Source organism: Nocardia gamkensis NBRC 108242 (assembly GCF_001612985.1).
GTDB classification, from domain to species: domain Bacteria; phylum Actinomycetota; class Actinomycetes; order Mycobacteriales; family Mycobacteriaceae; genus Nocardia; species Nocardia gamkensis.
In genome coordinates this window covers 1-57671 of the sequence record NZ_BDBM01000005.1, presented here as the reverse complement: position 1 = coordinate 57671, position 57671 = coordinate 1, and the positions used below count along the sequence as shown (strand labels likewise).

Sequence of the window (57671 nt, the reverse complement as noted above, 5' to 3'; positions counted from 1 at the left end):
CGGTTTGCCGTCGCGTGAGTCGGCTTTGGGTGGTCTGCCCTCGCGTGAGCCGGGTCCCACCGGTTTGCCGCAGCGTGAGTCGGCCTTAGGCGGTCTGCCCTCGCGTGAGCCGGGTCCCACCGGTCTGCCGCAGCGTGAGTCCGCCGGTGGCCTTCCGCAGCGTGAGTCGGCTTTGGGGGGTTTGCCGCAGCGTGAGCCGGGTTCGACGGGTCTGCCGTCGCGTGAGCCGGGATCGACGGGTCTGCCCTCGCGTGAGCCGGGTTCCACCGGTTTGCCGTCGCGTGAGTCGGCTTTGGGTGGTCTGCCGCAGCGTGAGCCGGGATCGACCGGCCTGCCGCCGCGGCATCCGGCGCCCGATCTACCGCAGCGCGACGCCGCGCCCGGTGGGCTGCCACAGCGCGAACCCACCGGTGGTCTTCCGCAGCGGGAGACCGGCGCCCATCGCCTTCCGCAACGTGATTCCGTCAACGGCTTGCCGCAGCGTGAGCCGGGCTCCGGCGCGCTGCCCGCTGTCAACGGTCTGCCGCAACGGGATTCGGCTTCGAACGGTCTGCCGCAGCGTGACGCGACGGGTGGTCTGCCGCAGCGTGAGGCGGGTGCGGTGAACGGTCTGCCGCAGCGTCCGCCCGCACCGTCGAGCCCGCCGCAGCGCGAGAGCGGGCTGACCGGTCTGCCGCAACGGCAGCCGGGCGCGCAAGCGCCGCAGCGCCAGCCGGTGCCGCCGGGCATCGCGCTGCCGCAACGCGGCCAGCACGCCGCGAGCGAAGATCAGCCCGCCACCGCACCAGGGCGTGATCCCGGCAAGCACAGCTTCCGGTCCAACCCGGCCAAGACGGCCTCGTTCTTCCAGACCAGGTTGCAGCCCGCGGACGAGTCGGGGGCGTCGATGGGCGGAACGCCGATCTTCGCCGAGATGATGTCGGCGTGGCTGTCGGATCCCAGCGCGGATCGGTCCCAGGTGGCCGCCTCCTTCGAATCGCCGGGTGACGAAGGTTGGCAAGCGGCTCGGCGCGCCAGTGAGGCGCAGCCCGAGACGAAAACGGCGGCGGGCTTGCCGCAACGCAATCCGGGCGGAAGGCTTGTCCCCGGCGGCGTAAGCGGTACGGCGGATCGGGCGCCGCGCCGTGACCCAGAAACGATCAGGTCCAGCTTGAGTCGTCACCAGCAGGGCGTCCGGGATGGCCGCGCAATGAGAGCAATGAACCTAACCGGAGATAAAGGAGACCGATGAACCCCGATCTAGGTGGTACGAATCGTCAGCTGGATTGGCTGGTTTCGAACTTTGCCAACGAGGTTCCTGGCGTAGCCCATGCCGTCCTGGTCTCGGCGGACGGCCTACTCATGGCCGCGAGTGCCCAGCTGCCCGTCGACCGCGCCGAACAGCTCTCGGCCGTCACGGCCGGTCTGGCCAGCCTGTCGGTCGGCGTCTCGAATCTGTTCGAGGGCGGCACCGTGCTCCAGTCCGTCGTGGAGATGGAGCACGGCTACCTGCTACTCATGGCTGTCGGCGACGGTTCCTATCTCGCGGTGCTGACCAACACTTCGTGTGACATCGGTCAGGTCGGTTACGAGATGGCTCTGTTGGTCGAGCGTGTTGGCCAGACTGTTCAGGCCACGCCACGCGTCACGATGGGTTCCTGATGGTGGGATGGACATAGAAGATCACCGCGTGGGGAGCGCCGAGCCGAGCCTCGTACGCCCATACTCGCTGACCGCAGGCCGTACCAGGCCCGCGGTCGAGTTGGCGTTGGAGGCTCTCGTCGCATCGCATCCGGTCGCCCTCGAGCGGCAGTTCGAACTGACCAACATCGAGACGTCAATCGTGGAGTTGTGCAGAGAATCGCCGTCCGTTGCCGAGGTAGCAGCCCGATTGGGCATCCCTATCGGGGTGGCCCGTGTGCTCGTGGCCGATTTGATCGAGGCCGGGCACGTACGCGTATCGGCGACTTTGAAAGACGATTCCAGCGACGATGAGCGTCGCGAGCTGATCGAAAGGGTTCTCAGTGGACTCCGGCGTATTTGATTCGACGGCGCAGGTCGACACCCGTACCAGCAAGCCGACATCGGCGAAGATCGTGGTCGCCGGTGGCTTCGGCGTCGGGAAGACCACGTTGGTCGGTGCTGTGTCGGAGATCGTTCCGCTGCGCACCGAGGCGTTGGTGACCAATGCCAGCGCCGGGATCGACAACCTGACCGGCATTCCGATGAAGTCGACCACCACGGTGGCGATGGACTTCGGCCGGATCAGTCTCGCCGACGATCTGGTGTTGTACCTGTTCGGCACGCCCGGCCAGTATCGGTTCTGGTTCATGTGGGACGACCTGATCCGTGGCGCCATCGGCGCCGTCGTGCTGGTCGACACCCGCAGGTTGGAGGACAGCTTCGCGGCCGTCGACTACTTCGAAGCGCGCGGCCTGCCCTTCCTGGTGGCGCTCAACGAATTCGACGACGCGCCGCGGTACCCGATCGAGGACATCCGGCAGGCGCTCGCCGTGCCCGCCGATGTGCCGATCCTGTCCATCGACGCGCGTCGTCGTGAGCCGGCCAAGCAGGCGCTGGTCGCGCTCACCGAGTACGCGCTGCGCAAGGTGATGCAGGGCTACTGAGTGCTCGCGCGGCTCGCCGGAGCACCGGGTAGGGCCGGATAGGCTCGCCCGGTGCGTACTTCGGCGCGAGAGTTACTCGAGCAGCTGCTCGACACGGACTCGTTCGTCAGCTGGGACCGGCCGCCGGTGACGGTGGCCGCTTCCCCGCAGTACCGCGATGCCTTGCGAAAGGCGGCGGTCGCGGCGGGTACCGACGAATCGGTGCTCACCGGCGAAGGGCTGCTGCGCGGTCGCCGCGTGGCCGTGATCGCCTGCGAGTTCGGGTTCCTGGCCGGCTCGATCGGCGTGGCCGCTGCGGAGCGGATCGTCTCGGTGGTCGAGCGCGCCACCGAACTGGGACTGCCGCTGGTCGCTTCGCCGACCTCCGGTGGGACCAGGATGCAGGAGGGCACCGTCGCCTTCGTGCAGATGGTGAAGATCGCCGGTGCCGTGGCGGCCCACAAGTCGGCGGGTCATCCCTACGTGGTCTACCTCCGCAACCCGACGATGGGCGGCGTTTTCGCTTCCTGGGGCTCGTTGGGCCACATCACGTTCGCCGAGCCCGGCGCGCTCATTGGGTTTCTCGGCCCTCGGGTCTATCAAGCGTTGTACGGCAGGCCTTTTCCGGAAGGCGTGCAGACCGCGGAGAACTTGTATCGCCGCGGCGTCATCGACGGCGTCCTGACGATCCCGGTCTTCCGCCGCATCGCCCATCGCGCACTGAGCGTGTTCAGCGGCATCGGGCTGCCCGATTCCGCTGCGGCGCAGTTGGATTCCGAGCGGATCGCGCCGCGGCCGCAGCGCTCGGTCGCGCTGGACCATGCTCAGGATTCTGAAAGTGTTGAAGCAGAACGATTTCGGCTGGACGAAGGGCGAAGCCGTGCTGCGGACGATCGGGTGTGGCAGTCGGTTCTGATCTCCCGCCGCCCGGAGCGTCCCGGCATCCGGGAGCTCTTACGTCATGTGACGCAAAGAGTTCCGCTCAGTGGCACCGGTCAGGGCGAGTCCGATCGCACCGCCGTGCTCGCCCTCGGTCGTTTCCGGGGCAGGCCGTGCGTGGTGTTCGGGCACGACCGGCGCGGCCAGCAGGGCGAGAACACCATGGGCCCGGCCGCGCTGCGTGAGGCGCGGCGCAGTATGGCGCTTGCTCGGGAGTTGCGGCTGCCGCTGGTACTGGTCATCGACACGGTGGGCGCGGCGCTGTCGAAGGAGGCGGAGGAGCGCGGACTGGCACCCGAGATCGCCCGCTGCATCGCCGATCTGGTGACGCTGGACACCCCGACCGTCTCGGTGCTGCTCGGCCAGGGCACCGGCGGCGGCGCGCTGGCGCTGTTGCCCGCCGACCGGGTACTCGCCGCAACGCACGCGTGGCTCGCCCCGCTGCCGCCGGAAGGAGCGAGCGCCATCGTCTTCCGCGACACCGACCATGCTGCGGAGTTGGCCGCGACACAACGGATCGGTGCCGCCGACCTGCTGGACGACGGCGTGGTGGACCGGATCGTGCCGGAGTTTCCCGACGCGGCGGACGAACCGGTGGACTTCGCCCGGCGGATGGTCGCCGCGATCGCGCTCGAACTGGCGACCTTGCGCGCACGGCCGGAACCGGAGTTGCTCGCGGCGCGCCAAGCGCGGTACCGGCGGTTGGGTCTGCCCGGTATGACGGGCTGACCGCAGGTTTACCAGCAAATTGCAGGCCAACACACCAGAGCGCGTGATTGACGGTTCGCCGCCACACTTCTACCGTCGGAATGTGACCTTCAAAAGCGAGACCAGCACCGTTCCCTCGATCGTGCTGAACGACGGGAACGTGATCCCGCAGCTCGGCTTCGGCGTATTCCAGGTACCCGCCGAGGACGTCTTCTCGGTCGTCACCACCGCGCTCGAGGTTGGCTACCGCAGCATCGATACCGCCGCGATCTACGGAAACGAGGAGGGCACCGGCCGGGCGATCCGGGAATACGGCCTGCCCCGCGACGAGATCTACGTCACCACCAAGCTGTGGAACTCCGACCAGGGCTACGACTCGACGCTGCGCGCGTTCGACGCCAGCATGCAGCGGCTCGGCCTCGACTACCTCGACCTCTACCTCATCCACTGGCCGGTGGCCGTGGCCGACCGCTTCGTGGACACCTTCCGCGCCTTCCAGGCGCTGAAGTCACAGGGCCGGGTGCGGTCGATCGGCGTCTCGAACTTCACGGTCGCGCACATCCAGCGGCTCATCGCCGAGACCGGTGAGATCCCGGTGGTGAACCAGATCGAGCTGCACCCCAGCTTGGCGCAGCGCGAACTGCGTGAGTTCCACGCCGCCAATGCGATCGCGACCGAGGCGTGGAGTCCGCTCGGACAGGGCACACTGCTCGACGACGCCACCATCGCCCAGGTGGCCGCCGAGGTCGGTCGCACGCCCGCGCAGGTGATCATCCGCTGGCATCTGCAACTGGGCAACGTCGTCATCCCGAAGTCGGTGACGCCGTCGCGGATCGCGGAGAACTTCGACGTGTTCGGCTTCGAGCTGACCGCGGAGCAGATGGACGCGATCAACGGCCTGGACAGCGGTTCGCGCATCGGCGGGGACCCGGATACGCTCACGCTCGGACTGATCGACTGACGACTCGGGCCGCGCACCGTCAGCGCAGTCCGAGATGCCGGGTGAGTTCCAGCGCCGCCGTACGCCCCGCGCGGTTGGCGCCCACGGTGCTGGCCGACGGCCCGTAGCCGATCAGATGGATGCGCGGATCGGCGGCTACCTGGGTGGCCAGCCGTCCCGACATGGTGATGCCGCCGCCGGGCCCGCGCAGTCGCAGCGGCGCGAGGTGGTCGAGGGCGCTGCGGAAGCCGGTGGCCCACAGGATCACGTCCGCCTGCTGAAAGGTTCCGTCGGCCCACCGCACGCCGCCGGGCTCGATGCGCTCGAACATCGGCAGACGGGTGAGCGCGCCGCGATCTCGTGCCGCTCGTAACCGGTCGTCGAGCCGCAGCCCGGTGACCGAGACCACCGATCCCGGCGGCAGCCCGCGCCGGACCCGGTCCTCGACCATCGCGACCGCGGCTCGCCCCGCCTCTTCGGTGAACGGCCCCTCGCGGAAGCGCGGCGGTGTTCTCGTGACCCAGGTCGTCGTGGTGACCTGGGAGATCTCGTCGAGCAGCTGAACGGCCGATATGCCGCCGCCGACCACCACGACGTGCTTGCCCGCGAATTCCGCGGCACTGTGATAGTCGTGGGTGTGCAGCTGGCGACCGGTGAACGTCTGCGCTCCGGGATAGTGCGGAACGAACGGATTCTCCCAGGTGCCGGTGCAGTTGATCAGGCCGCGAACCCGGATGAGCCCGGACGCGTCGGTCTCCGCGCCGAGCACCGCGCCGCGATCGGCCGGGTCGCCTTCCTCGGTGCGATCACAGACCACAGTGACCGATACCCGGCGGTGAACCCGCAGGTCGAACCGCTTCTCGTACAGCTCGTAGTAGTGCGGCACAGCGGATGCCGCGGGCGCGGACGACGAACCCGGCGGCAAGGTCTCGGCGAACGACATGCCGGGCAGGTCGTGCACCCGGTTGACCGTGTCCAAGGTGAGGGAGGGCCAGCGGAACTGCCACGCGCCGCCGGGCCCGGGGGAGCGATCGACGAGCAGGAAGTGCCGTTCGGGCCGCAGCCCGAGGCGCTGGAGGTGATAACCGGCCGACAGTCCCGCCTGACCAGCGCCGATCACCAGGATGTCGAAGTCGGTCGGCACAGCCGGTGATCGTATCGCCCGGCGCGGAATGGGTAGTCCCCTGTGGCAGAGTGAAGAGATCAGACGGACCGTTCAGTCGGGGAGGTCGCATGCTCGGGGTCAGCCGGGACGGTGACGTGGTCACCATCGAACTTCAGCGGGAAGAGCGCCGCAACGCGCTCAACTACGAACTCGTGACGCTGCTGCGCGAGGCCGTGCTCGCCGCTGTCGCCGACCAGGCGCGAGTCATCGTGTTGACCGGGCGCGGCCCGGTCTTCAGTGCCGGCGCCGATCTGTCCGGGGTGTACTCCGGCGATTTCCTGTCCGAGTGGCTGGAAACGCTGCACACCATCGAATCCGTGCCGATCCCGGTGATTTCGGCGATCAACGGCGCCGCGATCGGGGCGGGCGTGCAACTGGCGCTCGCTTCGGACCTGCGGGTGGTCTCGCCGGAGGCGTACATCGCCATTCCCGCGGCGAAACTGGGCATCAGCGTGGATCGGTGGACCGTGCGCAGGTTGGTCGCCTTGATCGGCGGCGGTCCGGCGCGCACGGTGCTGCTGGGCGCCGAACAGATATCGGCCGCGGACGCCTACTCCTTCGGGTTCGCCAACCGGATCGGTACGGCGTCCGACGCGCAGGCCTGGGGCAAGCAGATCGCGGCATTGGCTCCGTTGTCCCTGCGGCACATGAAGCTGGTGCTCAATGATGACGGAACGCGCGATCCGGAGACCGCGCAGCAGCGCGCCGCGCTGGAGGCCGCGTGGACGAGCGAGGATGCCAAGGAGGGTCGTTTGGCCAGGCAGGAAAAGCGCGCCGCGAAATTCGTGGGGCGATGATGGACATCAGACGCATCGCGGGCGCCGCGGCGGGCACGCTCGGCATCACCTGGGTGGTCCGGGCGGTATGGGACATCCCTTCGGCGATGGGCGCTTCGATCTCGGCGATCCAGCCGTACGCGGTGGGTGCGGCGACCTATCGCGACCGCCAGTTCCACAACACCGAACCCAGTAGCCAGGTGGTCGCGGGTTCGGCTCCCTCGCTGCTGGTCTCGGCGTTGACCCAGCGCAACGCGGGCAGGCCGCGGGGCCCCATCCCGCTGCGGACGCCGCAGCAGCCGACCGCGGCGTCCGCGCTCGCCGTCACCTGGTACGGCCACGCCACGACGTTGGTCGAGGTCGACGGGTACCGCATTCTCACCGATCCGGTGTGGAGCGAGCGAGTTTCGCCGTCGGCGCTGGTCGGGCCCGCGCGGATGCATCCGATGCCGCAGCCGCTGGCCGACCTGCCCCCGATCGACGCGGTGCTCATCTCGCACGATCATTACGACCACCTGGACAAGTGGACCGTGCGGGAGCTGGTGGCACGCCAGAGCGCGCCGTTCCTGGTGCCGATCGGTATCGGCGCCCACCTGCGGCACTGGGGTGTGCCGGAGGATCGCATCGTCGAATTGGACTGGGGCGGTTCGGTGTCGCTCACCGAACTCGGCCGAGACCGCGACGGCGTGGATCTCGTGCTCACCTGCACGGAGGCGCGGCATTTCTCCGGGCGCGGCCTGCTGCGCAACACCACGTTGTGGGCCTCGTGGTCGATCGTCGGGCCGACGCGGCGCGCCTACTTCGGGGGCGACACCGGCTACACCAAGGCGTTCGCCGAGGCGGGCGCGGCGCTCGGTCCGTTCGACCTGACGCTGCTGCCGATCGGCGCCTACGACGAGCGCTGGCCGGATGTGCACATGAATCCCGAGGAGGCGGTCCGGGCACACGCCGACCTGTGCGGCGGGAATGCCGGTCACGGATTGCTGGTGCCCATTCACTGGGCCACCTTCAATCTCGCCTTCCACGGCTGGTCCGAGCCGGTCCGGCGCATGGTGGCAGCGGCGCGGGCGGCGGGCACCGAGGTCGCGGTGCCCGTGCCCGGGCAGCGTGTAGACCCGTCGAGTGCCCCACCTGCGGATTCTTGGTGGGAGAATGTGGAGTGAACGACTTCTGCTAGTTGGCGACAGGAAGGATCACGGCGATGAGTTTCGCGGATACGGTCAAGGGCCTGGTCGACAAGGGTAAGGACGCGGCGGCAAAGAACGCCGACAAGATCAATTCAGCGGTGGACAAGGCCGGTGACTTCATCGACCAGAAGACACACGGCAAGTACACCGACAAGATCGCCAAGGGCAAGGAGGCCGCCAAGAAGGTGGTCCCGCCGGACCAGTCCGGACCGCACGCCTGAGCGAGCGGCGGAGACCACGACCGGGTCTCCGCCGCTACACTTCGGATATGGTGGCCCGCCGCGAGTTCGGTGGTATCGAGGTTGACCTGAGCAACCTCGACAAGGTGTTGTACCCGGCCACCGGAACCACCAAAGGCGAAGTCATCGCCTACTATTCGGCGATCGCGCCTGCCATGCTGCCGCATGTCGCCGGGCGGGCGGCCACCCGCAAGCGCTGGCCCAACGGCGTCGACGAACCGTCCTTCTTCGAGAAGAATCTCCCGTCGCACGCCCCCTCCTGGATGCAGCGGCGCACCCTGCGGCATTCCGATCGCAAGGTCGTCTATCCCCTGATCGATTCCGAGGCCGGGCTGGCCTGGCTCGCGCAGCAGGCCGCCCTGGAAGTGCATGTGCCGCAGTGGCGTTTCGACGGTGACGACATGGGCCCGGCCACCAGGCTGGTCTTCGATCTGGACCCGGGCGAGGGAGCGGGGCTCGCCGAATGCGCCGAGGTGGCGCTCGCGGTGCGCGAGATGGTCGAGAGCATCGGTCTGCGCACGTTCCCGGTGACCAGCGGCAGCAAGGGAATTCACCTCTACGTGCCGCTGGATCGCGAACTGAGCTCGGACGGCGCGTCCACCGTGGCGAAACAGGTGGCCACCAATCTGCAACGGCTGCGCCCCAACCTGGTCACGGCGACGATGGCGAAGGCGGCTCGCGGCGGCAAGGTCTTCCTCGACTGGAGTCAGAACAACGCCGCCAAGACCACCATCGCGCCCTACTCGATGCGGGGGCGGCCGCAGCCGAACGTCGCCGCTCCACGCACCTGGAAGGAGATCGAGAACCGGAAGAAGCTGCGGCATCTGCGGTTCGACGAAGTACTCGCCAGATACCGATCGGACGGCGATCTGCTCGCCGAACTGGATGCGCCACCTGCGGGAAACGGATCGTCCGCGGCGGGGGCGGGCCCGGACGCGTTGACGAAGTACCGATCGATGCGGGATCCGTCCCGCACGCCCGAGCCCGTTCCCGCGCAGACACCCGCGCCGGGGGCGGACAACCGCTACGTCGTGCAGGAGCACCACGCGCGGCGCCTGCACTGGGATGTGCGGCTGGAGCGCGACGGGGTCCTGGTGTCGTGGGCGGTGCCGAAAGGCCCGCCGACCTCTCCCGAGCAGAACCGCCTCGCTGTGCACACCGAGGACCATCCGATGGAGTATCTCGACTTCCACGGAGCCATCCCGAAAGGCGAGTACGGCGCGGGCGAGATGACGATCTGGGACTCCGGCACCTACGAGACCGAGAAGTGGCGCGACGACGAGGTCATCGTGCGGTTCCACGGTAAGCGGCTCACCGGCCGGTACGCGCTGATCCAGACCAACGGCAACCAATGGCTGATGCATCTGATGTCCTCGTCGCTTCCGCGCGGCCTGTCGCCGATGCTCGCGACGCACGGCGACGTCGCCGATCTCGGAGCGGACGAGTGGTGCTTCGAGACGAAGTGGGACGGCTTCCGGCTGATCGCCGAGATCGACTCCGGCGCGATCACGTTGCACAGCCGGGCGGGCAACGTCGTGACCGACCGCTATCCGCGCATCGCGGCGCTGCGGCGGGAATTGTCCGGGCATCAGGTGGTGCTGGACGGCGAGGCCGTCGTCTTCGACGATCACGGCGTCGCGAACCTCGGCCTGCTGCAAGCCGACGCGGCGCGGGCGGTGTTCGTCGCGTTCGACGTGCTGTACCTGGACGGCACGTCGCTGCTGCGCAAGAGATATTCCGATCGCCGCAGGGTGCTGGAGGCGCTCGCCGCGAATGCGCCGTCGATGGTGGTGCCGCCACGACTGGACGGCTCCGGCGCCGAGGCCTTGCACTACAGCCAGGAGCACGGGCTGGAGGGCGTGGTCGCGAAACGAAAGGATTCGGTGTATCTGCCTGGCAAGCGCGGGCATGCCTGGGTGAAGCAGCGCAACTGGCGCACTCAGCGGGTGCTGATCGGCGGGTGGCGGCGCAGTACGGCGCGAGAGTTCAAATCGCTGCTGGTCGGTATTCCGCACGACGGCAGGCTGGTCTACGTCGGACGGGTCGGCACCGGGTTCGACGACTCGGCCATGCGGGAGCTGGCCGCGCGGCTGCGCAAGCTGGAGCGCAAGACCTCGCCGTTCGACAACGACCTCACCGCCGAGGAACGCAAGGAGGCGGTGTGGGTGACGCCGAAACTCGGTGGCACCGTACGGTTCATGAACTGGACCGAGACGGGCCGGTTGTGGCATCCGGCTTGGCTGGGCGCTGGGTAGGGTTGTCTCGCGGTTGTTCTCAGCGCGAAACGAGGAGTGCACGGTGGACTTCAAGAACCTGGCGGGTAAGGCGATGGACCTGGCCCAGAAGAACGCGGACAAACTGGACGCGGTCATCGACAAGGCGGGCGACCTCGTCGACGAGAAGACGGGCGACAAGTTCACGGGCCAGGTCGACGCCGCCCAGAACGCGGCCAAGAAAGCCCTGCGGGAGAAGTGAACGTCGAACGGGACCCGGTCGTGGCCGGGTCCCGTTCCGGGTCAGTTGCCGCCCGCGAGCAGCGGGGTGATGGTGGCGATGTCGGTCACCAGCGCGTGGCCCTGGAATTCGAAATCCGCGTAGGCCCGAGCCATGGCCTCCTTGTCCCGGCCGCCGACCGCGTCGCTGATCACCACCGGGACGAATCCGAGATCGGTGGAATGCGCGACCGTGGGCGCGATGCCGATCTCCAGGGCGACGCCCGCGATCGCGTAGGCGCCGATTCGCAGATCGCGCAGCGTAGAGGCCAGCGGAGTTCCTTCGAAGGCCGACATCGACGTCTTGTCGAACACCACCTCGTCCGCGCGCGGCCGCAGCTCGGGAACCAGCTCGAAGGCCGGGGTGTCGCGCTGCAGGATGAAGCGCACCTCGTCCACCGAATCCACCTGCTGCCAGCTCATGGCCATGCGCAGCGCGAATGCTCCGCTCAGCCGCTCCGGCAGGAAGAAATGGCGCAGGAAGATCACCGGGTAGCCACCCGAGCGCGCCGCGTCGACCACCCGAACCACCCGCTCGATGATCTCCGGGCCGTCCGGCAACTGGCTGAGCACGCCGACCTGCATGTCGTAGACGATCACCGCCATCCGGTCGGGCGCGCACACGTCGGCGAGTCCCTCGGGGATGTCCAGTCCGTTGCCATGCCGCATGCTCGGCTACTCCTCTTCGTTGCGCTCGCGCTGTGGGCGGGGTGACGCCGGACAGCTATTCGATTGCGCCAGGGACGGTTTGGCCAACACTGTAGCCAGCCCTGCGGACAACGGCGGCGGTGGGTGTGACCTGCGATCGCCCGTTGCCGGGTTTGTCCGCCCAGCAGTACCGTTGAGGTCTGGAGGCCAGGTGAACCGGCGCCGACCGCACCGGGACACTCACCGCCTCGCCGGGACTGGGGAGGCCCTGATGAAGGATGTGCACGCAGCGCCTGTCACCGCGCAGGCGAGCAACCGCCCGGTGCGCACCGCGATCCTGGGAATCGCGTTGTCCGCGCTGATCGCTCTTGCCGCCGTCCCGGCGGCACACGCCGAGCTACCCTCGCCGGACCACGACCCGTTCTACGCGGCCCCCGCGGACCTCGAGCGCTACCCCAACGGCGCCGTGCTGGATTCGCGCCCGATCGCGTTGTTCGGCCTCCCCCTGCCGGTTTCGGCATGGCAGGTGAAGTATCGCAGCACCGACGCGAGCGACGATCCGGTGGCCGACGTGGCGACCGTGATGGTCCCGATGTTGCCGTGGTTCGGCCCGGGCGCCCGGCCCCTGCTGTCGTATCAGGTGCCCGAGGACAGTCTCGGCACGCGGTGCGCGCCGTCGTTCGCGCTGCGCGGCGGCTGGGACAGCGGCGCGGTGAACACCCTCATCGACACGCCGTTCATGGCGGAGGCACTGCGGCGCGGGTGGGCGGTGGTGGCCGGCGACTACGAGGGTCCGCGGTCCCGGTTCCTGGACGGGGTGAACTCCGGACGCGGCGTGCTGGACGGCATCCGGGCGGCCCGTGATCTTCCGCAGGCCGGGCTCGGGCCCGCGACGCCCGTCGGCGCCTGGGGCTATTCGGGCGGCGCGTTCGCCACGCTGTGGGCGGCGCAGATGCAGCCGTGGTACGCGCCGGATGTCCGGTTCGCCGGCATCACCTCGGGTGGCGTTCCGGCGGACTGGCCCGCCATAGCGCGCGAGGCGGACGGCACCGTGCAGGCCGGGCTGGCGTTGCTGATCCTGTTCGCCATCGCGCGCAACGATCCCGGCAACGGCGTGCTGGCGTTGCTCAACGATCGGGGGCGCGCGGCGCTGGCCGAGAATGCCACCATGTGCGGGTCCGACCTGGTGCCGAAGTACGTCGGCGCGCGGGTCGACGACTTCGCGGTCGTCCCGGATCTGCTGTCGCATCCGGCTTTCCGCGCCGCGACCGACGCCCAGGAACTCGGCGGCAGTGCGCCGGAGACGCCGATGTACCTGTACCACAGCCGCACCGACGACGTGATCCCCGTGGCGGGCTTCACCGACCTGGTCGGCCGGTACTGCGCGCAGGGAGCGGCGATCACCTCGGTGCACTCGATGCTGCCCACCCACAACCCGGCGGCGATCGGTGAGGCGCCGGGCGCGATGAACTTTCTGGGCGATCGGTTCGCGGGTCTGCCGGTGGCCGCCGGATGCCGGGAGCGGTGAGTCAACGACCGCCTGATCGTCGGCGAATGCGGTGGGTACCGGTCCGCTGATGGGCACGGGTGGGTGAGTGCGGTGTTGGTCTCCCGGGAGTGAGCGGCGGTGCGGTACGGCGTCCGCTGACGGGGGCGGGTGCGTGAGTGCGGTGTTGGTCTCCGGGTGTGACCGATTGTGCGGGATCGCGTCCGCCGATCCGCGCGGGTGCGTCAGTGCGGTGTTCGCCTCGGGGAACCGCCGATGGTGCGGCACCGTATCCGTCCACGGACGCGGGCGCGTGAGCGCGGCGATCGCCTCCGGGGAGCCACCGACTGTCCGCACAGACGAAAGCGCACCGAATCGCGGTCGATTCGGTGCGCGTAGCGCCAGGGGACACCGGTCAGTTCTGCGAACGCCCGGTGGTGTCCATCCACTTGGTGCTGCCGGGCGGGGCGGCCAGCGTGCTGATCAGATCGATACCGGCGATGATCAGGGCCGGTCCGCCGACGACGATGGTGCCGATGATGCCGCCGATACCCGCGCCGGCGAGCACAGTGGCGATACCGACGGGTCCGCCGATGATGCCCGTCAGACCGACGAGCGCTCCGATCACCGTGCCGATGAATCCGCCGACCGCGGTGGCGATGCCGAACTGCGAGAGGAAGGCGTCCATCGCGCGCTGGTTCTCGAACGGCGACGCGACCGGCGTGGCCGCGGGGCGCGCCTGCGCCGCGTCCTTGACGACGGTCAGCTCCAGCACCCGGCCCGCGTCCCGCACCACGTGGGACATGGGGTATTCGAGCCCGTCCTGCCGGAAGGCGAGCGGCAGCGTGACCGCGACCGCACCCGCCGCGTCCTTGATGTCGACGGCGTCGCCGCGCACCTCGAACGTGCCCGCGGTGAGCGTCGTGACCACCTTGTTCCCGATCAGCTCGGCTTGGTAGCCGATGTCCGGAACCGCTGTCGCGCCCGGTTCCGCGTGCGCGACAGCGGACCCCACCGTGAGCGCGGCGACCAGTGGCACGACAGCGGCAGTGACTTTCCGCAGAATCATTTCTCGGTTTCCAATCTTCATCAGGCTTCGAGCAATAGAGAACGCTGCGCACGCCGAATTTCCTTCCCCCATCGGCGTGTACATCCGTGATGTGATCCAAAAGACAGTTACTTCCGAGTGATAACTGTACTGTGGCCGAAGGGGTTTGGGACACGAATTCAGAGGGTAATCTTTCGTCTTTGTCCAGCAGCAGTGTTATAGCTTTCCGCTATTTATTGATCGAGTAATACGGCGTTCGAATGGGTCCGGTCGGGCTTCATTCGGGCGGTGGGCGCGATCTTCGAATCGAAGCATTGCATCCGGAGCATGCGTACGCGGTTGTGTGTCAGGTGTAATCTCCAGCACGGCAGTGTCTTTCGCCAGGCTCGGGACGCGTGCGAGGGGAGGGGCGCGGCGTGGCCGTGATCCGGGCGGCCGAGTCGTGGCGTGCGCAGGCGGCCGGGTCTCACGGGCTGGGGCGACGGCTACCGTTCCCGCCGAAGCGCGGTACGTGAACTGCCGACAGTGCTTTCCGTGGCATCGATCGGGTCTTATCTCGAGTGATACCAGGCGGTCTGCAAATATTCAGCGAATCCGGGGCCGGAATTCCGCCCCGTGAACCATTAGGGGCCGCGACCGACCGAGAGCCGGTTCTTCACCCCTTCCCGTCACTTCTCTCGCGCGTATCAGAGCAGCAAGTGCAGTGCGACGGAGCCGAGGCAGACACCGAAGACGAGCACGAGAGCGAGAGCGTCGCGCAGGCCGGGAGCGTTCGGATGGGCGGTGAGTTGCCCGGTGCCACCGCGTGCGGTGATCGCCTCACCCAGTTCACCGGCCCGGCGGGTGGCCACCGCCATGGCCGCGGTGAGGATGTCGATGAGCGGGTTGTCGACCGCGCGGGCGAGCACACGGTCCTTGGGGCGGAGGCGACGGGCGGCGCGCAGCACCCGGATCTCCTCCATGAGCAACGGCAGACCGCGGAGGGTGAGCGCGACGACGACAGCCCATTCGTCCACCGGCATCCTGAGCCTGCGCAACGGCGCGCCCAGTTTGGCGAGGGCGGGCGCGACGTCACCCATCGGTGTGGTCCACGCGATCAGGAACGAAGCGGTCACCAAGATCAGGGTGAAGATCGCGATCTGCGCGTAGCGCAGCACCGCCGCACTGCCGACCGGGACGGTGAGCAGGCCGCCGACGATGAACAGCGCCCAGAACCACCAGGGCGGGCGCGGCAGCGTGCCGAGCGGCAGCCGGGCGACGACGCCCACGATCACCAGGAACCCCGTCATCACGGCGAGCACCGGCCAGGACGGCAGGAACATCAGCACCAGGCTGATCAGGAAAACGCCGATGATCTTGGTTCCCGCCCACAGCCGGTGCACCGGACTGGCGACCGGCACTTGACGCAGCAGAACGGTGCTCATCATCGACCTCCGTGCTCGAACCGCCAGGCCGATTCACCGGGCGCGTGCAGCGCTCCGGAGTCGGCTCGCGCGGCCGCCTCGCTCGGCACCGGTGTGACCGCCCACGCGGATTCCGCGCTCAGGATGCGTCCCGATCGCAGGTGCACCGTGCGGTCGCACACCGCCGCCATGTCGGCCACGTCGTGTGAGATGACGATCAGCGTCAAACCGGCATCCCGGAGCCGGGCCAGCAGTTCCACGATGTCGGCTCGGCCCTCGGGGTCGAGTCCGGCCAGCGGTTCGTCGAGCACGACCACTTGGGGGTGGCTGGCCACGATCGCGGCGAGCACCACCCGTTTGGCCTGTCCGCCGCTGAGTTCCTCGATCGAGCGTGCGGCCAGCGACCGGTCCAGCCCGACCGCGTCCAGCGCGCGCCCGACCGCGCCGGAGCCGGTGGCGCGTCCGCCCCAGTCCGCGATCTCCGCGCCGACGGTCTGCTTCTGCAATTGCAGGCGGGAATGCTGGAACGCGAGCCCGACCCCGCCGATCTGTTTGCCGACCGGCTTTCCGCGCAGTTCGCACCGGCCGGAACTCGGTTCGATCAGACCGGCCATGATCCAGGCCAGGGTGGACTTGCCGGAGCCGTTCCCGCCGACGACGAGCAGCGCTTCGCCCTGTCGGACGGACAGATCGACGCCGTGCAGCGCGGGCGCCTCCCACGGCGTCGCGCGGTTGTAGGTGTGCCGGACATCGCGCAGTTCGAGGACCGGTTCACCCATCGGCCTGCGGCGCGCGGCGCGTGCCGGACGGGGCCAGGCGGGCAGGTGCGCGACCGTCCGTCCACCGGACAGGTGTACGACCCGGTCCGCCGCCGCGGCATCGGCTTCGTGGTGGGTCACCAGGACCACCGCCATCGGGTGGCGTTTCGGCAGGCCCGCGAGCAGTTCCACCAGTTCCCCGCGTCCGTCCGGATCGATCATGGAGGTCGCCTCGTCGGCGATCAGCAGGGCGGGCCGCCGGGCCAGTGCCGCCGCGACCGCCAGCCGCTGCTGCTGACCGCCGGAGAGCGTCGCGGTCTCCTTGCCGCCCATCCCGGCCAGACCGACCTCGCTCAGCAGTCCTTCCACGTCCACCTCGGCGGCCAGGTCCGCGGACAATCCCCACACCACGTCGTCGGCGACGAGCACGCCGAGGGTCTGGCTCTCCGGTCGCTGCAACACCAGCGCCGTGCCGCCCAGCCGCCCCAGTCCGGCCGAGCCGGGCCGCCGCACCGACCCCGAGGTGGGCGGCAGACCGGCCAGCAACCGGGTCAGCGTGGACTTGCCCGAGCCGTTGTGCCCCACCACGGCGACGAATTCCCCGACCGCGACGGTGAGGTCGACGTCGCTGAGCGCGTCGCGACCGGCGCCGGGGTAGCGGAACCCGGCGTGTTGCAGCGTGACCGGCAGCGGCGCGACGGGCCGGTCGTCGAGCGGTGCGTCGAGCCGGTCCCGCCCGGGCAGCCAGTCGAGCCGGTCCAGCACCGAGCCAAGGACATACCAGGAGCACACCCCGGTGGCCATCATGCCGAGCGCGACGCCGCCGCCCAGCCACACCCACCACGAGCGCAGCACGGCGTCGGCCAGATCCGCCACGACCCGCCCGAGCGGGGTCACGCCCACCTGGGCGGCGAGATCCTGCAGGCCGCGCGCGCCGTTGCGGATGTTGTCGAAGACCAGCTCGCGCGCGCTCGACAGCACGAGCAGCGAACCGACGGCGAGCGCGGCCCACACCAGCCCGGTGAGCAGCGAGAGGCCCAGCACCGCGACGAGCCCGCCGCCGCGCCGCTTCACGGTGCCGATGATGCCGCCCATGGTGGCCGAGGCGACCAGCACCGTCGCCGACGCCATACCGGCCGCCACGAAGGTGACCAGCGTGGCGGCGATGGTCGCGGTGATCAGGGCGCGCGGCCGGAAGCGATGCGCGATCAGCCCGATCGGGACCGCCGCGACCAACTGCAGCGCGCCGGCGAACGGGATCACCGATCCGATGGTCACCAGCCCGACGGTGGCTCCACCGAGCACGGCGCCGGTGGCCAGCTCGATCGGACGCAGCGGCCCGCGCTGCTCCGATGCGCCCGGACGGGCCAGTTCATTCACAGCACAAGTCTGCCAGCCCGGCGGGCGGTGCCGGGTCGAGTCGAATCCGAGCGGGGCCGGCAGCCGTGCGATTCGTCACGAGACCGGGTCGAGGGTGTAGTGGCGGGGATCGAAGCGCCGGGTGCGGCGGCGGTAGCTGGTCTGCGAGCCTGGCCAGTTGTTGGTGATGCGGCCCGCGGAATTGCGGTACCAGCTCGCGCAGAAGTTCCACGGGGTGCGGGCCAGGCGTTGCTGGAGCGCGGCGTTGTAGTCCTCCTCCAGGTCCGCCCGGACGTCGACACAGTGGCCGGGGTGGTCGGCGAGCCACCGCACCGCCTGACGGATGTAGCGGGTCTGCGACTCGATCATGTAGATGATCGAGCCGACACCGAGGTTGGTGTTCGGCCCGTAGACGAGGAAGAGGTTCGGGAAGTCGGGCACCGCGATGCCGTAGTACGCATGAGCGCCCTCGGCCCAGGCGTCGGCCAGCCTGCGGCCCCCGCGACCGTAGACCTCCATCGGCCACAGGAACTCCGTGCCCTTGAAGCCGGTGCCGTAGATGATCACGTCCACCTCGTGCGTCGCACCGTCGGCGGTGCGTACGCCCCGCGGAGTGATCTCGTTGATCGCGGTGGTCTCCACCCGCACGTTCGGCTGGGTGAGCGCGGGGTAGTAGTCGTTGGAGAACAGCGCGCGTTTGCATCCGATCGGGTAGTCCGGGGTGAGTTTCGCGCGCAGCTGTGGATCCTCGACCTGCTCGGCCAGGTGCCGGGAGGCGATGCGGGCCACCCACCGGGCGATGGCGGGGACCTCGACCAGTCCGAGCGAGACGAACTCCGCGATCGTCCACCACCCGAATCGTTCGGCCAGCAGCGCGCCGGGCATCCGCGCGAACAGGTTGTGCTGGATCGGCGAGTAGTCGGTGTCGAACTTGGGGATCACCCAGGCCGGTGTGCGCTGGAAAAGCGTGAGATGGGCGACCTCGGGCTGGATCTCGGGGATGTACTGGACAGCGCTCGCTCCGGTGCCGACGCAGGCGACGCGTTTGCTGCGGAGGTCGACCTCATGGTCCCACTCGGCCGAATGGAACGACGGGCCCGCGAAGGTGTCGATGCCGGGAATGGCGGGCAGCGACGGACGCGACAGCTGGCCCACCGCCGAGATCAGCACGTCCACGACGCGGCTGTCCCCGTCGGCGGTGCGGACGGTCCACCGGCCGGTGGCGTCGTCGAATTCGGCGTCGGTGACACTCGCGCCGAAGCGGATCGCCGACAGCACGCCGTGTCGCTCGGCGACGCCGCGCAGGTAGGCGTGGATGGCGGCACGCCCCGAGTACCGCTGCGGCCAGTCCGGCTTGGGTTCGAACGAATACGAGTACAGCGGTGAGGGGACGTCGCAGGCCGCACCGGGGTAGGTGTTCTCCCGCCACACCCCGCCGAGGTCGGCGGCCCGTTCCAGCACGGTGATGTCGTCGAAGCCGTTGCGGCGCAACTCGATCGCCATGCCGATGCCGCCGAAGCCCGCGCCGATGATGAGGATCGACGGCCGACCGCGCCTTGTCATGTGACACTCCTCACTCCGACCGTAGGTGTCTCCACTGTAGGAGCCGCCGTGCCGTCGCATAGAGAAATTCGGCCATAATGTCCGCGTGGAGCGGGTGCAGGATCCGGATATCCGCGATTGGAACTTTCCGCGCGGCGTGGCCAGCGTGGCGCTGATGGTCGGCTACGCGGCCGAACACGGCGTGCCCGCGGCGCGCATGCTGCACGGCACCGCACTGACCGAGCAGCAACTGCGCGATCCGGACGCGCAGATCGATGCGCACACCGAACTGGCGGTCATCCGCAACCTCGTTCGCGAACTCGCCGGCCGTCCCGCGCTGGGCGTCGAGGTGGGCCGCCGCTACCGGATCACCACCTTCGGCATCTTCGGCTTCGCCTGCGTCAGCAGCCCGACGTTGGGGGAGGCGATCAGCTTCGCGCTGCGCTACCTGGACCTCAGTTTCACCTTCTGCCTACCGGTGGCCGAGTGGGGCGAGAACGAGTTCGTCGCGGTGGTGCACGACGAGTCGGTGCCGACGGATGTGCGCCAGTTCCTCGTCGAACGCGACGTCACCGCGATGCATCAGGTGATGAGCGATCTGCTCGGCACGCGCCTGCCGCTGACCAGGGCCGAATTCCGTTTTCCCGCACCGGACTACGCCGATCGGATCGCGGACGTCACCCTGGTGGCCCCGCGGTTCGACATGCCGCGCAACCTGTTCGCCATCGAACCCATGCTGCTGGAGCAGCCGTTGCCGCAGGCCAACGAGCACACTTGGGCGATGTGCCTGGCGCAGTGCCGGGAGTTGGTGCACCGCCGCAGGGCCCGCACCGGCATCGCGGCCGAGGTGCGCGAGCGCTTGGTCCCGCGCGGCGGCGCGGACGGGTTCGCCGCGCCGCCCGGCATCGACGCCGTGGCGAACGATCTCAACATGAGCACGCGCACGCTGCGCAGGCATCTCGACGCGGCGGGCACCAGCTATCGCGCGTTGCTGGACGAGGTGCGGCGTGCTCTGGCCGAGGAAATGCTCACCGCCACACCGCTGTCGGTGAGCGATGTCGCGATCCGTCTCGGTTACGCCGAAGCCTCGACGTTCATCTTCGCCTTCAAGCGGTGGACCGGTAACACCCCGGCCGCCTATCGCCGCGAACGCGTCGTCCGGCGCTAAGCCCCTTCGCCGCGGCCGCTGCGGCTGCCCGTGTAGGCCAGTTCGCGGATCTTGCCGATGGCTTTGGGGAACAACTCCACCTCGGCCGGGTGATTGAGCATCGGATCGAAGTAATCCGTGCGGTGCTCGGCGGATTCGGCGGGCCGCAGCGTGATTTCGGCGACCCGCCAGGTGGGTCCGCCGAGACGGCCCGCGCTGAGGGTGAAGCTCACCAGATCCTCGTTCAGATGGGCTTGCATCGCCTCCAGCGACGCCGAAGCGGGCTGCACACCGTCCGGCTCGGCGAAGAACCAGGTCGGCGCGGAGTTGCTGATCCGGTAGGGCATCAGGCAGCCGTAGCGCGCGCTGGCCCAGCCGCGCGCGGGGGTGATCACCAGCCGGCCCAGCGCTCCCTGCCCGGTGGTGGCCAGCGCGAAGTCCCAGGGCTCGTCGTCCCGATCGAGTACTCGGAACGCCAGGCCGAGCACGTCGGGCAGGCCGTTCGGTAGTCCGACGCCCTTGGACAGCCGCGCGATCACCGCGCGTTCGCCGCTGCCGAACAGCGGCTCGAACTCGGGTTCGGCGTGCAGACGACCGGCCAGGTGCAACCCGTTCGGGTGGAACACCCGCGCATGCCGGATCCGCGCTCCGGTCGCGAACGCGCTCTTCACCACTGCGGCTGGCAGGTCGACCATGGTGCATCCTCCCGGGTAGGCGTCTCGTGCCTCCCGATTGCCCCGGCTGGTGCCGGGTAAACCGCGCTCAAGCCGGTTGCACGCCGATCCGGCCGCCCATCGGAACGGTCCGGAAATGGGTGGTGAGCCGGTGATCGTCGCCGATGACGTGCAGCGAGATCGTCGGGTCCGGCGCGTAGTCCATGACGTGGTCGGGCAGGTCGAGTTCCCACTCGCCGCTGAGCACCGACGCGGTGCTCGGGCCGACCAGCAGCGGGCGTCCGCCGAACGTGGTCGTCGCGGCGGAATGCGCGTGCCCGGTGAGTACGGCGACGATCCGGTCGTCACCGGCCACCAGGTCGGCGAGCCGCTGGGGATCGGCGAGGGAGATCCCGTCGACGATCGGGCTGTACAGGTGTGCGGGCGGGTGGTGCAGGGCGAGCAGGATCGGTTTGGCCGGGGGCGCGGCGTCGAGTACGCCGCCCAGCCAACGGTAGGTCTCCTCGGCGAGTCGTCCGCCGGGCTCCCCGGGAATGCTCGAATCCAAGAGCGCGAGGGTGAGATCACCGATTCGGTGCGAGCGGTTGATGGGGGCGTCGGAGGCGGGCTCGCCGAGTAGGGCGGTACGGAAGCCCGCGCGGTCGTCGTGGTTGCCGGGGATGGCGTACACCGGGATCTCGGTCTCGAACGCGAGCTTGGCCTCCGCGTACTGCTCGGCTTTGCCGGAATCGGTGATGTCGCCGGTCACGAGGATGGCGTCGGGCTTGTGGCGCAACCCGGCGAAGAACTCCATCACCCGCTGGACACGCTGGGTGTTGCGGGGGCCGAGATCGAAATGGGTGTCGCTGACCTGAGCCACCAGGATCATCGGCATTCGCTTTCGCTAGGGGTTCGCTGCATTGCGTCAGAGTGTGCGCGCGCTGCGGCTGCCGCACGTCATCAGGCTAGTTGACCTGCGCATTACGAGTCGTCATGACGCTCGCCACCATGCGAATGCTGCTCGGAGATATGTGTCCCAGGACACAATGCGTGAGGTTCGCGGTCAGGATTTGGACTGCTCGGATACCGCGGCGGAGAGGGTGCGCAGGGAGCGCACGAACACTCGGCGGTCCTGGGCGGGGAGTTGCTCGAGCAGTTTGTCCTCGCCGGTTTGGATGTCGCGCTGGACGCGGTCGCGGAGGGCGCGGCCCTCATCGGTCAGCGACACCAGGTTGACCCTCCGGTCGGACGGGTCCGGTTCGCGCGTGATCAGGCCCCGGCGCTGCAACTCGTCCAGCACGCCGATGATGCGGGTCTTGTCCGCGCCGATCGCCTTGGCCAGCGCCGCCTGGGTGTAGACCGGTTCCGCATCCAGGCCGAGTAGGACGGAGTAGCCCCACATGGATAGTTCGTGGCGCTCCAGGATGGGCGTTTCCGCGGCGATGAGCGCCCGCACGAGCGGCACGATCATCGCGGCCAGATCGGGACGAGCGTTGGACATGGACCGACGATACTGCTTGGAAAATCGTAAGCTTAAGCATACGATATGCGCATGCTTACTGATTCCTTGAAAGAATTGCGCGACCAGCACGCTCGGTCGGTTCGAGCGAGCGTGGAGGCCGTGGCCCGCGTGCGTCCCGATCAACTGGATTCCGCAACACCCTGCGCCGATTGGCGCCTTCGTGACCTGCTGGAACACATGATCGCGCAGAATCACGGCTTCGCCGCCGCCGCGCGGGGCAGCGGCGATCCCGATGTCTGGGCCGTTCGCGCGTCCGACGATCCGGTCGCCGACTATCGCGCCTCGGCCGACGACGTGCTCGCGGGCTTCGCCGTCGAGGACGTCTTCGAGCGCGAACTGCTGCTGCCGGAAGTCCTGCCCGATCGCGGCATCCCGGCCCACCTCGTGATCGGCTTCCACCTCGTGGACAGCGTCGTCCACGCCTGGGACGTCGCGCGCTCGATCGGCGACACCATCACCCTCGACCCCGACGTGGCCGAAGCGGCGCTGCGCATCGCCCTCGCCGTCCCCGACGGTCCCGAACGCACCGCCCCCGGCGCAGCCTTCGCCCCGGCACTGTCCGTTCCGGAGGAAACCCCGACCCTCGACCAGATCCTCCTGCTCCTCGGCCGCTCCCCGAACTGGCCGAACTGACCCGCTGACGCGGATTCCACTCGCGGCCGCGCGCCGAACCGACCTACTGACGTGGACCTCCGCGCGGCTGCCCTTACCGGCCGTGTGCATCCGGGCGTTGCCTGGGGATGACTGTGGACGAATCGCCAGCCGACGTTCATCGCTCTGGGGTGAGCGGCGGGACGGTTGGTTTGCCCGAACCACCCCTCCCTGGGGGAGCCGCCGGCCAGGTCGCGGCCATACCAGCCGGAGACCTGGCACGAAGAAGGCCAGAACGAGGAAGCGGTCGGCGGCGGTCGACGCTCAGGCGAGGAGGTCGCGACCGGTACGGAGGGAAAAGTGGCGCTAGCCGAGCGTTCGTAGCGAGTGGGCAGCGCGTTCGAGGGCGGCCGGTTCGGCGGGTTCGCCCAGCGGGCGCCAGAAATCGGGGTCCGGCTCGGCGGTCAACGTCAGTTCCGGCGGGGTGCGCCACGAGGCGGCGAGGCCGAGATGCCAAGAGTGCAGGTAGGTCCGGGCATGGGCGCCGGAGCGGTCGAACAACGGGTCGCCGACTATCGGGTGTCCGGTCCAGGCCAGGTGGACGCGGATCTGGTGGCGGCGGCCGGTGACCGGGCGCAGCGCGAGAACGGTGTGCGCCGGGCCGCGCAGCACCGTCGCGAACCGGGTGAGCGAGGGGTAGTTCTTGGCGGGCAGCAGGTCGGCGTCGTCGACGAACCAGCGGCCCGCCTCGTGGCGGATGTTTTCGCGGGGCGCCGCGATCCGCACCCGGTTCTTGCGGCCCACACCGAGCGGCAGATCGAATACGCCGGTATCGGGCAGGCCGGTGGCGGCCACGACGGCCAGGTACGTCTTCTCGGCGGTCTGCTTGTTGAACTGCCTGGTCAGCTCGCCGTGCGCGCGCAGTTCCTTCGCGAACAAGATCAGGCCGGAGGTCACCTTGTCGATCCGGTGCACCGGATACAGCGTTTCCCCCGCTTCGGCGGCCAGTTCGACGAGGTCGGTGTCGTGGCGCTCGCCGGTGACGGAGATCCCGGCAGGTTTGTGCAGGGCCAGGATCGCCGCGTCCTCCTCGACGAGACAACGGGCGCGCAGCTGTGACCAGTCCTTGTCCACCGGACGAGCCTAGGGCGGCCGCCCGCGGTGGGCGGCACGCGGTCTCGGCTACCTGCCGTTCTTGCCGTTGCGGCGCAGCAGGTGCGGGCGCAGCCGGTTGAAGCCCCGCACCCGGACGCTGCGCAGGTGCCTGATGGCGAATGCCGGGTCGCCCTCCAGCGCGGCGGCGGCGTGGTCGTCGATCAGGACGGTGCCCGGCCGGGCGACGCCGGTGAGCCTGGAGGCGATGTTCACGACCGAGCCGTAAAGGTCCCCGAAACGTTGCAGGACCGGGCCGTAGGCGACAGCGACCCGCAGGTCCGGGGTGCCGCCGACCATCATGGTGGACTCCTGGATCGCCAGGGCGATGCGGGCGGCCTCGGTGGCGGTTTCCGTGGCGAACATGACTTCGTCGCCCACGTTCTTGATCACCCATCCGCCGTTCTCGGTGATGGCGGCGGTGGTGGTCGATTCGAACGCCTCCAGCAGCATGGACAGCTCGTCGGGATGCAGATGCCTGGTCAGTCTGGTGTAGCCGACCATGTCGGCGAAACCGACGGCCAGTTCCCGCACCGTCTCACCGGCGCTGGTACCCGGGTCGAGCGAGCGCGACAGCGCCGCGGCGAGATGGCGCCGCCATGCGTAGATGTTCAACTGCTCCAGCGTGGCGATGGCGCCCTCGGTGGCGGTGCGCACCGCCTGCTCGGGGTCGGTATCGGGCTCGGCTCGGGCGATCCGCTCCTCGATCTCCGCCAGCACCAGGTCGACCTGCCATTCCGCCAGGCGTGCCATGCCCTGGCCGAGCGTGCGCACGGTCGCCGACTGTTGCTTGGTGTCGGCCGAGGACAACACGTTCAGCTGCTCGAAGTCGCGCACCGCCGCGACGTCGGCGTCGGCGTAGTCGACCGCTTCGTCGCCGATGCTCGACGGAAAACCGAGCGCGATCCACAATCGCTTGGTGAGCGCCGTCGTCGTCCCCGACTGCTCGGCGACCTCGGTGCGGTTGTACCGGCGCGCTCCGTCGAGCAGGTAGGACTCGACGACCGATCGCACCAACTCGGACCTCTCGGTGGGCACCATGATCGGTACCTTACGGGGCGAATCCGGTGAGCCGGCTTTCCTTGGGGGAGTTCACATACTCACCGCGCCGTCTTCGGTCCCGTGCTGCCGGAAGGCACATCTCGGTGACACGCGGAACTGCCGCCCAACAGCGGTGCGGTCGGTCCGCGTGTGCGCGCATGCCCGGGCGCGTCGGGTTGCGAACGGCTTCGATCAGCGCCTGATTCCGGAGGTGGAGGGTGTGCGCCCACGGAAGGTGCGGCGCAGATCCTCGACCCATCGGTCCGGTATCTCCCACGGGATGAAGTGACCACCTCGATCGTGAACGGTGAGGTTGACGTGGTTGTACCAATCGCCCCGGTCGCTGTCGACGAAGGCCTGCACACGACGGTCGGTGGTGACGCCGGGCGGGTTCTCGTAGCCGACGAAGGTGATGCCGGTGGGGGCCTCGATCGGGGGCTGCCGGTCGTGCGACGGCGTCCACGGATAGCGATTGTTGTTGGCGTAGGTGCGGATCGACGTGCCGATCGAATTGGTGACCCAGAAGATCATCGCGTGGGTGAGCAGGTCGTCCTTGTCGAAGACGGACTCGATGTCGCCGCCGTTGTCGCTCCAGCTCACCCAGCGTTGCAGGATCCAGGCGAGCAGCCCGGCGGGTGAGTCGGACAACCCGTAGGCGAGGGTGCTCGGTTCGAGCACATGTGCGGCCAGATGGACGGCGAAACGTCGTTCCAGTTCGATGATCCGGTCGTGCACGGCCGCGGGTATGCCCTCCGGGATGGGTCTGCCGCCACTGATGTCCCAGCCCCGGTCGCCGTCGAACAAGGTGAGCTTCTGGCCGGACCCGATGTGGATGCCGTACAGCTCGTCGGCGTACTTGTGCCCGAGCTGCCCGGTGACCAGGGCGCCGACGTCGCAGCCCGCCGCGGCGTATTTCGTATGGCCGAGCGTCTCGGTCATGAGGACGTGCCAGAGGTCGGCGACCTTCCAGAAGTTCATGTCCGGGTTGTGCGGCCGCGGTGCGGAGAAGCCGAATCCCGGAAACGACGGGACGATCACATCGAAGGCGTCGGCCGGGTCGCCGCCGAATGCCGCGGGGTCGGCCAGCGGATCGACCACCTTCGCCCAATGCCAGAAGGTCCAGGGCCACCCATGGGTGAGGATCAGCGGCGTCGGGTCGGGCCCCACGCCCGGCTTCCGCATGAAATGCACCGGTACCCCGTCGACCTCGACGAAGTAGTGCGGATAGGCATTGATCGCGGCCTCGGCGGCACGCCAGTCGTAACCGGTGCGCCAATACTCGACCAGCTCCCGTAGATAGCCTCGCGACACACCGTAGGACCAGTCCTCGTTGCCCGCGTCGACCGGCCAGCGCGTCAGTTCCAGCCGTTGCCGAAGATCGGCGAGCACGTCGTCGGATACCTGAATGGTTGTGGGGAGCAGCGGGAACGGACGCGTCTCGACTCCACGCGCGGAAGGCTCGTGACTCACCGGACCAGTATGCTCCGGGCGTTTTCCGCGTCCGGTGCCACTGCCATCCGGCCCCGGCCTGTCCCCGCCACATCGTCGCCGCAGACCGAGACATCGCAGCCCCCTGGCGTGGCCGGTACGCCGCCGGTCTCGCAGCGTCCCGAGCTCCGGCCGGGCGATGGCCTCCGGACGTTCGGTCGGTCCGGTGGGCGGGCTGCTCATGGCTTGGGGGTGGGGGTCCAGTAGCCGGTGCGACGCTTGTCGGCGGCTGCGCGGATGGCCGCGCGGAAGCGTTCGGCCAGGCGGGTGGGAGCCGAAAGGTCGTCCCAGCGCCAGCGGACCACCACCCAGCCGAGGGCACGGAGCCGGGCTTCGCGCTCCTGCTCCGCTGTGCTGATCTGGGCGGCGGGCACGGGGCCGCGGGGTGCGGCTCGACGGTCGATCGTTCCGTCGAACTCGCCGATCACCCCGAGGTCGGGAAACAGGAAATCCACGCGGCCGACGCAGATCTCGTCGTCGGAGAAGACCCGGGCCTGCACCTGCGGAGCGGGGAGACCGGCCTGGTGCAGCAGAATCCGGCTGCGGGATTCGCCGACGTCCTCGCTGCGGCCGTCCAGGAAATCGAGGACGAGGGCGGCTCGGCGGCAGCCGGGCCGGTGCCGGGCGCGGCGAAGGTGTTCGCGCAGTTCCGTCATGGTCGTCAGCCCTCGGCGCAGCGCGGAATCCCCGACCGCGACCGACTGTTCGAACCCTTCCGAGCGAGCGATATCGAGGACCGTTCGCGCCGGTGTGGTCACTCGTATGTCGTCGACCAGGGTGATCTCATCGGGTTCGACCTGCGCCGAATGGACAACGACCCGTCTGCTCAGCCGGCCGCCGTTGATCCGATTCCTGGTCAGGTGGACGCGGTCGAGCGAAATCCCCCAGATCGCCAGGCCGTGCAGAACCGCCGCCGAACAGTGGCTCGTGATGGCGGAGTCGGACGTGGACTCCGCGGTCGCCAGCGTCATCAGCAGATGCCTGCCGGTCTCGCCCAGACCGGAGCCCGGCGAGTTCAGATAGTGCCCGGCGCGCAGGCGCTGCCATTGCCCGGTTCTGCACAGCCGGTGCAGCGCCTTGTCGGACAGCCCGGAGGCCAGTGCTTGCCGACGTGAGATCAATTGCGGTGCTTCCATACCGACGATCGTGATCGTCCGGCGCCCCCGGAGTACCCGCCGCGGCGGTGAATGTGGATAACACACCGGCTGTGGACAACTCCGGGGTCACCCCATCTGGGTCATCCCGGCCGCGACCACCTGTGCCACGTTCAGCACTTCCTCGGCGGTGGGCAGTGGAAGGCCGTCGAGCGCGTGCAGCCGGTCGGTGCTGGCTATGGCGAACATCGCCGAGACCCAGGCCGCCGCGCACGCGCGCAGGGTGCCCGGGCGCACGGGGGCGGGGGCGCTCGCCTGCAGCACCTTGGTGGTGACCTCCAGCAGTTGAACGCGCAAGCGGCGCAGTTGCCGTCGCACGTCGGGATGGGTGTCGGCTTCCCGCCACAGGATCACCCGCAGCACCGACGAGTGGTGGTCGCGCAGGTTCAGGGCGGCATCGAGGTTGACCAGGCTGGTCGCCGGATCTCCCGGGGCCACCACCGTGCCGATGTCATCGATCGGCTGGGCGGGCACCCGTTCGGACATCAAGGCGGACAGGATCGAGTCCTTGGTCGGGAAGTAGTAGAAGACGAGTCCTTTGGGGACGCCCGCCGCGGCGGCGATGGCCGCCGTCGCGGTGGCGTCGTATCCCTGGGCCGCGAAGAGTTTCTCCGCGGCGTCGAGGATGAGTTGCCGGGCGTCGCCGTCGGCTTTCGCGCTGCGGCGACGCCCGGGCCGCCGGGTTCCTGGCATCTGCGTCAGTGATGCGGAGCCATGTCGTGCAGACGTCCCGACACCGTCGGCAGCGCCGCTACCGCGACCACCGCCGTCACCACGCCGACTACCCATGCGGTCCAGGATGCGCTGCGGTACTCCGTGAAGTCCATGACCCACGGGGAGAGGAACAGCAGTGCGCCGCACAGGCCCATCACGTAGTCCGCCGCCGCCATGTCGGGGCGGGCCATCTGTGCCAGACCGGTGAGAGCGATGAGCACGCCGAGCACGATCAGCGACCACATGGCGTTGTCGTTGGTGTCCACCCAGAGGGGGGACAGCGCGGCGAAGGCTCCGAGCACGACAGCCAGGAAATCTTGCGCGCGGCTCTCGGTGAACATGGGTACCTCCTGAGGCTGTGAGTGTGTGCTTTCCTCGGTATAGCTCTGATTGACCGCCCGATCAATATCGGAACGAACACGATTGCGCGGCTGTTGCCCGACCATTGATGCGTGATGGTCGTCACAGGGCAATGCGTCAAGCAGAGGTTAGGGTGGGCTTCGTCGCACCGCCGGTTCCGTGGGATCGGCTGCCGGGTTCCAAAGAAGGGATGGCCGCATGACCGCGCCGATCGTGATCGTCGGAGCAGGCCTCGCAGGCCTGCGCACCGCGGAGGAACTGCGCCGCGCGGGCTACGCCGGTGAACTCGTGCTCATCGGTGACGAGCCGCGGTTGCCCTACGACCGGCCGCCGCTGTCCAAGCAGTTCGTGCGCGGCGAGACCGACGACACCACATTGCGGCCGAGCGAGTTCTTCGCCGAGAAGCAGATCGATCTGCGTGCGGGCACCGAAGCCGTCGGCGTCGACACCGGCGCGCGCCGCGTCCGCCTCGCAGACGGAACGACGCTGGACTACGACCAGCTGATCATCGCCACCGGCCTGCGCCCGCGCCGCCTTCCCGGCCTGCCCGATCTCGCCGGCGTGCACGTGCTGCGCGGTCATTCCGACGCCGTCGCCCTGCGCGCCGACCTCAGCGGCGCCCGGACGGCGCTCGTCGTCGGCGCCGGATTCATCGGCTGCGAGCTCGCGGCGAGTTTCCGGGCCCAAGGGGTGGATGTCGTGCTGGTGGAACCGCAGGCGACGCCGCTGGCTTCGGTGCTGGGCAGCGAAGTGGGCGAACTGGTGGCGCGGATGCACCGCGCCGAAGGGGTCGATCTGCGCTGCGGCATCGGTGTGGACACGCTGCTCGGCGACGACGCGGGGCGGGTGCGCGGCGCCCGGTTGTCCGACGGTGGTGAGATCGCCGCCGACCTCGTCGTGATCGGGGTCGGCTCGCGGCCGGCGACCGAGTGGCTGAGCGATTCGGGGATCGCGCTGGCGGAGCCGTCGGCCGGTGGCGGCGTGCTCGCCGACGAGGTGGGGCGCACCTCGGCCGAAGGCGTGTGGGCGGTGGGCGATGTGGCGGCCTGGCTGCACGACACCGGCTCCCGCAAACGCGTCGAACACTGGACCAACGCGGGCGAGCAGGCCAAATTGGTCGCTTGCGCGTTGCTGGGGGCGCAACCGCCCACGGCCGCCCGCGTCCCGTATTTCTGGAGCGACCAGTACGACGTCAAGATCCAGGCCCTCGGCACCCCCGGCGCGACCGACGAGGTGCACATCGCCTCCGACGACGGCCGCAAGTTCCTCGCCTACTACTCCCACGGCGGCAACCTGACCGGCGTCGTCGGCGCCGGCATGACCGCCCAGGTGATGAAGGCGCGCGCCAAGATCGCCGCGGGCGCTCCGGTGACCGAACTGCTCGCGCCCAGCTGACCTCGCGTCGGGCCCGATGTGATGCCGGAGGGCTCCGGCGAAACGCGGCTGCCGCGCGTGACTCGACCACGGCAGACCTTCGACGAATCGCACCAGCCTGGCCGCCCGCTTCCGGGTTCGGGGTGGTCGGCCGATAGGGCATCGTGGTCTGCGGAGCGGCCTTTGCGTGGCGGGCACGCGCGAGCGAACCCGTGCGGCATCCGGCGGCACCGCGTCGTCGGCGGTAGTGCCGCTGCTGTAGCGGGGACGTTCGCCGGGCCGCGAACGGCATGCGGCGCTGTCATGAGGCTGTAATACGGTGGTGCGGTGATCGTCGCGCTCATCGACTCGGGTCTGGGGTTGCTGCCCACCTCCGCATGGTTGCGCAAATTGCGGCCGGATGTGGATCTGCTGCTGCAACTGGACCCCGACGGCGCGCCGTGGGGGCCGAAGCCGGAGGAGTGGGTGGTCGAGCGGGTGGTGAACGCCGCGCGGACCTCGCTTCGTTCCGGGGCCGAGGTGATCGTCCTGCCGTGCAACACCGCCAGCGTCACGGCGCTGGAGCACGTGCGCGCCGACGTCGGGCCCGACGTGCCGGTGATCGGCACCGTGCCCGCGATCAAGCCCGCGGCGGCTGTGTGCCGATCGGTGGCGGTCTGGGCCACCGCCGCGACCACGGCGAGCCGGTATCAGGCCGATCTGATCGCGAAATTCGGCGGGGAGGCCGACGTGGTGGGCGTGGCATGCCACGGGTTGGCGGACGCGATCGACCGCGGTGATCTGGCCGCCGCGCACGACGCGATCGCGGGCGCCGCCGCGCGGACTCCGCCGGACGTGGAAGGCGTGGTGCTCGGTTGCACGCACTACCCCCTGGTGACCGACGCGATCGTCGCCGCGCTGCCGAACGGGGTCCGTCTGTTCGACAGTGCGCAAGCCGTTGCGGCGCAGACGATCCGGCGTATCGAGGCGCTGGGCCGCCCGAGCACCGGCAACGGCGAGGTCCGGGTGCTGAACAGTGGACGCCCCGGGGCGCTGCCTGCCAGCGCGGCCGCCTTCGAGTCGGGGCGTGTGCTGGGCGCGCAGGGATGAAACGCGGTCCGGCATCGCGCTCGCCGCGTTGACGATTGGCGCCGCGTTGACGGCTGGGGCGGCGTCGGCGGCTGGGCCCGCGTCGAAGGACGGGGCGGCGTTAGCGATTGGGGCGTCATTGGCGACTGGGGTCGCGCCGACGACTGGGGCGGCGACTACGACTGGGGCCGCGTCGAAGGACGGGGTCGCGCCGACGACTGGGGCCGCGTCGAAGGACGGGGCGGCGTTAGCGATTGGGGCGTTATTGGCGACTGGGGTCGCGCCGACGACTGGGGCCGCGCCGACGACTGGGGTCGCGCCGACGACGGGGCCGCCCCGACGACTGGGCCGCGCCGACGACTGGGCCCGCGCCGACGGATGGGCGGTATCGGCGACCGGGCACGCGCCGACGGCCGGGGCCGCGCTGAGCGCACAGAGCATTCGGAACAGGAGCGTGGTTCGATGAGCGACTCGGTGACCGCGGCGGACGTGCGGTCGGCTTTGCGGGAACTGGCGAATCCGGCCGACGCGACGCACTTGCAGCGGTTCTTCAAATCCGGGCCCGGTGAGTACGGCGAGGGTGACGTGTTCCTCGGCGTGCGGGTCCCGGTGAGCCGTGGTGTCGCGAAGCGCTTCGCGGCGCTTCCGTTGGACGAGGTCGACAAGCTGCTCGACAGCGACGTGCACGAGGACCGGTTCGTCGCGCTGGTCATCCTGAACGCGCGCTTCGCCGCGGCGTCCCGGCCGCGCTCCTTCGACGACGCCGCGCGCGCCGCCATGGTGGAGCTGTATCTGGCGGCCGTGCGGCGTGGCCGGGTGAACAACTGGGATCTCGTGGACGTGTCCGCGGAGAACATCGTCGGCCCGTGGCTGCTGGACAAACCGCGTGACCTGCTGTTCCAGCTGGCGCGGTCCGAGTCGCTCTGGGAGCGGCGGGTGGCGCTGCTGTCCACCTTCGCCTTCATCAAGGCGGGTGACGCCTCGACCACCTTCGCGCTGAGCGAGCTGCTACTCGGCGATCGGCGCGATCTGATCCAGAAGGCGGTGGGCTGGATGCTGCGCGAAGTCGGCAAGCGCGTCGACCGGAGCCTGCTGACCGGATTCCTCGACCGGCACGCCCCGGCCATGGGACGCACCGCGTTGAGCTATTCGATCGAACATCTACCGCCCGAAGTGCGCGCCGAATACCGCGCGCGATAGGCGGCGCAATCGATCGGCTAATGGCGCCATTTCGGGCGAACGCAAAATTGCGTTCGAAATGGCGGATGGTTCAGAACTGGATCTTCAGGTGGTCGGTCACCGGATGCGCCTGGCAGCCGAGAATGTAGCCGTTCTCGATATCCTCCGGGTCGAGGATTTCGGCGTTGTCCATTTCGACCTTGCCCTCCAGCACCGTGCACGCGCACGAACCGCATTCGCCCTCCTGGCAGGAATAGGGCACGTCCAATCCCTTGGCCAGCATGATGTCCACCAGCGTCTGCTTGCGCGGCCATTTCAGCTGGTGGACTTCGCCGTCCAACTCGACCTCGACCGTCGCCGCGTCGGCCGCCTCCTCGTCGGAGACCTCGACCGGCGCCTGGTCGGCGAACGGATCCCCGGCCAGCGAGTTGAACACCTCGGCGTGCGTGCGGGCGCGCGGCACGCCCAGTTGCGCGAGCGCGTCGTGTACCCGGTCCATGAACGGCTTCGGGCCGCACATGAACGCGTCGTAGCCGCGATAGGGGGCGACCAGGGTGGCCAGCGCGTCGGCCGTCGGCAAGCCCTGGAGATACTCCAGCCAGTGGATCACGGTGAGCCGCTGCGGGTGCTTGTCCGCCAGATCGCGCAGCTCACCGGCGAAGATCACCGACTCGTGGTCGCGGTTGGCGTAGACCAGCACGATGCGGCCGGTGCCACGGGCCAGTGCCGACTTCAGGATGGACATCACCGGCGTGATGCCGCTGCCTGCGCCGAACAGCAGCAGATCGTCGTCCAGGTCCTTCGGGGTGAAGACGCCCGAGGGCGGCAGCACCTCGATCCGGTCGCCCTCTTTCACGTTGTCGCACACCCAGTTCGACCCGTAGCCGCCCTCGGTCCGCTTGACGGTCACCTTCGGGCGGTCGTCGGTGTGCGGGGAACTGGCCAGCGAGTAGCACCGCGCCACCGAGCCGGTCCGGTCGCTGGGGATGCGCAGGGTGAGGAACTGCCCCGGCTGGTAGCGGAACTTCTCGGCCAGCTCGTCGGGAACATCGAAGACCAGCGAGCGGGTGTCGGCCGTCTCGGTGATGACCGCGGACACCCGCAGCACGACCGAGCGCGAGCCGTGTGGAACCTCGACAGTCGTCATGTCGTCCTCTCGAACCTGGCACGGGCTACCCGCGACGCAAAAACTAGAACGTGTTTCAGTTTCATCGTACGTCGGGCGCCGCCTGGCGGACAAGCTGGGCCTCCAGCCCGGCGATCAGCACCTCCATGCCGAAGTCGTAGGAGTAGCGTCCGCGCAGGTCGCCGATGTGCCGCGTGGCCCGCTCGACCACGGGAGGCAGTGTGACGTCGGCGGGGGCGGAGCGGTCGCGCGGGTTCACCCGGCTGCGGCCGAACAAGTAGGTGTGGATGGTCGCGTAGGCGGCCAGGATGTTGCGGTCGCCGAAGCCCGCGTCGTCCAGGATGTCCATGATCGCGGCGATCAGGTCCAGCTGTTTGCCGAGCATCTGCTCGATGAGGATGTCGCCGAGGCCGGGATGTTTGCGCAGCTTCTCGTCGATCTGGTCGACCAGGTCGCGCAGCCGATGCTGCCACGACCCGGATTCGGCCGGTGGCGTGCGCAGTCCGGTCAGCGCCGCGCTGGCGACGAGGTCCAGCAGCTCGCGTTTGTCGGCGACGTAGTAGTAGGGCGCCATCGGGGAGACGCCGAGTTCGCGGGATAGTCGCCGCATCGACAATTTCTCCACGCCGTCCTCGCGCACCACCCGCAGCGCGGCCTCGACGATCTCGGACTCCGACAGCGTTCGACTCGTGGTGCTCGCGGGCCCTCCGTGGTTACGCAAGCTTCCGCCTCCAGGCCCGATGCTCACACCACTGTGTGCCGCCGCCCCCGTTCGCCTGCATTCGTCCGACTCCCATGCCACCTCTACCGCCGCGGGCTTGTGTTGCCCGTCACATTCTGTTCCGCTGCTTGCCATCCGCAGTCTAGAGCGCCGGGTATCGCTCCCGTCGCCGCCTGCTGCCCTCGGCGGGCGGCGAACGGGCCGGTCGCGCGGGCCGAGCGGCGACCGGAATCTCGGGCTTCGCGGATTCGGTGACTGAAACCTGTTGTTTTGTCAGTTGATGACGTTATTGTGTGAGCACGAACTGCACCGACGCAGTTCGCACTCGGATCGCGCTCGCGGAGGTAGCCATGCCGGAATACGGGTCCAACGGACACACCGACACCGACAACACCGGACGGATGGAGACGGCCGCCGCGCGGTCGGCCGAAGAGGCGCCGCTGGTCGAGGAGAGCCTCATCGAAGAGGTGTCCATCGACGGCATGTGCGGCGTCTACTGACGGGCGGCGGACAACGATGCTCGATCTCGATACCCGCTGGCAGCTGCACCCGCGTGTGGCGCTGCGCCCGGAGCCGTTCGGCGCGCTGCTCTACCACTTCGGCACGCGCAAGCTGTCCTTCCTGAAGAGTCCGCGGATCGTCGAGATCGTCCGCTCGCTACCGGAGCACGCGTCGGCCCGCACCGCCTTGCACGCCGCAGGCGTGCCGGAGGCGGGCGCGGGCGTCTACGTCGACGCGCTGACCCAGCTCGCCGATTCGGACATGATCATCGGTGCGCCGGAAGGCGCGCCGATGCCGGCGGCGATCACGAACGCTGCTCCGGCGGCGGGGACGGTCCCGTCGGCCGGGGCGGTGCGCCTGGTCGATCGCTTCGAGTCCGGCTTGGCCGCGCCGATCTGCCTGACCTGGGAGCTCACCTACGCCTGCAACCTCTCCTGCGTGCACTGCCTGTCCTCCTCGGGCCGCCGGGACCCGCGCGAGCTGAGCACCGAGCAGTGCAAGGCGCTGATCGACGAGTTCGAGCGCATGCAGGTGTTCTACGTGAACATCGGCGGCGGCGAGCCCACGGTGCGCCCGGACTTCTGGGAGCTGGTCGACTACGCGACCGCGCACCACGTGGGCGTGAAGTTCTCCACCAACGGGGTGCGGATCACGCCCGAGGTCGCGGCCCGGCTGGCGGCCAGCGACTACGTCGACGTGCAGGTGTCGCTGGACGGCGCCGACGCCGCGGTCAACGACGCCGTGCGCGGGCCCGGCTCCTACGCCATGGCCATTCGCGCGCTGGAGAACCTCGCCGCGGCGGGTTTCCGGGACGCGAAACTGTCGGTGGTGGCGACCAGGCACAACATCGGACAGCTCGACGAGTTCCGCGCCATCGCCGAAAGGTACGGCGCCACCTTGCGACTGACCAGGCTGCGGCCGTCGGGGCGGGGTGCGGACGTATGGGACGAGCTGCACCCGACGCCCGATCAGCAGCGGGTGCTCTACGACTGGCTGCTGCGCAACGGGGAGGGTGTGCTCACCGGCGACTCGTTCTTCCACCTCTCGGCGTTCGGTCAGACGCTGCCGGGCTTGAACATGTGCGGCGCGGGCCGGGTGGTCTGCCTGGTCGATCCGGTCGGTGACGTCTATGCCTGCCCGTTCGCCATCCACGATCGATTCCGTGCCGGAAACGTCGTGGCCGACGGCGGTTTCGGCGCCGTGTGGCGGTCCTCGGACCTGTTCGGGGAGCTGCGCGAGCCCAGCGGAGGCGGCGCGTGCGCGTCGTGCAGCCACTACGACGCCTGCCGGGGCGGCTGCATGGCGGCGAAGTTCTTCACCGGGTTGCCCGCCGACGGTCCGGATCCGGAGTGCGTCCAGGGCTACGGTGAGGCGGCGCTGGCCGACACCGCGCGGATGATCCCGCGTTCGTCGGTCGACCATTCCCGCCGGGTCGCCCCCCGCGCGGGCGGGCGCAAGAGTACACCGGTCCCGTTGACGTTGAGCGCGACGCGCCCGGCCGGCTTCGCGCCGGAACGCCGCCCGTCGCGGGCTTGCGACGAGAGTCCGCTGGCCTGAGGCAATGGAGTTTGCCAAAAGTGTGCTAGCAGTGCGGCCATGGCTATCGTCCGGTCCACGACCGGGCGATAGCCGTCGCGTTGCCGGATGCTGGGAAACGGCTGTCGGCGAACTCTCGGCATCGGGTGCCGCGCGGGCCGCTTCCGGTGGCGGGCCGGTTTCGCCCGGAAATCTGCCGTTTTTTCCGGACTGTTGATGTCTGGCCGCGAAACTCCGCCTAGCATGCCAGGAATGCGCCATGATCGCCTGCCCGATGGATTCGGGGTGCGGATCGATCCCCGGGTACGCGCATACTCCGGCGGGCGGGTTCTGATCGGCGGTTCGCCGGCCAGGTTGCTGCGACTTGCCCCGGAGGCCGCCGAGATGATCGGCGACGGGTACCTCGAGGTGACCGGCCCGAAGTCCGCTGTCGTTGCCAGACGGCTGCTCGACTCCGGAGTGGCCAATCCCCGCCCCCGCCTGCTGCCGTCGCCGGAGGACGTCACCGTCATCGTGCCGCTGCACAACAACGCCGAGGGTCTGGCTCGCCTGCTCGCCGCGTTGCGCGGGCACAACGTCGTCGTGGTCGACGACGGGTCCGACCAGCCGGTCCGGATCCCGCGCAACCGAGGTACCCGCTGCCGGGTGACCGTGCTGCGGCACGACCGCAAGCAGGGGCCCGCCGCCGCACGCAACGCCGGCTTGCGCGCGGCGACAACCGACTTCGTCGCGTTCCTGGACAGCGACGTGGTGCCGCGCAGCGGATGGCTGGAGGTGATGCTCGGCCACTTCAGCGACCCTGGGGTGGCGCTGGTGGCCCCGCGGATCGTCGCGCTGGACCCGGAGTCCAACGCGCTGGCGCGCTACGAGCACACCCGCTCCTCGCTCGACCTGGGCAGGCGCGAGGCTGCCGTGCACTCGGGCGGGCTGGTGTCCTACGTGCCGAGCGCGGCGCTGCTGGCGCGGCGCAGGGCGCTGCTGGAACAGGGCGGTTTCGACGAGTCCATGCACGTCGCCGAGGACGTCGACCTGTGCTGGCGGCTGGAGCGGGCGGGCTGGCGGCTGCGCTACGAGCCCGCGGCGCACGTGGCGCACGACCACCGGGTGCGCTTCCGCGCCTGGTTCGGCCGGAAGCTGTTCTACGGCACCGGCGCCGCACCGCTGGGCGATCGGCACGCGGGCACGGTGTCACCGCTGTCGGTGCCGTCCTGGACGTTGCTGGCCGCGTTCCTGTTCGCCACGCTGACCAAGTGGGGGCTGCTCGGCGGCATCGGCACCCTGATCACCGCGCTGGCCCGATTGCGGCGCGTCTTCGCCGAACTGGACAACCCCACCCGGATCGCCGCGATCTATCTGGCGCGCGGCTTCTTCGCCGGGCTCTGGCGGATGGCGTCGGCGATGTGCAGGCACTACTGGCCGATCACGCTGGTGGCGATGGTCCTGTCGCGGCGCGTCCGGCGCATCGCGATCACCATGGCCCTCGCCGACGGCCTGGCCGACTGGTTCACCCACCGGGACGCGGGCGGCCTCGATCCCGTGCGCTACGTGGCCTACAAGCGTCTCGACGACATCGCCTACGGCACCGGCCTGTGGCTCGGCGCGTTCCGCGCGCGCAGCGTGGAAGCGCTGAAACCCACCACGCCCTCGCGCTGATCGACTCGTACGACCCGCGACGACCCTGGATCTTGGCTACCGAACGGGAGTCCGAATGGCCGACACACTCATCGTCGGGGGCGGTACCGCCGGGTGTGTCCTCGCGGAGCGGTTGAGCGCCGATCCGGCGCACGCGGTGCGGCTGCTCGAGGCCGGTCCGCTGTGGACGGGCCTCGACGCGATGCCCGCCGAGTTGCTGGACGCGGCGGCGTTGCCGATCGGACCGGAAGTGGGGTGGCTGTGGCGCTACGAGGTCGTTCTCGCCGGGGACCCGCCCGTGCCGGGAACCATCGTGCGCGGCAAGGTGATCGGCGGGTCGGGCGCGGTCAACGGCGGCTACTTCGTCCGCGCCACGGCGGCGGACTTCGAGGACTGGAACCGGGTGCTCGGCGGCTCGGACACCTGGTCGTCGGACGCGGTGCTGCCGTTCTACTGCCGGACCGAGCGCGACCTGGACTTCGGCGATCGACCTTGGCACGGTGATCGGGGCCCGATTCCGGTGGTGCGCACCGCGGATCCCGCCCCGGTCAGTGCGGTGTTCACGGACGCCTGCCTCGCCGCCGGGTTCGCCGAGGTGCCCGATCTCAATGCCCCCGACAGCGGAGAGGGTGTAGGCCGCGTGCCGTGCAATCGCGACCACGGCAGGCGGATCGGCCCGGCCATCGGCTATCTGCTGCCCGCTCTGGACCGCCCGAACTTGACGGTGCGCGGAGAAACGTTGGTCACGCGCGTCCGTTTCGACGGGACGCGGGCGGTCGGCGTCGAGTGGCTCCGCGACGGCGAGAGCGGCGTCGAATGGGCCGACCGCATCGTGCTCTGCGCGGGGGCGATCGAGTCGGCCGCGCTGCTGCTGCGTTCGGGCATCGGCGACCCGCGGCAGCTTCGACCGCTCGGCATCCCGGTCGTGCACGCCGCACCGGTCGGCGCCTGGCTCGGCGACCATCCGGAAGTGGGGATCTCCTACCTGCTCGACCTGGCCGAACCGCCGACCGTCCCGCTGGAGACCGTGCTCGAGGTCGGCGATGTCGAAATCCGCCCCTACGCCGTGTCCTTCACCCCCGGGGTGCGCAGGCTCGGCGTCACGCTGATGCGCCCGCGGTCCTCCGGGACGCTCCGCTTGCGATCGGCCGAACCGGGCGTCGCGCCGCTCATCGATTATCGATACCTCGCCGCGGAGACGGATCGTGCCCGGCTGTGCGAAGCGGTGGCGACCGCGGGCGAGCTGCTGCGCCGGATGAACGCGCGGCCGGTCGATCCGATTCCGCGGACCGGGGATCTCGACGCTTGGTTACGCGCGAATCTCGCCACTTCGCAACATTTATCCGGCACCTGCCGAATGGGCCGGGAAAACGACGCGGCGGCCGTGGTGGACGAGCTGTGCCGGGTGCACGGAGTAACCGGGTTGTCGATAGTGGATCTGTCCGTCGTGCCGGTGCCACTGGGTCGTGGGCCGCAGGCCACAACCATGATGATCGCGGAAAAGGTGGCCGCGCATTGCCGGGGTCGGCATCGGGTGTGACCTGGCGGACAAACCCGAACATCGGTCGGTGCCGCCCGGTATGCGCCGGTACAGTTTGGGGCGGAAAGAAAGGCAAATGGTCAGCAACATCGCAGGTGGGCGACCCCCACGGCCGGGCGTCGAGCCGGGCGCCCAACTCGGTGCGCTCGAAGTCTACGCCGCGCAGGCGCACGGATATCTCAGCGCGGGCGGCGATCAACTTGCCCGGCTCGCCGGTTTGTTGCGCCCTGCCGTGCTGGAGTCCTGGCTGCGCAGCGTGCGCGGCGGGATCGATCCGATGGACGCGGTCGACGGTCGCGGCCTGCGCGGGGCCGATTTGCAGCGCTATCTCCAGGCCCATCCGATTGCCGCCCTGATGCCTCTGATCGACAAATTGCTCGTACAGGACACGGCCAGAACGGGTTTGATCGTCGTGGTCGCCGATCAGTTCGGCCGGGTGCTCTCGGTGCACGGCGGCGCCGAGCAGGTCGCGGCCGCCGCGCAGATCGGCCTGCGCGCAGGCGACGATCTGAGCGAGCGCCGGATCGGCACGAATGCGGTCGGCCTGGTGGTGCGCACCGGGCGCGCCGCCTGGATCCACGGCCCGGAACACTTCCTGCACCGGATGCACCAGCTCACCGGCGCGGCGGCGCCGGTGCACGATCCGGACGGAAGGCTGGTCGGCGTGCTGATGATCGCCGGCGGCGTCCGCGTGGCCAAACCGGAGATCCTCGCGCTGGTCAAGGCCACCGCCACCGCCGCGGAAATGGACTTGCTGCTCACCGCGATGCGGTCCGGGGAGCGCGGAACGGGTCGCGGCAGACGCGACCCGGCGCCGCCGCATCCGGCGGGCAGGCTCGCGCTCGATGTGCTCGGCCTCGGGCAGCCGCAATTGAGCGTCGCGGATGATCGCGTGCCCTTGTCGCAGCGGCATGCCGAGATCCTGTTGCTGCTGGCCGAACATCCGGAGGGGCTCGGCGCCGATCATCTCGCGCTGCTGCTCGACGACACCGATCTGGACACCGGCACCATTCGCGCGGCCGTGTCCCGGTTGCGGGCGGTGGTCGGCCCGACCGTGTTCGGCTCCCGGCCTTACCGTCTCCGCGTTCCCCTCGCAACCGATGTGGAGGCGCTGCGCGCCGCGCTCGACTCCGGTGATGTCGATTCCGCATTACGGCTCTATGCCGGGCCGGTGCTGCCGCGTTCGAGCGCGCCGGGAATCATCGACATTCGCGACGAACTGCGGGTGCGATTGCGTACCGCGGTGCTGGGATCGGGAGACGCCGCGGCGCTGCGCCGGTGGACCGCTTGCCCGGAGGGGCGCGACGACGCCGCGGCATGGGCGGCCTACCGGGCCACGGTGGATCGTGACTCGCCGCTGTATGCGCAGATCGAGGCCAAGATCCGGGTGCTGGATCGCCGCCTCGGCGCCGATGCAACGCGAATGCAACGTTTCGGCTCATAATCTCCACAGCCATCGGTGTGCGCACGCTTCGCCGTGATCGAACGCGGTCGCGCGCCCAGGTCTGTCCTGGACTTCCGCCGCTGGTAGCCGCATTGGACGTCTGTCCAGAAGTTTTTAGTGCAAATAGTTCCTTTTTATTACGGAAGCGCCTAATGTTCGCACTGCACGGATGACGACCGTGTGACGTAGCTGACATAAGCCGTGGCGTCCGCTCCACGGCGATGACGTTGGAGGATCTGCCGAATTCCGCGCGATGCCCTTCGCATCGCTCGCGCTTCTCATCGAATCGCACGTGGTGTTCACGCCATGCGCCCGGACTGGGCAGCCGGGTGTAGCGGCTTGTTCGTGCTGCCCAAAAGCGTTCGGACAGCGGTTCTTTCGCCGAGTAGGAGGCTCTGGTGCACGATACGGAGTTGGGTGGGTACAGCGCGTTGCCGCAGCGTTCCGTCGAGCCGAAGCCGTCCCAGGCCGCCCCCGAGCCGTTCGCCCTGGCGCCCGCCCAGCTCGGCGTCTGGTACGCGCAGCTGCTCGAGCCGGATGTGCCGATCAACGTCGCCCAGTACGTGGACGTGCGCGGCGAGCTGGATGCCGCTCTTTTGCAGGAGGTCTCGGACGAGGCGGCGCGGGAGTACGAGTCGGCGCTGGTGCGGCTCGGCGAATCCGGCGGCATCCCGCACCAGTACGTCGACCCCGGGCTCTCGGTCGACATTCCGTTGATCGACCTGCGCGACCAGGCCGACCCGGTGGCCGCGGCGCACGACTGGATGCGCGCGGACGCGAGCGCGCCGGTCGACCTGCTCGCCGACCGGCTGTTCGCGGGCGCCGTGCTGCGCGTCGCCGAGCGGCGGTACTTCTGGTACCTGCGGGTCCATCACATCGTGCTGGACGGCTACGGCGCGCTGACCAACACCATGCGGGTGGCCGAGCTGTACACCGCCCGGGCGCTCGGCGCCGAACCCGAGGCCGTGCGGCCCGGGACGCTCGCCTCGCTGACCCGGGCCGAACTCGCCTACCGGGAAAGCCCCCGTTTCGAGTCCGATCGCGCGCACTGGGCGGGGCGGGTGGCCGGGCTGGACGGCGCGACCGGCCTCGCCGGTCGCTGCGCGCCGCGCTGCGCGACCAACCGGATCGCCGGGCGAGCGCTCGCCCCGGAGCTGGTCGAGCGGATCGGCTCCCTTGCCGCGAGCCAGGATTCGACGATCGCGGTGGTGCTGCTCGCGGCGTTCGCCGCCTACCTCGGACGGCTGACCGACCGGGACGAGGCGGTGCTGAGCCTGCCGGTGACCGCGCGCATCACCGCGGCGCTGCGGCGCTCGGCGGGCATGCTGTCGAACATCGTGCCGCTGCGGTTGCCCGTCGGCGGGAGCTGGGGCGATTTGCTGCGCGCCACCCGCGTCGAGGTCGCGGGCGCGCTGCGCCACCAGCGCTACCGGCACGAGGACATCCAGCGCGACGCCGAGCACGTCGCCGGTCACGCGCACCGCGGGTTGTTCGGGCCGCTGGCCAACATCATGCTGTTCCGCACCGATCTCACCCTCGGCGCGACCGTGGGGCGCTACCACGTGCTGTCCACCGGCCCGGTGGAAGACCTCGGCCTCAACGTCTACTACGGCGACCGCGACCGGGTGCACGTCGACTTCGAGGCCAACCCGGATCTCTACACCGCCGACGACACCGCACGGCAGCACGCCCGGTTCCTCCGCTACCTGGAGCGTCTGGTCGCCACCGAGCCGGATACCGCGCTCGCCGACGTCGACGTGGCGACCGAGCTGGAACTCGAGGTCAGCACCCGGATCTGGAACGAGACGGGTTTCGACGTGGAAGCGCGGCTGCCGGGCCGCTCGGCGGGCTCGGCTCCCATGGCGACGCTGGTGTCGATGTTCGAGGCGCAGGCGGCCCGCACGCCGAGCGCGGTGGCGCTGCGGGCCGCCGGTGCGCCGGACCTGACCTACCGCGACCTCGCGGAGCGCAGCCACCGGCTCGCGCGGGCGCTGATCGCGCTGGGTGTGGGACCCGAAACGGTGGTGGCGCTGCATCTGCCGCGCTCGCCGGAACTGGTGATCGCGATGTACGCGGTGCTCGCGGCGGGCGGCGCCTACCTGCCGCTGGACCCGGATCACCCGCCGGAGCGCACCGCGCACATCCTGGCCACGGCCCGTCCGGCCTGCGTGCTGACCGCGGGGGACGCTCATCCGCCCGTACCGGCCGGCCTGCCGGTGCTGCGGGTGGACCGGGGCGATGAAGCCGTCGCCGCCGCGCCGGTGTGGGACCGGGAACGCGTCGCGGCCCTGCGACCCGAGCATCCGGCGTATGTGATCTTCACCTCGGGATCGACCGGTCTGCCCAAGGGCGTCGCGATCACCCATCGCGCGATCGTGAACCGGTTGGTGTGGATGCAGCAGACCTATCGACTATCCGCGAAAGATGTTGTGCTGCAGAAGACTCCGGCGACGTTCGACGTGTCGGTGTGGGAATTCTTCTGGCCGCTGCAGATCGGCGCGACGCTGGTGCTCGCCCAGCCGGACGGGCACCGCGATCCCGCTTATCTGCGCCGGGCGATCGACGAATTCGGCGTCACCACAGCACATTTCGTGCCGTCCATGCTCGCGGCCTTCCTCGCGGACCGGCATGACGCGTACCGTACGTCGCTGCGTACGGTGTTCGCTTCCGGGGAGGCGCTGCCCGCCGCCCTCGCCCAGCGGCTGCGCGCCCTGACCGGCGCGCGCCTGCACAATCTGTATGGTCCCACGGAAGCGGCGGTAGACGTCACCTTCCATGAAGTCACCGACACCGATACCCTCTCGGTGCCGATCGGCGCGCCGGTGTTCAACACCAGGCTCTACGTCCTCGATTCGAGGCTGCGGCCGGTACCGGTCGGGGCGCCGGGTGAGCTGTATCTGTCGGGGGTACAGCTCGCCCGGGGCTACGTCGCGCGACCGGAACTGACCGCGGCGCGGTTCGTGGCCGACCCGTTCGGCGACCGGCCCGCGCGGGCGGGCGGGCGGATGTATCGCACCGGTGACCTGGTGCGATGGACTCCCCACGGCGAACTGGAGTACCTCGGACGCACCGACTTCCAGGTGAAGCTGCGCGGCCTGCGCATCGAACTCGGCGAGATCGAGGCCGTGCTCGGCCGGGTGGAGGCGGTGGACCGCGCGGTGGTCGTACTGCGCGACGACGCGGGCGTCGGCGAGCAGCTGGTGGCCTACGTCGTGGAAGCGGAGCCGGGTGCGGTGCGCACGGACCGGCTGCGCGCCGCGGCGGCCGAGGCGCTGCCCGGATATATGGTGCCCGCCGCCTGCGTGGTGCTCGACACACTGCCGGTGAACGCCTCGGGGAAGCTGGATCGCCGCGCGCTACCCGCTCCCAGCAGGGCGTCGACCGGCTACACCGCGCCCGCCACCGCCGTGGAGCTCGCGGTCGCGCGGGTGTTCGCCGAAGTGCTCGGTAACAAGCTGGTCGGTCGGGACGACGACTTCTTCGCACTCGGCGGAAACAGTCTGGTGGCCACGCAGGTCGCCGCCCGGCTGTCCGCCGACCTGAACTGCCCGCTCGGAGTCCGCGACGTGTTCGCCGCCTGCACGGTGGCCGAACTCGCCGCACTCGTCGAGCGGGCCGGTGGATCCGGCGGCGCGTCCTTGGTCGCGCAGCTGCGGGCACGGCCACGGCCGCCGCTGGTTCCGCTTTCTCCGGCGCAGCAGCGCATCTGGTTCCTCAACCGGTTCGAGCGATCCGGCGCGAGCTACAACATGCCGTTCGTGGTGCGCTTGCGCGGCGCGGTGGACCTCACCGCCCTGCGGCAGGCGCTCGAGGACGTGGTCATCCGGCACGAGGTGCTGCGCACGATCTTCCCCGCGCTGCTGCCCGGCGACAACGGCGGCCCGGCCGCACGGCAGATCGTGCTGTCGGTGGCGGAGGTGGCGGGCGCGCCGGAGGCGATCGGCGCCGCCGAGCTCGACGGGCGCCTGAGCGCGTTCGCCACGCGGGGCTTCGACCTGGAACGCGAGATTCCCCTCCGCGCCCGGATCTTCGCGGTGGACGACGGCGGTTACGCGCTCGCGCTGGTCCTGCACCACATCGCCGCCGACGGTCTGTCACTGCGCGTGCTGGCCCGCGACGTGATGAGCGCGTACGCGGCGCGCCGCGGCGGCGTCGTGCCCGCCTGGGCCCCGCTACCGGTCCAGTACGCCGACTACAGCCTCTGGCAGTACGAACTGCTCGGCTCCCCGGACGATCCGTTCGCGGCCACCCAGCTGTCGTTCTGGACCGGGACGTTGACGGGCGCGCCCGACCAGCTCGACCTGCCCGCCGATCGCCCCCGCCCGGCGGTCGCCTCCGGCCGGGGCGCGGTGTTCGGCTTCGAGCTACCCGGCGAACTGGCCGCTCGGATGAGCGAACTCGCTCGCGCACAGGGCATCTCGACCTTCATGCTGACGCACGCCGCGCTGGCCGCGCTGCTGTCGAGACTGTCCGGCAGCGGCGACATCGTGATCGGCACCCCGGTCGCCGGTCGTGGCGAGCGCGCCCTCGACGACCTGATCGGCATGTTCGTCAACACCCTGGCACTGCGCACCCGGGTCGACGCCGCCGAGCCGTTCTCCGCCCTGCTGGCGCGGGTCAGGGAACAGGACCTCGCCGCCTTCGGGCATGCCGAGCTGCCGTTCGAGCAGGTGGTCGCCGCGCTGGATCCACCGCGCTCGCAGGCGCGTCACCCACTGTTCCAAGTGCTGCTCGCCTTCGACAATGCCGAGCCAATCGAGTTCGAACTGCCCGAACTGTCGGTCGCCACCAGTACCCTGGACACCGGAGTGACCAAGCTGGATCTCCAGCTCACGGTCACCGAGAACTCCGCCGGCGCCGGACTCGGGGAAGGTTCGGCACCGGCGGGGGTTCCCGCGGAATTCTGCTACGCCACGGATCTGTTCGACGAAGCCACCGTCGCCGGATACGCCCGCGCGCTGATCCGCTTCCTGTGGGCGGCCACAGCCGATCCCGGGATCGCGGTAGGCGATCTGCCCCTTCTCGACCACGCGGAGCAAGCGCGCGCCCTCGCGGCGGAGCAGGCCGAGCCGGGCGCCCGAGATCCGGCGGCGACCTTGCTCACCGCCTTCGAGGCGCAGGTGCGGCGCACCCCGGACGCGGTCGCGGTACTGGACGATGAACGGCGGCTGACCTACGCGGAGTTCGCGGGCGAGGTCAACCGATTGGCGCGCAGGCTGATCGTCGCGGGCGTCGGCCCGGAGCGGATGGTCGTACTGGGAATGCGGCGTTCGGCCGACCTCGTGGTGGCCGCGTACGCGGTGCTGACCGCGGGCGGCGGGTATGTGCCGGTGGACCCCGACCAGCCCGCGGCCCGGATCGCGCAGGTGATCGCGGAGGCTCGCCCGGTCTGCGTGCTTGCCCGTTTCGGTGACGACCTGGGGGCGGAACTCGCCGATCGGTGCGCGCTCGCGGAGCGCCCGGCGACACCGATCATCGCCGCCGACTCCCCGGATCTCGCGAACTACTCCGACTCCCCGGTCACCGACGCGCACCGCCTGGCCCCCTTGCGCGCGTCCGGCGTCGCGTACGTCATCTTCACCTCGGGTTCGACCGGCCGTCCCAAAGGCGTCGCGGTGCAACACGACTCGGCGGTGAACCAGATCGAGTGGATCGCGGGCGAATACCGGATCGACGCGAACGACGTGGTGCTGTTCAAGACCCCGGCCACCTTCGACGTCTCGGTGTGGGAGCTGTTCGCCCCGCTCACCCGGGGCGCGCGGATGGTCGTCGCCGCCCACGACGGGCACCGCGACCCCCGGTACCTCGCCGCGGCCATCGCCGCGCACCGGGTCACGATGACCTCGTTCGTTCCGTCCATGCTCACGGTGTTCGCCGCCGCCGCGGCCCCGGAGGCGATCGCGTCCCTGCGCACCGTGCTGGTGGCGGGCGAGGCGATGACCGGTGAGGCCGCCGCCGCGTTCGCCGCGGTGAGCCCCGCGCGGCTGCACAACCTCTACGGGCCCACCGAATTCACCGTGCACGCCACGCACGCCCCCGTCGACCCGGCCGCGAGCGGTCCCGCGCCGATCGGGCGTCCGGTGCCGGGCAGCCGGGCCATGGTCCTCGACGCGCGGCTGCGACCGGTTCCGGACGCCGTGGTCGGCGAGCTGTACCTGTCCGGCGCGCAGCTGGCGCGCGGCTACCACGGCCGCGCCGACCTGAGCGCGGAGCGTTTCGTCGCCGACCCGTACGGGCCGGCGGGCAGCCGGATGTACCGGACCGGCGATCTGGTGCGTCGCCGCCGCGACGGCGCGCTGGAGTATCTGGGCCGCGGCGACTTCCAGGTGAAGCTGCGCGGCCAGCGGATCGAACTCGGCGAGATCGAGGCCGCCCTGCTCGCCATGGACGACGTGCGCGCCGCGGCGGTGCGGGTCGTCGCGCAGCCGTCCGGCGAGACGCTGGCCGCTTACGTGGTCGGCGCCGTCGCGCCCGAACGGCTCGCCGCGGAGTTGGCGCAACGGCTGCGCCGGGTGCTGCCCTCGTACATGGTGCCCACCGCGTACGTCCCGCTGGACGCCATGCCACTGACCGCCTCCGGCAAGCTCGACCGCCGGGCGCTGCCGGATCCCGCACCGGTCACCGAGACCTTCCGCCCGCCCGGCACGCCGCAGGAGCGGACCGTCGCCGCGGTGTTCGGGCAGGTGCTGAGCGTCGATCCGGTCGGCGCGGACGACGACTTCTTCGCACTGGGCGGGAATTCGCTGGTCGCCACGCAGATCGCGGCCCGTCTGGCGGACGCGCTGGACACCGAGGTGCCGGTGCGCGCGCTGTTCGAGTATCCGACCGTCGCGGCGCTGGCCGCGCACCTGTCCGGCGGCCGCAGGGCGCGTAACCGGGGGCCGCTGGTCGCCGGGCCGCGCCCCACGCTGGTTCCACTGTCCTACGCGCAGCAGCGCATGTGGTTCCTGAACCAGTTCGACGCGGCGTCGGTGGCCGACAATCTGGTCGCCGCCATCCGGCTGCGCGGCGCGCTCGAGCAGACGGCGCTGGCCGAAGCGGTCGCCGACGTGCTCGCCAGGCACGAGTCGCTGCGCACCATTTTTCCCGCGGCGGAGGGTATCCCGTATCAACTGGTGCTGCCGGTCGACGAGGCGCGGGTCGAGTTGGTCGTGGAAACGATCGGCGCGCAGGCACTGATGCAGCGGGTTCGCGAAGTGGTGGCCACGCCATTCCGGGTGGATCGCGAGCCGCCGGTGCGCCTGGTACTGCTGCGCCTCGGCCACGACGAGCACGTGCTCGTCGTCACGCTGCACCACATCGGCGCCGACGGCTGGTCGCTCGCACCGCTCACCCGTGATCTCATGCGCGCCTACCACGCGCGCCGCGCGGGCGGCGCACCCGACTGGACGCCACTGCCCGTCCATTACGCCGACTACGCGCTGTGGCAGCGGGCGAGCCTCGGCTCCGAGGACGACCCGGATTCGGTACTGGCCGAACAGATCCGGTTCTGGCAGGGGGAACTGGCCGGCCTGCCGGACGTGTCGGCGCTGCCGACCGATCGACCGCGCCCGGCCGCCGCGTCGGGTCGCGGCGCGCGCCACGCCTTCACCATCGATGCCGCGACCCAGCGCCGGTTGCGCGAGATCGCGGACGGGGCGAACGCCTCGCTGTTCATGGTGCTGCACGCCGCGTTCGCCACCCTGCTGGCCACACTGTCCGGGCAGCGGGACATCGTGATCGGCACCCCGGTGGCCGGTCGCGGCGACCGCGCGCTCGACGACCTGGTCGGCATGTTCGTCAACACGGTCGTGCTGCGCGCCGACGTCCGGGCCGATCTGACGTTCACCGACTTGGTCGCGGCGGTGCGCGATCGCGACCTGGCCGCCTTCGCCCACGCCGACGCGCCGTTCGAGCGCTTGGTCGAGGTGCTCGCGCCGGAGCGGTCGGCGGCCAGGCATCCGCTGTTCCAGGTGATGCTCGACTTGCAGAACACCGCGCGGACCGAACTCGAGCTGCCCGGCCTCACCGCGACCGGACTCGATATCGACACGGGCACCGCCAAATTCGATCTGCACCTGTCCGTGGCGGAAGCGGCGGACGGTTCCGGGCTCGCCGCGGTGTTCGAATACGCGACCGATCTGTTCGACCCCGCCACCGTCGAGGCGTTCGCGTCGCGCTTGCACCGGGTGCTCCACGCGGTGGTCGCCGATCCGCGGGTGTGCCTCGGCACGATCGATGTGCTGAGTCCCGGCGAACGCGCCCTCGTCCTGGACGCGTGGAACACCACCGGGCACCCGGTGGACCCGGCCGCGACGCTGGTGTCGCTGTTCGAGGCGCAGGCGGCCCGGACGCCCGAGGCGATCGCGCTGAGGTTCGAGGGCGAATCGATCGGCTACGCCGAGTTCGCGCGCCGGGTGCACCGGATGGCCAGGCTGCTGGTGTCGGTCGGCGTGCGGCCGGAGAAGCCCGTGGCGGTGGGCATGCGGCGGTCGGCCGATCTCGTGGTGGCGCTGTACGCGGTGCTCGCGGCGGGAGGAGCCTATGTCCCGATCGATCCGGAGCATCCGGCCGAGCGGGTCGCCGACGTCTTGCGGACGGTGCGTCCGGTCTGCGTGCTGACCCGCTCCGAGGACGGGCTCGAGCTGCCCGATCCGGCCACCGGCAGCGGGCTGTGGGCCGTGCTGGATGTCGACCTGTTCGACACCGAGGACTACGCCGACGAACCGCTGTCCGATGCGGACCTGCTCGGGACGGTTACCGCGTCGAATACGGCGTATGTGATTTTCACGTCGGGTTCGACGGGTCGTCCGAAGGGTGTTGCTGTCTCGCATGCGGCGATCGTGAACCGTTTGGTGTGGATGCAGTCCGCGTACGAGTTGACCGCCGATGATGTGGTGTTGCAGAAGACGCCTGCGACGTTCGATGTGTCGGTGTGGGAGTTCTTCTGGCCGTTGCAGGTGGGTGCGCGGTTGGTGGTGGCGAAGCCGGATGGGCATCGTGACCCTGCCTATCTGGCGGAGATCATCAGCGCCGAGAAGGTGACCGTCACTCACTTCGTGCCGTCGATGCTGGCGGTGTTCGTGGCGGATGCCGGGGCGGCGCGGTGTGATTCGTTGCGGTTGGTGTTCGCTTCTGGTGAGGCGTTGCCGCCGAAGCCCGCGCATCGTCTGCGTGAGTTGACCGGTGCTGTGTTGCACAACCTGTACGGTCCGACCGAGGCGGCGGTCGACGTCACTTTCCATGAGGTTGTGGATGCTGATACCGAGTCGGTGCCGATCGGTGCGCCGGTGTTCAACACGCAGGTGTTCGTCTTGGATGCGCGTCTGCGTGCGGTGCCGGTGGGTGTCGCGGGTGAGTTGTACCTCGCCGGTGTCCAGCTGGCACGGGGTTATGTGGCGCGTCCGGATCTGACGAGTGACCGGTTCGTGGCCAACCCCTACGGGGAGCCTGGTGGGCGGATGTATCGCACGGGTGACTTGGTGGCGTGGTCCGAGCACGGTGAACTGGAGTATTTGGGCCGTACCGATTTCCAGGTGAAGTTGCGTGGTCTGCGTATCGAGTTGGGTGAGATCGAGCAGGCGCTGACGGGCCTCGAGGAAGTCGCCCAAGCGGTCGTCGTGGTGCGCGATGACGCCGGAACCGGTGAGCGCCTCGTCGCCTACCTGATCGAAGCGCCCGGCGCGCGAGTCGACCTCGGCGCGGTCGAAGCGACGCTCACCCGGCGGTTACCGGCATACATGATGCCCTCGGCATACGTCGTGCTGACCGAGTTCCCGGTCAACGCCTCCGGCAAGCTGGACCGCCGCGCGCTGCCCGCACCAGCGGTCGAGTCCGCGCGATTCCGGGCGCCCGCGACACCGGTACAGAAACTCGTCGCCGCCACGGTCGGTGAGCTGCTCGGCGTCGACCGGGTAGGGCTGGACGACGATTTCTTCGCCCTCGGCGGCAACTCGCTCACCGCCGCCCGGCTGGTGGCCCGGCTCGGCGCCGCGCTCGACACCCGACTGCCGGTGCGGGCGCTGTTCGACGCGCCGACGGTCGCCGCACTGGCCGCGCGGGCCGAATCGCACCGCGGCGATGGCGGTCGGGCACCGCTGCGCCCGCTCCCGCGGCCGGACCGGATTCCGCTGTCCCCGGCCCAGCAGCGCATCTGGTTCGTCAACCGCTTCCACGCCGACGGGCAAGCGGGCGCGATCGACAATATCCCGGTCGCGCTGCGGCTCTCGGGTGATCTCGACCTCGCGGCGATGACCACGGCGTTGGCCGACCTGGTGGCCCGGCACGAGACCTTGCGCACCGTCTACCCGGACGGCCCCGATGGGCCCGAGCAACGGGTGCTGCCCTCGGCGACGCCTGACGTTCCGGTAGTGCGGGTGACCGAAACGGCACTGCCGGAACGGCTTCGGCTGCTGGCTGCCGCGTCCTTCGATCTGGTGACCGAGACACCCCTGCGCGCAGTGCTGTTCGCGATCGATGACGCGGCGCAGGAGTATGTGCTCGCCCTGGTGCTGCACCACATCGCCGCGGACGGATTCTCCCTCGGACCGCTGGCCGAGGATCTGATGACCGCCTACCTGGCGCGCCGCGCCGCCGCCACGCCCGCATGGGACGCCCTGCCGGTGCAGTACGCCGATTACACGCTCTGGCAGGCCGATTCCGCCGACGCCGAGCGGCAGCTCGACTACTGGCGCAGCGCCTTGGACGGCCTGCCGGAACAGCTCGAGCTGCCCACCGACCGTCCGCGCCCGCCGGTCTCGTCGCATCGCGGCGCGACACACCGCCTGCGCATCGACTCCGATCTGCACAGTGAACTGGGCGAGCTGGCGCGCAAGCGGGAGACCACGCTGTTCAGCACGGTGCACGCGGCGCTGGCGGTGCTGCTGGCCCGCCTGTCCGGCGGCTCGGACGTCGCGATCGGCACCCCGGTCGCCGGACGCGGCGACGCGGCGCTGGACCGGCTCGTCGGCATGTTCGTCAACACGCTGGTGCTGCGGACCGCCGTCGACTCCAGAGCCCGCTTCGAGACCGTGCTGGACGCGGTGCGCGACCAGGACATCGACGCGCTCTCGCATGCCGACGTGCCGTTCGAACGTCTCGTCGAAGTGCTCGCGCCCACCCGCTCGCGCAACCGTCATCCGCTGTTCCAGGTGGCGCTGAGCTTCCAGAACTTCACCCTGCCCGAGTTCGAGCTGCTCGGCCTGCGGGTGAGCGCGCAGGAGTTCGACGCGCCGGTCGCCGAATTCGACCTCCAGTTCACCGTGCTGGAGTCCAATGACCGGGACGGCCGCGCCGACGGCATGCAGGTCGAGATCCGCTACGCCACGGACCTTTTCGACGCGTCGGCGATCGCCGTGCTCGGCAGGCGGTTCACCCAGGTGCTCGCCGCCATCGCCGCCGATCCCACGGTGGTCGTCGGTGACATCCAGTTGCTCAGCGCCGAGGAACAGCACCGCGCGCTGTACGAATGGCCGGTCGGCGGGGACGACATCGCCGATGTGGCAGGCGACCTGGCCGAGCGTTTCGCGCGGGCCGCCGCGCTGGACCCGGACGCCGTCGCGGTGCGTGACGGTGCGCGGTCGCTGTCCTACGCCGAACTCGACGAATGGTCCAATCGGTTGGCACGGCGGCTGGCGGCCGCGGGCGTCGGGCCGGAAACGCTGGTGGCCGTCGCGCTGCCCCGCTCGGCGGAACTGGTGGTCGCCCTGCTCGCCGTGCTCAAGGCGGGCGGCGGGTACCTGCCGATCGACCCGGCCTACCCGGACGACCGGATCGAATACGTCCTCGACGACGCCCGCCCGATCTGCGCGATCGCCGGAGCCGCCACCGAGTTGCCGCGCGGCTGGTTCGGCGGACCGGTGATCGACGTCGACGCGCCGAACCTCACGGAGTTCAGCGGCGCGCCGGTCACCGACGCGGACCGGCGCGCCCCGCTGCATCGCGCACACGTGGCCTACGTCATCTACACCTCCGGATCCACCGGCAGGCCCAAAGGAGTTGTGGTGCCGCACCGCAACGTGCTTCGGCTGCTGGACAACACGCGGCGGCGCTTCGGTTTCGGGCCTGCGGACGTGTGGACCCTGTTCCACTCCTATGCCTTCGACTTCTCCGTGTGGGAACTGTGGGGACCGCTGTCGACCGGCGCCACGGTGGTGGTGGTCGACTACTACACCTCGCGCTCGCCGCAGCAGTTCCGGGATCTGCTGATCGCCGAGCGGGTCACCGTGCTCAACCAGACGCCGTCGGCGTTCTACCAGCTCGTCGCCGCCGATGCGGCCGGACCGGAAGCCGGATTCGCTCTGCGCACCGTGATATTCGGCGGCGAAGCGCTGGAGCCGCAGCGCCTGGCCGGTTGGTTCGCCCGCTATCCGGACGCGCCCCGCCTGGTGAACATGTACGGCATCACCGAGACCACGGTGCACGTGTCCTATCGCGAGATCGACCGGCACACCGGGTCGTCGAGCGTGATCGGTACGGCGCTGCCCGGACTGACCGTTCGCCTGCTCGACGACCGGTTGCGGCCCGTGCCGGTGGGTGTGCCGGGGGAGATCTACGTGTCCGGCGGCCAGTTGGCGCGCGGCTACCTGCACCGTCCCGCCCTGACCGCCGCCCGTTTCGTCGCGGACCCGTACGCGGGCGACGGCTCGCTCACCTACCGCTCCGGCGATCTGGCCCGCTGGACCTCCGCCGGTGAGCTGGAGTACCTCGGACGCGCCGACCAGCAGGTGAACCTGCGCGGCTTCCGTATCGAGCTGGGCGAGATCGAGGCCGCGCTGATCGACGCCTGTGACGCGGTGCGGGAGGTGGCCGTGGTGGTGCGCGCCGACCTGGTGGACGAACCGCGCATCGTGGCGTATGTGGTGGCCGTCGACGACTCGGACGACTCGATCGACGCCGCCGCGCTGCGGCAAGCCGTGGCCTACCGTCTGCCCGAGCACATGGTGCCCGCCGCGATCGTGCCGGTGCGACGAATCCCGTTGACCGTCAACGGGAAGCTCGACCGTGCGGCGCTGCCCGCGCCACGGTTCGAATCGACCGTCTACCGGCCGCCGTCCACACCGAGCGAACGCGTCGTGGCCGAGGTGTTCGCCGAAGTACTCGGCGTGGCACGTCCCGTGGGCGCCGACGACGACTTCTTCGCGCTCGGCGGCAGCTCCCTGCTGGCCGCCAAGGCGGTCAGCCGAATCGGCGTGGCGCTGGGCCGGACGGTCGGGGTCCGGGCGCTGTTCGAAGCTCCCCGGGTCGCGGACCTGGCCGTCGTGGCGAGCACGGTGGCCATGGGCGGCACCCGGCCCGCGCTGCTGGCGGCGCCGCGTCCGGAGCGGATGCCGTTGTCGCCCGCGCAGCAGCGGATGTGGTTCCTGAACCGGTTCGACCCGTCCTCCACCGCCTACAACATTCCGGTGACCCTGCGGCTGTCCGGGCGACTGGACGTGGCCGCGTTGCAGGCCGCGCTCGGTGACGTGGTCGCCCGGCACGAGGCGCTGCGCACCCGTTATCCGCAGGTCGACGGCGAACCGGTGCAGTTCATCGCCGCCGCCGCCGAGGCCACCCCGGTGCTGCGGCCGATCGACATCGCGGAAGACGAGGTACCGCGGCGCATTCGGGAGCTGGCCGAGACGACCTTCGACGTCACCGCCGAGGTCCCGCTGCGGATGCGGCTGCTGCGGGTGGTCAGGGCGGGCGCGCGCCCCGCGGACGGGCACGGCGAATTCGTGCTGGCCGGAGTGCTGCACCACATCGCCGCCGACGGCTCGTCCATCGCGCCGTTCGTGCGGGACCTGATGCTCGCCTACACCGCGCGCCGCGACGGCACGGCGCCGGAGTGGACGCCGCTCGCCGTGCAGTACGCCGATTACGCCCTGTGGCAACGCGCCCTGCTCGGCGCCGAGGACGACCCCGATTCGGTGGCGGCCCGCGAGATCGCGTTCTGGAGCGAGACCCTCGCCGGACTGCCCGACCAGCTGGCGCTGCCCACCGACCGCCCTCGTCCGGCGAAGCAGAGCCTGCGCGGGGACAAGGTGCCGCTGACGATCGGCGCGCGGCTGCACGCGGATCTCGTCGCGCTCGGCAGGCGGCACGGCGCGACGCTGTTCATGGTGGTGCACACCGCGTTCGCGGTGCTGCTCGCGCGCTGGTCCGGCGCCGGTGACATCGCCATCGGCACGCCGGTGGCCGGTCGCGGCGCGGCCGAACTCGACGACGTCATCGGGATGTTCGTCAACACCCTCGTGCTGCGCGTCGGCGTCGACGGCGGCGAGCCGTTCGCCGGACTCCTGGCGCGGGCGCGGGCCGCCGACCTCGCGGCGCTCGAACACGCCACCGTGCCCTTCGAGCGCCTGGTGGAAGTGCTCAACCCGGTGCGCTCGACCGCCCGGCACCCGATGTTCCAGGTCGGCTACTCGTTCCAGAACCACGAGCGTGGACAGCTGCGGCTGCCCGGCCTCGAGGTCGAGGAACTCGACTTCGACAACGGCGTGGCGCAATTCGACCTGCACCTGTTCGCGGTGGACGCCTACGACACCGACGGCGCGCCCGACGGCATCGAGCTGGCCCTCCGTTATGCCACCGATCTGTTCGAGCGGCCCACCGCTTTCCGGTTCGCCGCACAGCTGCGCAGGGTGCTGGAAACGGTAGCGGTCCGCCCGGACCTACCCGTCGGCGACATCGATCTGCTCGGGACCGACCGGTCACTGGTGCTGGCCGAATGGAACCGGACCCGGCAGCCGGTCCCGCCCGCCACGCTGGCGGATCTGATCGCCGAGCAGATCGCGCGCAGCTCCGGGGCGGTCGCCCTGGTGGACGCGACGACCGGAGCCGAGTTGCGCTACGCCGAGTTCGGCGAACAGGTGAACCGATTGGCGCGCAAGCTCATCGCGCACGGTGTCGGCCCGGAGTCGACGGTCGTGCTGGCGATGCGCCGTTCGCCGGAACTGGTCGTCGCCATGTACGCGGTGGTGTGCGCCGGGGGCGCGTATGTGCCCATCGATCCGGACCATCCGGCCGAGCGGATCGTCCACATCATCTCCACCGCTGCTCCCGCCGTGCTCTTGACCACCTCGCGCGACGGCTTACCGGCCGGAACGAACCGCACGGCGATGGAAGTCGACCGACTCGACCTCGCCGAATTCGCCGCGACCCCGATCACGGACGCGGAGCGGGTGCGGGCGCTGCGTCCGGAGCATCCGGCCTACGTCATCTTCACCTCCGGTTCGACGGGCCTGCCCAAAGGCGTGACGATCCCGCACGTCGCCATCGTGAATCAGCTGGCCTGGATGACCAGGGAATTCGGCCTCGGGGCGAACGATGCCGTGCTGCTGAAGACGCCCGCGACCTTCGACCTGTCCGTGTGGGAGTTCTGGTCTCCGCTGGTCACCGGAGGACGCCTGATCATCACCGCACCCGGCGCGGAACGCGATCCGGACCGGCTGCGCGCGCTGCTGCGCCGCCACGGCGTGACCGTGCTGTACGCCGTTCCCGCCTTGATCGGCATGCTGCTGGCGGTGGAGCCGGGAGCCGCGCTGCCGGAAACCCTGCGCGGAGTGCTCGCCATCGGCGAGGCGCTGCCGCCCGCCACGGCCGCGGACTTCCTGCGCCGCCACCGCGCCGGGACCGCGCTGGACAACCTCTACGGTCCCACCGAGGCGGCGGTGTCGATCACCGCGTTCCCGGTGCGCACACCGCCGGAGCACACCGTCCCGATCGGGTCGCCCGTCTGGAACAGCCGGGTCTACGTGCTGGACGCGCGATTGCGGCCCGCGCCGATCGGCGTGCCCGGCGAGTTGTATCTCGCCGGCGCGCAGCTGGCGCGGGGCTACCAGCGGCGTCCGGCGCTGACCGCGGACCGCTTCGTGGCCGATCCGTTCGCGGTGGAACTCGGCGCCGCGGCGGGCGAGCGGATGTACCGCACCGGCGACATCGTGCGCAGGCGTCCAGACGGCACGCTGGAATACCTGGAGCGCGCCGACTTCCAGGTGCAGATCGGCGGCTTCCGCATCGAACTAGGCGAGGTGGAGGCCGCTCTGCGGCGGCAGCCCGGGGTGAGCGCAGCGGTCGCGGTGGCGCGGGCCGACGAACGCGCCGGAACGCGGCTCATCGCGTATGCCGCTGTGCCCGACGCGGATCCGGAGTCGTACGCCGACTCGGCCGTTTCGCTGCGCACGGCCGTGGCCGCGCAGCTGCCCGGGTACATGGTGCCTGCCGTCGTCGTCGTGCTCGCGGCGCTGCCGCTCACCGCCAACGGCAAGATCGATCGCACCGCGCTGCCCGAGCCGGTGTTCGCCGAGGCGGCATCCCGCGCACCGGCCGGTGCGCTGGAGCGGCTGGTCACGGACGTGTTCGCCGAGGTCATCGGCGTGCGGACGGTGAGCGTCGACGACGACTTCTTCGCCAGGGGCGGCAATTCCCTGATGGCCACCCGGCTCGCGGCCCGGCTCGGCGCGGCACTGGGCGGCCACGTCCCGGTGGCGGCGGT

General features: G+C 70.0%; 40 protein-coding genes (1 of these 40 running past the window's edge). 23 read left to right on the top strand and 17 right to left on the bottom strand.

Annotated features, from left to right (window positions below; translation table 11 throughout):
• The 6 genes from NG1_RS05045 to NG1_RS05020 all read left to right on the top strand — a co-directional run.
• Nucleotides 1-1231, top strand: the 3' portion of a protein-coding gene (locus NG1_RS05045; RefSeq protein WP_084498729.1) for a sensor histidine kinase. Its footprint begins 2798 nt before the window's first position; only the last 1231 of its 4029 coding nucleotides appear in the window; its start codon lies off the left edge, out of view; the stop codon is at nt 1229-1231.
• Complete coding sequence (locus NG1_RS05040) at nt 1228-1641, top strand: roadblock/LC7 domain-containing protein (RefSeq protein WP_011207200.1); 414 nt, start codon at nt 1228-1230, stop codon at nt 1639-1641. Before NG1_RS05045 ends, NG1_RS05040 begins: the two co-directional genes overlap by 4 nt.
• 7 nt (nt 1642-1648) lie before the next feature.
• The gene (locus tag NG1_RS05035) at nt 1649-2023 is read left to right on the top strand and encodes a DUF742 domain-containing protein (protein WP_014981573.1); all 375 of its coding nucleotides are present in this window, start codon (nt 1649-1651) and stop codon (nt 2021-2023) included.
• Nucleotides 2004-2606: a GTP-binding protein gene (locus NG1_RS05030; protein ID WP_174186021.1), complete on the top strand. Its 603-nt coding sequence runs from the start codon at nt 2004-2006 to the stop codon at nt 2604-2606. The genes NG1_RS05035 and NG1_RS05030 overlap by 20 nt, the downstream gene beginning before the upstream one ends.
• A gap of 51 nt (nt 2607-2657) precedes the next feature.
• The gene (locus NG1_RS05025) at nt 2658-4253 is read left to right on the top strand and encodes an acetyl-coenzyme A carboxylase carboxyl transferase subunits beta/alpha (RefSeq protein ID WP_062968477.1); all 1596 of its coding nucleotides are present in this window, start codon (nt 2658-2660) and stop codon (nt 4251-4253) included.
• Between the two features lie 82 nt (nt 4254-4335).
• On the top strand, nt 4336-5193 hold the full coding sequence (locus NG1_RS05020) for an aldo/keto reductase (protein WP_062968475.1): 858 nt from the start codon (nt 4336-4338) through the stop codon (nt 5191-5193).
• 19 nt (nt 5194-5212) lie between these two features.
• On the opposite strand, the gene NG1_RS05015 is transcribed toward NG1_RS05020, so the two are convergent.
• Nucleotides 5213-6316 (bottom strand): NAD(P)-binding domain-containing protein, encoded by a 1104-nt coding sequence (locus NG1_RS05015; protein ID WP_062968473.1) that lies wholly within the window; start codon nt 6314-6316, stop codon nt 5213-5215.
• A gap of 89 nt (nt 6317-6405) precedes the next feature.
• On the opposite strand from NG1_RS05015, the gene NG1_RS05010 reads away from it, so the two are divergent.
• From NG1_RS05010 to NG1_RS35200, 5 genes are read left to right on the top strand one after another with little or no spacing between them, the layout of a single operon-like run.
• Nucleotides 6406-7134 carry an enoyl-CoA hydratase gene (locus NG1_RS05010; RefSeq protein WP_062968471.1) on the top strand — a complete coding sequence of 243 codons (729 nt, stop codon included), beginning with the start codon at nt 6406-6408 and terminating at the stop codon, nt 7132-7134.
• Nucleotides 7134-8276, top strand: a complete 1143-nt coding sequence (locus tag NG1_RS05005) for an MBL fold metallo-hydrolase (protein ID WP_062968468.1) — start codon at nt 7134-7136, stop codon at nt 8274-8276. The genes NG1_RS05010 and NG1_RS05005 overlap by 1 nt, the downstream gene beginning before the upstream one ends.
• A 38-nt stretch (nt 8277-8314) precedes the next feature.
• Nucleotides 8315-8521, top strand: coding sequence for an antitoxin (locus tag NG1_RS05000; RefSeq protein ID WP_062968466.1), 207 nt, complete (start codon nt 8315-8317; stop codon nt 8519-8521).
• 47 nt (nt 8522-8568) lie between these two features.
• Entirely contained in the window at nt 8569-10794 is a 2226-nt protein-coding gene (locus NG1_RS04995; RefSeq protein WP_062968464.1) for an ATP-dependent DNA ligase, read from the top strand.
• A gap of 43 nt (nt 10795-10837) precedes the next feature.
• The gene (locus NG1_RS35200; protein WP_245659796.1) at nt 10838-11014 is read left to right on the top strand and encodes an antitoxin; all 177 of its coding nucleotides are present in this window, start codon (nt 10838-10840) and stop codon (nt 11012-11014) included.
• 41 nt (nt 11015-11055) lie between these two features.
• Here the strand turns inward: NG1_RS35200 and NG1_RS04990 are convergent, their stop codons facing one another.
• Entirely contained in the window at nt 11056-11700 is a 645-nt protein-coding gene (locus NG1_RS04990; RefSeq protein WP_062968462.1) for a cysteine hydrolase family protein, read from the bottom strand.
• Nucleotides 11701-11950: 250 nt separating this feature from the next.
• Between NG1_RS04990 and NG1_RS04985 the strand changes: the two genes are divergently transcribed.
• Nucleotides 11951-13207 carry a lipase family protein gene (locus NG1_RS04985; protein WP_062968460.1) on the top strand — a complete coding sequence of 419 codons (1257 nt, stop codon included), beginning with the start codon at nt 11951-11953 and terminating at the stop codon, nt 13205-13207.
• A gap of 373 nt (nt 13208-13580) precedes the next feature.
• Here the strand turns inward: NG1_RS04985 and NG1_RS04980 are convergent, their stop codons facing one another.
• From NG1_RS04980 to NG1_RS04965, 4 genes are all read right to left on the bottom strand, one after another.
• Nucleotides 13581-14234 carry a DUF8020 domain-containing protein gene (locus NG1_RS04980; protein ID WP_062968458.1) on the bottom strand — a complete coding sequence of 218 codons (654 nt, stop codon included), beginning with the start codon at nt 14232-14234 and terminating at the stop codon, nt 13581-13583.
• A 665-nt stretch (nt 14235-14899) separates the two neighbouring features.
• Complete coding sequence (locus NG1_RS04975; protein ID WP_062968455.1) at nt 14900-15637, bottom strand: energy-coupling factor transporter transmembrane component T family protein; 738 nt, start codon at nt 15635-15637, stop codon at nt 14900-14902.
• On the bottom strand, nt 15637-17754 hold the full coding sequence (locus tag NG1_RS04970; protein ID WP_063910258.1) for an ABC transporter ATP-binding protein: 2118 nt from the start codon (nt 17752-17754) through the stop codon (nt 15637-15639). Before NG1_RS04970 ends, NG1_RS04975 begins: the two co-directional genes overlap by 1 nt.
• A 75-nt stretch (nt 17755-17829) precedes the next feature.
• Entirely contained in the window at nt 17830-19296 is a 1467-nt protein-coding gene (locus tag NG1_RS04965; RefSeq protein WP_062968453.1) for a flavin-containing monooxygenase, read from the bottom strand.
• Between the two features lie 85 nt (nt 19297-19381).
• Here NG1_RS04965 and NG1_RS04960 point away from each other — a divergent pair, with 85 nt between their 5' ends.
• On the top strand, nt 19382-20443 hold the full coding sequence (locus tag NG1_RS04960; RefSeq protein ID WP_062968451.1) for an AraC family transcriptional regulator: 1062 nt from the start codon (nt 19382-19384) through the stop codon (nt 20441-20443).
• Here NG1_RS04960 and NG1_RS04955 read toward each other — a convergent pair.
• From NG1_RS04955 to NG1_RS04945, 3 genes are all read right to left on the bottom strand, one after another.
• Nucleotides 20440-21117 carry a hypothetical protein gene (locus NG1_RS04955; RefSeq protein WP_062968449.1) on the bottom strand — a complete coding sequence of 226 codons (678 nt, stop codon included), beginning with the start codon at nt 21115-21117 and terminating at the stop codon, nt 20440-20442. The genes NG1_RS04960 and NG1_RS04955 overlap by 4 nt on opposite strands.
• Nucleotides 21118-21184: 67 nt before the next feature.
• On the bottom strand, nt 21185-21970 hold the full coding sequence (locus tag NG1_RS04950; RefSeq protein ID WP_245659795.1) for a metallophosphoesterase: 786 nt from the start codon (nt 21968-21970) through the stop codon (nt 21185-21187).
• 168 nt (nt 21971-22138) lie between these two features.
• Nucleotides 22139-22576 carry a MarR family winged helix-turn-helix transcriptional regulator gene (locus NG1_RS04945; RefSeq protein ID WP_062968447.1) on the bottom strand — a complete coding sequence of 146 codons (438 nt, stop codon included), beginning with the start codon at nt 22574-22576 and terminating at the stop codon, nt 22139-22141.
• A 51-nt stretch (nt 22577-22627) separates the two neighbouring features.
• Here NG1_RS04945 and NG1_RS04940 point away from each other — a divergent pair, with 51 nt between their 5' ends.
• Nucleotides 22628-23230: a TIGR03086 family metal-binding protein gene (locus NG1_RS04940; protein WP_062968874.1), complete on the top strand. Its 603-nt coding sequence runs from the start codon at nt 22628-22630 to the stop codon at nt 23228-23230.
• Nucleotides 23231-23554: 324 nt separating this feature from the next.
• Here NG1_RS04940 and NG1_RS04935 read toward each other — a convergent pair whose 3' ends face one another.
• The 6 genes from NG1_RS04935 to NG1_RS04910 form a co-directional block, all read right to left on the bottom strand.
• On the bottom strand, nt 23555-24322 hold the full coding sequence (locus NG1_RS04935; RefSeq protein WP_062968445.1) for an RluA family pseudouridine synthase: 768 nt from the start codon (nt 24320-24322) through the stop codon (nt 23555-23557).
• Between the two features lie 48 nt (nt 24323-24370).
• Entirely contained in the window at nt 24371-25381 is a 1011-nt protein-coding gene (locus tag NG1_RS04930; RefSeq protein WP_062968442.1) for an adenylate/guanylate cyclase domain-containing protein, read from the bottom strand.
• Nucleotides 25382-25573: 192 nt separating this feature from the next.
• A complete protein-coding gene (locus NG1_RS04925; RefSeq protein WP_062968440.1) occupies nt 25574-26851 on the bottom strand; it encodes an epoxide hydrolase family protein in 1278 nt (425 codons plus the stop codon).
• A gap of 197 nt (nt 26852-27048) precedes the next feature.
• On the bottom strand, nt 27049-28005 hold the full coding sequence (locus NG1_RS04920) for a type IV toxin-antitoxin system AbiEi family antitoxin domain-containing protein (protein WP_062968438.1): 957 nt from the start codon (nt 28003-28005) through the stop codon (nt 27049-27051).
• Between the two features lie 87 nt (nt 28006-28092).
• The gene (locus NG1_RS04915; RefSeq protein WP_062968436.1) at nt 28093-28716 is read right to left on the bottom strand and encodes a TetR/AcrR family transcriptional regulator; all 624 of its coding nucleotides are present in this window, start codon (nt 28714-28716) and stop codon (nt 28093-28095) included.
• Between the two features lie 5 nt (nt 28717-28721).
• A complete protein-coding gene (locus tag NG1_RS04910) occupies nt 28722-29078 on the bottom strand; it encodes an SPW repeat domain-containing protein (protein ID WP_040870186.1) in 357 nt (118 codons plus the stop codon).
• Nucleotides 29079-29295: 217 nt separating this feature from the next.
• Here NG1_RS04910 and NG1_RS04905 point away from each other — a divergent pair, with 217 nt between their 5' ends.
• From NG1_RS04905 to NG1_RS04890, 3 genes are all read left to right on the top strand, one after another.
• The gene (locus NG1_RS04905) at nt 29296-30492 is read left to right on the top strand and encodes an NAD(P)/FAD-dependent oxidoreductase (protein ID WP_084498706.1); all 1197 of its coding nucleotides are present in this window, start codon (nt 29296-29298) and stop codon (nt 30490-30492) included.
• A 306-nt stretch (nt 30493-30798) separates the two neighbouring features.
• Complete coding sequence (locus tag NG1_RS04900) at nt 30799-31560, top strand: glutamate racemase (RefSeq protein ID WP_062968434.1); 762 nt, start codon at nt 30799-30801, stop codon at nt 31558-31560.
• Nucleotides 31561-32001: 441 nt separating this feature from the next.
• The gene (locus NG1_RS04890) at nt 32002-32739 is read left to right on the top strand and encodes a DNA alkylation repair protein (protein WP_062968430.1); all 738 of its coding nucleotides are present in this window, start codon (nt 32002-32004) and stop codon (nt 32737-32739) included.
• A gap of 70 nt (nt 32740-32809) precedes the next feature.
• Here the strand turns inward: NG1_RS04890 and NG1_RS04885 are convergent, their stop codons facing one another.
• Together NG1_RS04885 and mftR2 are read right to left on the bottom strand one after the other, a co-directional pair.
• The gene (locus NG1_RS04885) at nt 32810-33865 is read right to left on the bottom strand and encodes a ferredoxin--NADP reductase (protein ID WP_062968428.1); all 1056 of its coding nucleotides are present in this window, start codon (nt 33863-33865) and stop codon (nt 32810-32812) included.
• A 61-nt stretch (nt 33866-33926) separates the two neighbouring features.
• A complete protein-coding gene (mftR2, locus tag NG1_RS04880) occupies nt 33927-34565 on the bottom strand; it encodes a mycofactocin system transcriptional regulator MftR2 (RefSeq protein WP_062968426.1) in 639 nt (212 codons plus the stop codon).
• A 401-nt stretch (nt 34566-34966) separates the two neighbouring features.
• On the opposite strand from mftR2, the gene mftA reads away from it, so the two are divergent.
• The 6 genes from mftA to NG1_RS04850 all read left to right on the top strand — a co-directional run.
• Nucleotides 34967-35065 carry a mycofactocin precursor MftA gene (gene mftA / locus NG1_RS36385; RefSeq protein WP_157107015.1) on the top strand — a complete coding sequence of 33 codons (99 nt, stop codon included), beginning with the start codon at nt 34967-34969 and terminating at the stop codon, nt 35063-35065.
• Between the two features lie 16 nt (nt 35066-35081).
• Complete coding sequence (gene mftC / locus NG1_RS04870; protein ID WP_084498704.1) at nt 35082-36623, top strand: mycofactocin radical SAM maturase; 1542 nt, start codon at nt 35082-35084, stop codon at nt 36621-36623.
• A 231-nt stretch (nt 36624-36854) separates the two neighbouring features.
• Entirely contained in the window at nt 36855-38255 is a 1401-nt protein-coding gene (gene mftF, locus NG1_RS04865) for a mycofactocin biosynthesis glycosyltransferase MftF (protein WP_062968422.1), read from the top strand.
• A gap of 55 nt (nt 38256-38310) precedes the next feature.
• Nucleotides 38311-39774, top strand: a complete 1464-nt coding sequence (mftG, locus tag NG1_RS04860) for a mycofactocin dehydrogenase MftG (protein ID WP_062968420.1) — start codon at nt 38311-38313, stop codon at nt 39772-39774.
• 76 nt (nt 39775-39850) lie between these two features.
• The gene (locus NG1_RS04855; RefSeq protein ID WP_062968417.1) at nt 39851-41218 is read left to right on the top strand and encodes a GAF domain-containing protein; all 1368 of its coding nucleotides are present in this window, start codon (nt 39851-39853) and stop codon (nt 41216-41218) included.
• A gap of 398 nt (nt 41219-41616) precedes the next feature.
• The coding region (locus NG1_RS04850) for a non-ribosomal peptide synthetase (RefSeq protein WP_062968415.1) at nt 41617-57671 on the top strand (16055 nt) is incomplete at its 3' end.

Bases quoted from the DNA above. Each gene is read 5' to 3' on its own strand.
- NG1_RS04855 (WP_062968417.1), top strand. From the start codon at position 39,851: ATGGTCAGCAACATCGCAGGTGGGCGACCCCCACGGCCGGGCGTCGAG.
- NG1_RS05010 (WP_062968471.1), top strand. From the start codon at position 6,406: ATGCTCGGGGTCAGCCGGGACGGTGACGTGGTCACCATCGAACTTCAG.
- mftG (WP_062968420.1), top strand. From the start codon at position 38,311: ATGGCCGACACACTCATCGTCGGGGGCGGTACCGCCGGGTGTGTCCTC.
- NG1_RS04985 (WP_062968460.1), top strand. From the start codon at position 11,951: ATGAAGGATGTGCACGCAGCGCCTGTCACCGCGCAGGCGAGCAACCGC.
- NG1_RS04990 (WP_062968462.1), bottom strand. From the start codon at position 11,700: ATGCGGCATGGCAACGGACTGGACATCCCCGAGGGACTCGCCGACGTG.
- mftA (WP_157107015.1), top strand. From the start codon at position 34,967: ATGGAGACGGCCGCCGCGCGGTCGGCCGAAGAGGCGCCGCTGGTCGAG.
- NG1_RS04975 (WP_062968455.1), bottom strand. From the start codon at position 15,637: ATGAGCACCGTTCTGCTGCGTCAAGTGCCGGTCGCCAGTCCGGTGCAC.
- NG1_RS04905 (WP_084498706.1), top strand. From the start codon at position 29,296: ATGACCGCGCCGATCGTGATCGTCGGAGCAGGCCTCGCAGGCCTGCGC.
- mftF (WP_062968422.1), top strand. From the start codon at position 36,855: ATGCGCCATGATCGCCTGCCCGATGGATTCGGGGTGCGGATCGATCCC.
- NG1_RS04915 (WP_062968436.1), bottom strand. From the start codon at position 28,716: ATGCCAGGAACCCGGCGGCCCGGGCGTCGCCGCAGCGCGAAAGCCGAC.
- NG1_RS04965 (WP_062968453.1), bottom strand. From the start codon at position 19,296: ATGACAAGGCGCGGTCGGCCGTCGATCCTCATCATCGGCGCGGGCTTC.
- NG1_RS04910 (WP_040870186.1), bottom strand. From the start codon at position 29,078: ATGTTCACCGAGAGCCGCGCGCAAGATTTCCTGGCTGTCGTGCTCGGA.
- NG1_RS04885 (WP_062968428.1), bottom strand. From the start codon at position 33,865: ATGACGACTGTCGAGGTTCCACACGGCTCGCGCTCGGTCGTGCTGCGG.
- NG1_RS04995 (WP_062968464.1), top strand. From the start codon at position 8,569: ATGGTGGCCCGCCGCGAGTTCGGTGGTATCGAGGTTGACCTGAGCAAC.
- NG1_RS04930 (WP_062968442.1), bottom strand. From the start codon at position 25,381: ATGGTGCCCACCGAGAGGTCCGAGTTGGTGCGATCGGTCGTCGAGTCC.
- NG1_RS04920 (WP_062968438.1), bottom strand. From the start codon at position 28,005: ATGGAAGCACCGCAATTGATCTCACGTCGGCAAGCACTGGCCTCCGGG.
- NG1_RS04890 (WP_062968430.1), top strand. From the start codon at position 32,002: ATGAGCGACTCGGTGACCGCGGCGGACGTGCGGTCGGCTTTGCGGGAA.
- NG1_RS04950 (WP_245659795.1), bottom strand. From the start codon at position 21,970: ATGCCGATGATCCTGGTGGCTCAGGTCAGCGACACCCATTTCGATCTC.
- NG1_RS04940 (WP_062968874.1), top strand. From the start codon at position 22,628: ATGCTTACTGATTCCTTGAAAGAATTGCGCGACCAGCACGCTCGGTCG.
- NG1_RS04980 (WP_062968458.1), bottom strand. From the start codon at position 14,234: ATGATTCTGCGGAAAGTCACTGCCGCTGTCGTGCCACTGGTCGCCGCG.
- NG1_RS04945 (WP_062968447.1), bottom strand. From the start codon at position 22,576: ATGTCCAACGCTCGTCCCGATCTGGCCGCGATGATCGTGCCGCTCGTG.
- NG1_RS05040 (WP_011207200.1), top strand. From the start codon at position 1,228: ATGAACCCCGATCTAGGTGGTACGAATCGTCAGCTGGATTGGCTGGTT.
- NG1_RS05000 (WP_062968466.1), top strand. From the start codon at position 8,315: ATGAGTTTCGCGGATACGGTCAAGGGCCTGGTCGACAAGGGTAAGGAC.
- mftC (WP_084498704.1), top strand. From the start codon at position 35,082: ATGCTCGATCTCGATACCCGCTGGCAGCTGCACCCGCGTGTGGCGCTG.
- NG1_RS05035 (WP_014981573.1), top strand. From the start codon at position 1,649: ATGGACATAGAAGATCACCGCGTGGGGAGCGCCGAGCCGAGCCTCGTA.
- NG1_RS04955 (WP_062968449.1), bottom strand. From the start codon at position 21,117: ATGGTCGACCTGCCAGCCGCAGTGGTGAAGAGCGCGTTCGCGACCGGA.
- NG1_RS05005 (WP_062968468.1), top strand. From the start codon at position 7,134: ATGGACATCAGACGCATCGCGGGCGCCGCGGCGGGCACGCTCGGCATC.